The 57,671-nt window shown below is 68.2% G+C and carries 51 protein-coding genes and 1 riboswitch (2 of these 52 running past the window's edge); of the genes, 20 read left to right on the top strand and 31 right to left on the bottom strand.

Annotated elements, in window-relative coordinates:
• Positions 1-176 carry the beginning of an Rv1476 family membrane protein gene (locus AC3B5T_RS18625; RefSeq protein ID WP_055474609.1) on the bottom strand. 436 nt of this gene lie to the left of the window's left edge, so the window shows 176 of its 612 coding nt (coding positions 1-176); it begins with the start codon at positions 174-176; the stop codon falls past the left edge of the window.
• Positions 177-549: 373 nt separating this feature from the next.
• On the opposite strand from AC3B5T_RS18625, the gene AC3B5T_RS18620 reads away from it, so the two are divergent.
• The 8 genes from AC3B5T_RS18620 to AC3B5T_RS18585 all read left to right on the top strand — a co-directional run bounded on the left by AC3B5T_RS18620 (position 550) and on the right by AC3B5T_RS18585 (position 11,976).
• A complete protein-coding gene (locus AC3B5T_RS18620; protein WP_148281189.1) occupies positions 550-3,372 on the top strand; it encodes an aconitate hydratase in 2,823 nt (940 codons plus the stop codon).
• Positions 3,373-3,387: 15 nt separating this feature from the next.
• On the top strand, positions 3,388-3,954 hold the full coding sequence (locus AC3B5T_RS18615) for a TetR/AcrR family transcriptional regulator (RefSeq protein ID WP_055474610.1): 567 nt from the start codon (positions 3,388-3,390) through the stop codon (positions 3,952-3,954).
• A 208-nt stretch (positions 3,955-4,162) separates the two neighbouring features.
• A complete protein-coding gene (locus tag AC3B5T_RS18610; protein WP_197282734.1) occupies positions 4,163-5,728 on the top strand; it encodes a GMC oxidoreductase in 1,566 nt (521 codons plus the stop codon).
• Between the two features lie 112 nt (positions 5,729-5,840).
• On the top strand, positions 5,841-7,394 hold the full coding sequence (locus tag AC3B5T_RS18605) for an acyl-CoA synthetase (RefSeq protein WP_055474612.1): 1,554 nt from the start codon (positions 5,841-5,843) through the stop codon (positions 7,392-7,394).
• A 175-nt stretch (positions 7,395-7,569) separates the two neighbouring features.
• Positions 7,570-9,234 (top strand): thiamine pyrophosphate-binding protein, encoded by a 1,665-nt coding sequence (locus AC3B5T_RS18600; RefSeq protein WP_055474613.1) that lies wholly within the window; start codon positions 7,570-7,572, stop codon positions 9,232-9,234.
• Positions 9,231-9,896 (top strand): hypothetical protein, encoded by a 666-nt coding sequence (locus AC3B5T_RS18595; RefSeq protein WP_014926687.1) that lies wholly within the window; start codon positions 9,231-9,233, stop codon positions 9,894-9,896. The genes AC3B5T_RS18600 and AC3B5T_RS18595 overlap by 4 nt, the downstream gene beginning before the upstream one ends.
• Positions 9,893-10,921 (top strand): 3-oxoacyl-ACP synthase III family protein, encoded by a 1,029-nt coding sequence (locus AC3B5T_RS18590; protein ID WP_055474712.1) that lies wholly within the window; start codon positions 9,893-9,895, stop codon positions 10,919-10,921. Before AC3B5T_RS18595 ends, AC3B5T_RS18590 begins: the two co-directional genes overlap by 4 nt.
• Positions 10,918-11,976 (top strand): pyridoxal phosphate-dependent aminotransferase, encoded by a 1,059-nt coding sequence (locus tag AC3B5T_RS18585; RefSeq protein ID WP_055474713.1) that lies wholly within the window; start codon positions 10,918-10,920, stop codon positions 11,974-11,976. Before AC3B5T_RS18590 ends, AC3B5T_RS18585 begins: the two co-directional genes overlap by 4 nt.
• Here the strand turns inward: AC3B5T_RS18585 and AC3B5T_RS18580 are convergent.
• Positions 11,960-13,588 carry an ABC-F family ATP-binding cassette domain-containing protein gene (locus tag AC3B5T_RS18580; RefSeq protein WP_010841029.1) on the bottom strand — a complete coding sequence of 543 codons (1,629 nt, stop codon included), beginning with the start codon at positions 13,586-13,588 and terminating at the stop codon, positions 11,960-11,962. The genes AC3B5T_RS18585 and AC3B5T_RS18580 overlap by 17 nt on opposite strands.
• A 99-nt stretch (positions 13,589-13,687) precedes the next feature.
• On the opposite strand from AC3B5T_RS18580, the gene AC3B5T_RS18575 reads away from it, so the two are divergent.
• Both AC3B5T_RS18575 and AC3B5T_RS18570 read left to right on the top strand, forming a co-directional pair.
• Positions 13,688-14,497 (top strand): SDR family oxidoreductase, encoded by an 810-nt coding sequence (locus AC3B5T_RS18575; RefSeq protein WP_010841028.1) that lies wholly within the window; start codon positions 13,688-13,690, stop codon positions 14,495-14,497.
• Positions 14,498-14,555: 58 nt separating this feature from the next.
• Positions 14,556-15,683, top strand: a complete 1,128-nt coding sequence (locus AC3B5T_RS18570) for a lycopene cyclase family protein (protein WP_055474714.1) — start codon at positions 14,556-14,558, stop codon at positions 15,681-15,683.
• A gap of 15 nt (positions 15,684-15,698) precedes the next feature.
• On the opposite strand, the gene AC3B5T_RS18565 is transcribed toward AC3B5T_RS18570, so the two are convergent.
• From AC3B5T_RS18565 to AC3B5T_RS18520, 10 genes are all read right to left on the bottom strand, one after another.
• Positions 15,699-16,688: an SGNH hydrolase domain-containing protein gene (locus AC3B5T_RS18565; protein WP_055474614.1), complete on the bottom strand. Its 990-nt coding sequence runs from the start codon at positions 16,686-16,688 to the stop codon at positions 15,699-15,701.
• 23 nt (positions 16,689-16,711) lie between these two features.
• Entirely contained in the window at positions 16,712-17,950 is a 1,239-nt protein-coding gene (locus tag AC3B5T_RS18560; RefSeq protein ID WP_055474615.1) for an acyltransferase family protein, read from the bottom strand.
• Between the two features lie 105 nt (positions 17,951-18,055).
• Complete coding sequence (locus AC3B5T_RS18555) at positions 18,056-18,448, bottom strand: DnaJ family domain-containing protein (RefSeq protein WP_055474616.1); 393 nt, start codon at positions 18,446-18,448, stop codon at positions 18,056-18,058.
• 103 nt (positions 18,449-18,551) lie between these two features.
• Positions 18,552-18,977: a metal-sulfur cluster assembly factor gene (locus tag AC3B5T_RS18550; protein ID WP_055474617.1), complete on the bottom strand. Its 426-nt coding sequence runs from the start codon at positions 18,975-18,977 to the stop codon at positions 18,552-18,554.
• On the bottom strand, positions 18,974-19,441 hold the full coding sequence (gene sufU / locus AC3B5T_RS18545) for a Fe-S cluster assembly sulfur transfer protein SufU (RefSeq protein ID WP_055474618.1): 468 nt from the start codon (positions 19,439-19,441) through the stop codon (positions 18,974-18,976). The genes AC3B5T_RS18550 and sufU overlap by 4 nt, the downstream gene beginning before the upstream one ends.
• A gap of 3 nt (positions 19,442-19,444) precedes the next feature.
• Entirely contained in the window at positions 19,445-20,734 is a 1,290-nt protein-coding gene (locus tag AC3B5T_RS18540; protein WP_055474715.1) for a cysteine desulfurase, read from the bottom strand.
• Positions 20,735-20,778: 44 nt separating this feature from the next.
• A complete protein-coding gene (gene sufC / locus AC3B5T_RS18535; protein WP_010841019.1) occupies positions 20,779-21,552 on the bottom strand; it encodes a Fe-S cluster assembly ATPase SufC in 774 nt (257 codons plus the stop codon).
• Positions 21,553-21,603: 51 nt separating this feature from the next.
• Complete coding sequence (gene sufD, locus AC3B5T_RS18530) at positions 21,604-22,791, bottom strand: Fe-S cluster assembly protein SufD (protein WP_010841018.1); 1,188 nt, start codon at positions 22,789-22,791, stop codon at positions 21,604-21,606.
• Positions 22,791-24,242, bottom strand: coding sequence for a Fe-S cluster assembly protein SufB (sufB, locus tag AC3B5T_RS18525; RefSeq protein WP_010841017.1), 1,452 nt, complete (start codon positions 24,240-24,242; stop codon positions 22,791-22,793). The genes sufD and sufB overlap by 1 nt, the downstream gene beginning before the upstream one ends.
• Positions 24,239-25,090, bottom strand: a complete 852-nt coding sequence (locus AC3B5T_RS18520; RefSeq protein WP_014926676.1) for a helix-turn-helix transcriptional regulator — start codon at positions 25,088-25,090, stop codon at positions 24,239-24,241. The genes sufB and AC3B5T_RS18520 overlap by 4 nt, the downstream gene beginning before the upstream one ends.
• 133 nt (positions 25,091-25,223) lie before the next feature.
• Here AC3B5T_RS18520 and mptB point away from each other — a divergent pair, with 133 nt between their 5' ends.
• The 4 genes from mptB (at position 25,224) to AC3B5T_RS18500 (ending at position 30,015) form a co-directional block, all read left to right on the top strand.
• Complete coding sequence (gene mptB / locus AC3B5T_RS18515; protein WP_010841015.1) at positions 25,224-27,053, top strand: polyprenol phosphomannose-dependent alpha 1,6 mannosyltransferase MptB; 1,830 nt, start codon at positions 25,224-25,226, stop codon at positions 27,051-27,053.
• Positions 27,054-27,119: 66 nt separating this feature from the next.
• Positions 27,120-28,151, top strand: coding sequence for an ABC transporter ATP-binding protein (locus tag AC3B5T_RS18510; RefSeq protein ID WP_055474619.1), 1,032 nt, complete (start codon positions 27,120-27,122; stop codon positions 28,149-28,151).
• Positions 28,148-28,963, top strand: a complete 816-nt coding sequence (locus AC3B5T_RS18505; protein WP_010841013.1) for an ABC transporter permease — start codon at positions 28,148-28,150, stop codon at positions 28,961-28,963. Before AC3B5T_RS18510 ends, AC3B5T_RS18505 begins: the two co-directional genes overlap by 4 nt.
• Positions 28,960-30,015: a COX15/CtaA family protein gene (locus AC3B5T_RS18500; RefSeq protein ID WP_010841012.1), complete on the top strand. Its 1,056-nt coding sequence runs from the start codon at positions 28,960-28,962 to the stop codon at positions 30,013-30,015. The genes AC3B5T_RS18505 and AC3B5T_RS18500 overlap by 4 nt, the downstream gene beginning before the upstream one ends.
• 13 nt (positions 30,016-30,028) lie before the next feature.
• Here AC3B5T_RS18500 and AC3B5T_RS18495 read toward each other — a convergent pair whose 3' ends face one another.
• Positions 30,029-30,415 carry a hypothetical protein gene (locus AC3B5T_RS18495; protein WP_488357810.1) on the bottom strand — a complete coding sequence of 129 codons (387 nt, stop codon included), beginning with the start codon at positions 30,413-30,415 and terminating at the stop codon, positions 30,029-30,031.
• A gap of 32 nt (positions 30,416-30,447) precedes the next feature.
• Here AC3B5T_RS18495 and AC3B5T_RS18490 point away from each other — a divergent pair, with 32 nt between their 5' ends.
• Positions 30,448-31,422, top strand: a complete 975-nt coding sequence (locus AC3B5T_RS18490; RefSeq protein ID WP_014926670.1) for a quinone oxidoreductase family protein — start codon at positions 30,448-30,450, stop codon at positions 31,420-31,422.
• A 7-nt stretch (positions 31,423-31,429) separates the two neighbouring features.
• Here AC3B5T_RS18490 and AC3B5T_RS18485 read toward each other — a convergent pair whose 3' ends face one another.
• Positions 31,430-32,425: a heme o synthase gene (locus tag AC3B5T_RS18485; RefSeq protein ID WP_010841009.1), complete on the bottom strand. Its 996-nt coding sequence runs from the start codon at positions 32,423-32,425 to the stop codon at positions 31,430-31,432.
• Between the two features lie 310 nt (positions 32,426-32,735).
• Here AC3B5T_RS18485 and tkt point away from each other — a divergent pair, with 310 nt between their 5' ends.
• From tkt to pgl, 5 genes are read left to right on the top strand one after another with little or no spacing between them, the layout of a single operon-like run.
• On the top strand, positions 32,736-34,814 hold the full coding sequence (gene tkt / locus AC3B5T_RS18480) for a transketolase (protein WP_010841008.1): 2,079 nt from the start codon (positions 32,736-32,738) through the stop codon (positions 34,812-34,814).
• Between the two features lie 51 nt (positions 34,815-34,865).
• The gene (tal, locus tag AC3B5T_RS18475) at positions 34,866-35,987 is read left to right on the top strand and encodes a transaldolase (RefSeq protein ID WP_010841007.1); all 1,122 of its coding nucleotides are present in this window, start codon (positions 34,866-34,868) and stop codon (positions 35,985-35,987) included.
• Between the two features lie 6 nt (positions 35,988-35,993).
• Positions 35,994-37,547 carry a glucose-6-phosphate dehydrogenase gene (zwf, locus tag AC3B5T_RS18470; RefSeq protein ID WP_488357809.1) on the top strand — a complete coding sequence of 518 codons (1,554 nt, stop codon included), beginning with the start codon at positions 35,994-35,996 and terminating at the stop codon, positions 37,545-37,547.
• Positions 37,548-37,596: 49 nt separating this feature from the next.
• A complete protein-coding gene (locus AC3B5T_RS18465) occupies positions 37,597-38,529 on the top strand; it encodes a glucose-6-phosphate dehydrogenase assembly protein OpcA (RefSeq protein ID WP_205333434.1) in 933 nt (310 codons plus the stop codon).
• Positions 38,526-39,263, top strand: a complete 738-nt coding sequence (pgl, locus tag AC3B5T_RS18460) for a 6-phosphogluconolactonase (RefSeq protein ID WP_205333433.1) — start codon at positions 38,526-38,528, stop codon at positions 39,261-39,263. Before AC3B5T_RS18465 ends, pgl begins: the two co-directional genes overlap by 4 nt.
• A 7-nt stretch (positions 39,264-39,270) precedes the next feature.
• Here the strand turns inward: pgl and ppc are convergent, their stop codons facing one another.
• The 17 genes from ppc to AC3B5T_RS18375 form a co-directional block, all read right to left on the bottom strand.
• Entirely contained in the window at positions 39,271-42,102 is a 2,832-nt protein-coding gene (gene ppc, locus AC3B5T_RS18455; RefSeq protein WP_165630118.1) for a phosphoenolpyruvate carboxylase, read from the bottom strand.
• 55 nt (positions 42,103-42,157) lie between these two features.
• Positions 42,158-42,394, bottom strand: a complete 237-nt coding sequence (gene secG / locus AC3B5T_RS18450; RefSeq protein WP_010841002.1) for a preprotein translocase subunit SecG — start codon at positions 42,392-42,394, stop codon at positions 42,158-42,160.
• Positions 42,395-42,500: 106 nt separating this feature from the next.
• Entirely contained in the window at positions 42,501-43,289 is a 789-nt protein-coding gene (gene tpiA / locus AC3B5T_RS18445) for a triose-phosphate isomerase (protein ID WP_205333431.1), read from the bottom strand.
• A gap of 3 nt (positions 43,290-43,292) precedes the next feature.
• Positions 43,293-44,504, bottom strand: coding sequence for a phosphoglycerate kinase (locus AC3B5T_RS18440; RefSeq protein WP_165630119.1), 1,212 nt, complete (start codon positions 44,502-44,504; stop codon positions 43,293-43,295).
• Between the two features lie 33 nt (positions 44,505-44,537).
• Positions 44,538-45,557: a type I glyceraldehyde-3-phosphate dehydrogenase gene (gap, locus tag AC3B5T_RS18435; RefSeq protein ID WP_058250365.1), complete on the bottom strand. Its 1,020-nt coding sequence runs from the start codon at positions 45,555-45,557 to the stop codon at positions 44,538-44,540.
• 191 nt (positions 45,558-45,748) lie between these two features.
• Positions 45,749-46,726 carry a DNA-binding protein WhiA gene (whiA, locus tag AC3B5T_RS18430; RefSeq protein WP_174316851.1) on the bottom strand — a complete coding sequence of 326 codons (978 nt, stop codon included), beginning with the start codon at positions 46,724-46,726 and terminating at the stop codon, positions 45,749-45,751.
• A 70-nt stretch (positions 46,727-46,796) separates the two neighbouring features.
• Entirely contained in the window at positions 46,797-47,822 is a 1,026-nt protein-coding gene (locus tag AC3B5T_RS18425) for a gluconeogenesis factor YvcK family protein (protein ID WP_055474623.1), read from the bottom strand.
• The gene (gene rapZ, locus AC3B5T_RS18420) at positions 47,819-48,751 is read right to left on the bottom strand and encodes an RNase adapter RapZ (protein WP_055474717.1); all 933 of its coding nucleotides are present in this window, start codon (positions 48,749-48,751) and stop codon (positions 47,819-47,821) included. The genes AC3B5T_RS18425 and rapZ overlap by 4 nt, the downstream gene beginning before the upstream one ends.
• Positions 48,744-50,795, bottom strand: a complete 2,052-nt coding sequence (gene uvrC / locus AC3B5T_RS18415) for an excinuclease ABC subunit UvrC (RefSeq protein WP_055474624.1) — start codon at positions 50,793-50,795, stop codon at positions 48,744-48,746. Before uvrC ends, rapZ begins: the two co-directional genes overlap by 8 nt.
• 10 nt (positions 50,796-50,805) lie before the next feature.
• Positions 50,806-51,300: a PH domain-containing protein gene (locus AC3B5T_RS18410; protein ID WP_010840995.1), complete on the bottom strand. Its 495-nt coding sequence runs from the start codon at positions 51,298-51,300 to the stop codon at positions 50,806-50,808.
• Positions 51,297-51,809: a 6,7-dimethyl-8-ribityllumazine synthase gene (gene ribH, locus AC3B5T_RS18405; protein ID WP_010840994.1), complete on the bottom strand. Its 513-nt coding sequence runs from the start codon at positions 51,807-51,809 to the stop codon at positions 51,297-51,299. Before ribH ends, AC3B5T_RS18410 begins: the two co-directional genes overlap by 4 nt.
• Complete coding sequence (locus AC3B5T_RS18400) at positions 51,806-53,128, bottom strand: bifunctional 3,4-dihydroxy-2-butanone-4-phosphate synthase/GTP cyclohydrolase II (protein ID WP_010840993.1); 1,323 nt, start codon at positions 53,126-53,128, stop codon at positions 51,806-51,808. Before AC3B5T_RS18400 ends, ribH begins: the two co-directional genes overlap by 4 nt.
• Before the next feature lie 20 nt (positions 53,129-53,148).
• Positions 53,149-53,787, bottom strand: coding sequence for a riboflavin synthase (locus AC3B5T_RS18395; protein WP_010840992.1), 639 nt, complete (start codon positions 53,785-53,787; stop codon positions 53,149-53,151).
• A 44-nt stretch (positions 53,788-53,831) separates the two neighbouring features.
• Positions 53,832-53,988: riboswitch (FMN riboswitch) on the bottom strand.
• Between the two features lie 82 nt (positions 53,989-54,070).
• On the bottom strand, positions 54,071-55,096 hold the full coding sequence (ribD, locus tag AC3B5T_RS18390) for a bifunctional diaminohydroxyphosphoribosylaminopyrimidine deaminase/5-amino-6-(5-phosphoribosylamino)uracil reductase RibD (RefSeq protein WP_055474625.1): 1,026 nt from the start codon (positions 55,094-55,096) through the stop codon (positions 54,071-54,073).
• 4 nt (positions 55,097-55,100) lie between these two features.
• Positions 55,101-55,805, bottom strand: a complete 705-nt coding sequence (rpe, locus tag AC3B5T_RS18385; RefSeq protein WP_055474626.1) for a ribulose-phosphate 3-epimerase — start codon at positions 55,803-55,805, stop codon at positions 55,101-55,103.
• Positions 55,806-55,858: 53 nt separating this feature from the next.
• Positions 55,859-56,665, bottom strand: coding sequence for a hypothetical protein (locus AC3B5T_RS18380; protein WP_055474627.1), 807 nt, complete (start codon positions 56,663-56,665; stop codon positions 55,859-55,861).
• On the bottom strand, positions 56,649-57,671 hold the final stretch of the coding sequence (locus AC3B5T_RS18375) for a TPR repeat domain-containing protein (protein ID WP_055474628.1). The gene runs 1,482 nt beyond the window's last position; only the last 1,023 of its 2,505 coding nucleotides appear in the window; the start codon falls outside the window, past its right edge; it ends in the stop codon at positions 56,649-56,651. Before AC3B5T_RS18375 ends, AC3B5T_RS18380 begins: the two co-directional genes overlap by 17 nt.

Genomic DNA, 57,671 nt, shown 5'->3' with positions numbered 1-57,671 from the left:
GACCCGGCGTACTCGACGACCTCGAGCATCCGGGGCAGTTGCTCGGGGGTCGCGCCGGCGACACCGTCGTCGGCGATGTCCCGGGACAGTTCGCCCATGTCGACTCCGACGAGTCCGGTGAGTTCGTTGTTCTCCGTGGGAGCTGCCAGCACCAGCGTCGTCGCCTGCGGACCCATCCGCCACCCCTGCCTCTCGAGATCACCGGGGTTGCGCGGACGTTGACAGCCGGTTTCGCGTCGGCGTCGAGTGCCCACTCGCCGAACCCCGCCCTGCACCGTACGACACAATGGAGTCGTCTGGGTATTCCGGTGTCGGCACGTCCGCCCGGCGCGTCCCGGGCCCGAGCTTGGTAACAGTACGCTCGTACTGTTAGACTGGACGATGTTGTCGCGGGTGGCCCTCGCGGACATCCGATGGCGCCGGTGCAGCCCGCCGGTGCGGAACGTCAGACCGCGCGGACACCGACGGAACGGGAGCGACGCCCGCCCGGCCGGAACCGCCCGACCGCAAGTGGATCATCGAGTAATCGCCGGCGCAGCCCGTCGGCACATGAGGAGAGTGGATTTAGACGTGAGTATCAATTCCTTCGGCGCCCGCGGCACGCTGGACGTCGGTGACAACAGCTACGAGATCTACCGTCTGAACGCCGTCGAGGGCACCGGCAAGCTCCCCTACGCGCTCAAGGTCCTGGCCGAGAACCTGCTCCGCACCGAGGACGGTGCCAACATCACCAAGGAGCACATCGAGGCCATCGCGAACTGGGATCCGAACGCCGAGCCGAGCATCGAGATCCAGTTCACCCCGGCCCGCGTGATCATGCAGGACTTCACCGGTGTGCCCTGCATCGTCGACCTCACGACGATGCGCGATGCGGTGAAGGAACTCGGCGGCGATCCCGACAAGGTCAATCCCCTCGCACCCGCCGAGATGGTCATCGACCACTCCGTCATCATCGAGGCCTTCGGCAACGCCCAGGCGTTCGAGCGCAACGTCGAGATCGAGTACCAGCGCAACGAGGAGCGCTACAAGTTCCTCCGCTGGGGCCAGGGCGCCTTCGACGACTTCCGCGTCGTGCCGCCGGGCACCGGCATCGTCCACCAGGTCAACATCGAGCACCTCGCCCGCTCGGTCATGGTCCGTGACGGCGTCGCCTACCCGGACACCTGCATCGGCACCGACTCGCACACCACGATGGAAAACGGCCTCGGCGTCCTGGGCTGGGGCGTCGGCGGCATCGAGGCCGAGGCCGCGATGCTCGGCCAGCCGGTCTCGATGCTCATCCCGCGCGTCGTCGGCTTCAAGCTCACCGGCTCGGCGAAGCCCGGCGTGACCGCCACCGACGTGGTCCTCACGATCACCGAGATGCTGCGCAAGCACGGTGTGGTCGGCAAGTTCGTCGAGTTCTACGGAAACGGCGTCGGCGAGGTCCCGCTCGCCAACCGCGCCACCATCGGCAACATGAGCCCCGAGTTCGGTTCCACCTGTGCGATGTTCCCCATCGACGAGGAGACCGTGAAGTACCTGCGGCTCACCGGTCGCAGCGAGGAGACGCTCGCGCTCGTCGAGGCCTACGCCAAGGAACAGGGCATGTGGCTGGAGAAGGACGCCGAAGAAGCGGTCTACTCCGAGTACCTCGAACTCGACCTCGCCGACGTCGTGCCCTCGATCGCCGGGCCGAAGCGCCCGCAGGACCGCATCGAGCTGTGGGACGCCAAGAACGCATTCCGCAAGGACATCCACAACTACGTGGAGAACGGCAACTCGGCCCCGCAGACCAAGCTCGACGAGGCCGTCGAAGAGACCTTCCCGGCTTCGGATCCCGCGACGCTGTCCTTCGCCGACGACGGCGCCGAGCCGCTGCATTCGGCGGCGAACAACGCCGAGGGCCGCCCGACCAAGCCGGTCCGGGTCGATTCCGAGGAACGCGGCTCGATGATCCTCGACCACGGGATCGTGACCATCGCGTCGATCACCAGCTGCACCAACACGTCCAACCCGTCGGTCATGCTCGGCGCGGCACTGCTCGCCAAGAAGGCCGTCGAGAAGGGCCTGACCTCCAAGCCGTGGGTCAAGACGTCGATGGCCCCCGGTTCGCAGGTCGTCACGGGTTACTACGACAAGTCCGGCCTGTGGCCGTACCTGGAGAAGCTCGGTTTCTACCTCGTCGGTTACGGCTGCACCACCTGCATCGGCAACTCGGGTCCGCTGCCGGAGGAGATCTCCAAGGCCATCAACGAGCACGATCTGACGGCCACCGCCGTTTTGTCGGGCAACCGGAACTTCGAGGGTCGCATCAACCCCGACGTGAAGATGAACTACCTCGCGTCGCCGCCGCTGGTCATCGCCTACGCGCTGGCCGGCACGATGGACTTCGACTTCGAGTCCGACGCCCTGGGTCAGGACAACGACGGCAACGACGTCTTCCTCAAGGACATCTGGCCCACGAACGAGGAGATCGAGGCGACCATCGCGTCGTCGATCTCGCCGGAGCAGTACGCCTCGGACTACGCCGACGTCTTCAAGGGTGACGAGCGCTGGCAGAACCTGCCGACGCCGTCGGGCAAGACCTTCGAGTGGGATGAGAAGTCCACCTACGTCCGCAAGCCTCCGTACTTCGAGGGCATGCAGCGTGAGCCGGCACCGGTCACCGACATCAAGGGCGCTCGCGTCCTGGCCAAGCTGGGCGACTCGGTGACAACCGACCACATCTCCCCCGCCTCGACGATCAAGCCCGGCACCCCCGCCGCGCAGTACCTCGACGCCAACGGTGTGGCCCGCAAGGACTACAACTCGCTCGGTGCCCGCCGTGGCAACCACGAGGTGATGATCCGCTCGACCTTCGGCAACATCCGCCTGCAGAACCAGCTGCTCGACGGTGTGACCGGCGGTTACACCCGCGACTTCACCCAGGAGGGTGCACCGCAGTCGTTCATCTACGACGCCGCGCAGAACTACGCCGAGCAGAACATCCCGCTCGTCGTGCTGGGCGGCAAGGAGTACGGCACCGGGTCGTCGCGCGACTGGGCCGCCAAGGGCACCAGCCTGCTCGGCGTCAAGGCCGTCATCACCGAGAGCTTCGAGCGCATCCACCGCTCGAACCTCATCGGCATGGGCGTGATCCCGCTGCAGTTCCCGGAGGGCGAGTCGCACAAGTCGCTGGGCCTCGACGGCACCGAGACCTTCGACATCGCCGGCATCGAGGAGCTGAACAACGGCACCACGCCGTCGACCGTGCACGTCACCGCCACCAAGGAGGACGGCTCGACGGTGGAGTTCGATGCGAAGGTGCGCATCGACACCCCCGGTGAAGCCGACTACTACCGCAACGGAGGCATCCTGCAGTACGTGCTGCGCAACATGATCAAGAGCTGACAGGAGGCACGCGACGTGCCCAAGGTCAGCGATGACCGGCTTGCCGCGCGTCGTCGGGAGATTCTCGACGGCGCGCGGCATTGCTTCGCGGAGTACGGATACGACGGCGCGACCGTCAAACGGATCGAAGAGTCCACCGGCTTGTCCCGGGGTGCGATCTTCCATCACTACCGGGACAAGGAAGCGCTGTTCCTCGCTCTCGCGCGTGAGGACGCCGAACGGATGGCCGATGTGGCGGCCGAGCAGGGTCTGGTGCAGGTCATGCGCGACATGCTCACCCGGCCGCAGGATTTCGACTGGCTCGGGACGCGCTTGGAGATCGCACGAAAACTGCGGACGGACAACAGCTTCCGGGCGGAGTGGGTATCCTATTCGGCCGAGGTCGAGCAGGCGACACTCAACCGGCTGGAACGCGGCCGCCAGGCGGGGCGCCTGCGCGACGACGTGCCGACCGACGTCCTGTTGAACTATCTCGACCTGGTGCTCGACGGCCTGATCACCCGGCTGGCGACCGGACAGCCCACCGACGACCTACACGCCGTGCTCGACCTCGTCGAAGAGTCCGTGCGCGCGTCCGACTGAGCGCCTCATCCCGCCGTTCCGAGCCGAAGGTCATGGTCATCGTGCCGGCGGGTGTGTATCCCGCCCCGGTGACCGGGGACGAGCCGAGTGGTGATCCATCCCACAGTAAGCGCAAAGGGTTAAGGAGTTCCTAACCTTACTTAGCTCACGCTAAGGTTCCGTGGTGAACTACGACAATTCCGGTCCGGCAGTCTCTCGCCGGACCCTCATGCGCTCCGCGGCCGGCGTCGGGGCCCTCGCCGCGTTCGGCGCGACCGCGACTCCGGCGCAGGCGGCGCCGGGGCAGACCGCGATCGTCATCGGCACCGGCTTCGGCGGCGCGGTGGCGGCCCGACGCCTCGGCGAGGCCGGATACAAGACAACGGTTTTCGAGCGCGGTCGCCGCTGGCCGATCCGCCCGGACGGCAACACCTTCGCCACGACGACCAATCCGGACAAACGCGCGGCGTGGTTCGGCAGCCCGGCCGGCGCAAGTGCGGCGAGCGGCATCCCGGTCGAACCGTGCCCCGGCGTTCTCGACCACGTGATGGGCAACGGCGTCGAGGCCGTGTACGGCGCGGGCGTGGGCGGCGGGTCACTCGTCTTCGGCTCGTTCACGCCCGTCCCCCGCCGCCAGGACTTCGACCACATCTTCCCGGCGGCCGCGGACTACGCGCAGCTCTCCCAGACCTACTTCCCGCGCGCCAAGGCGGGGCTCGGCGTCTCGCCGCTGCCCGCGGACATCCTCGCCCATCCCAAGTACGTCGGCGCCCGCTCGTGGCTCAAGGTCATCGAGCGTTACGGCGCGTCACCGCACTTCTTCGACTTCGCCATCGACTGGGACATCGTCCGCGACGAACTCGCCGGCCGGGCCACCCCGTCGGTCTCCGCCGGCGAACTCAGCTACGGAGTCAACAGCGGCGCCAAGAAGTCACTCGACCGCAGCTACCTCCTCGCCGCCGAACGGACCGGCAACGTCTCCGTCAAGCCGATGCACGAGGTCTTCGACATCCGGCCCCGGTCGCGGCGCGCCGGATTCGTCGTCACCGCAAGGGTTCTCGACGAACAGGGGCGCACGGTACGCACCGTGACCAGCGAGGCCGATCATCTCTTCATGGCCGCGGGCTCCTTCCACACCACCCGGCTGCTGGTCGAGGCCCGCGCCCAGGGGCGCCTGCCACGGCTGTCGTCGCGCATCGGTGACGGCTTCGGCGTGAACGGCGACTTCCTCACCATCCGGGCGAACCCGCGCGAGGACTTCGGTGCCGTCCAGGGCGGACCGGGCTACGCCCGGATCTACGAGGACGATCTGCCCGGCGGGCCGGTCTCGATGGTCTATCAGGCCACCCCGCTGCCCGCCCCGCTCGGCAAGGCCGCGACCACCCACCTGGTGCAGGCGCACACCGACGAGCGCGGCACCATCGACTACGACCACCGCACGCGGCGCGCACAGCTGAACTACCCCCACCCGGCCGACCGCAATGACCTCGACCGCCGCAGCAATGCATTCATCGCACGGTTCCACGAACGCACCGAGGGCCGCTTCGGCTTCCGCGCGAACGGCACTCACATATCATCGCGAGCGCTCGGATTCGGTTCCGCGAGCACGTATCACGGACTCGGCGGCGTGGTGATGGGCGCGGCGGCCGACATGGACGGCGGCGTACGCGGGTACGACAACCTGTGGGTCGTCGACGGCTCGTTCGTCCCGGGCGCCGTGGGTCTGGTGAATCCCGCGCTGACGATCACCGCCCTCGCGGAACGCACCATGGACAGGTTTCTCGCGACGCACTGAGGATCTGCGAAATCGGACACGGCGCTAGGGTAATGTGACTCGCACCACCCCGAACGATCGTTAGATACGGTCGTTCGGGGTGACCATCCCTTCGTCACGAGGAGCGCCACCCTTGTTCCCTGGAGTCTTCGCGAAATCCACTCCCGACAAGCCGGCCGTCATCCGTGCCGCGACCGGTGAGGAACTGACCTACCGCCAGCTGGACGAGAACTCGACCCGGCTCGCCAACTACCTCGAGTCACTGGGCCTCCGGCGCGGTGACAACATCGCCGTGGTCTCGGCCAACGACTTCCACGTCTTCGAGGTGTACTGGGCGGCACTGCGCAGCGGCCTGTACGTGACCGCCGTCAATCACCATCTCACCGCAGCCGAGACCAACTACATCCTCTCCGACTGCAACGCGCAGGTCCTGTTCGCCGGCGCATCCGTCGTCGACGCCGTGGCGACGTCCGGGGAGATCGAGGCACTGGCGGGTCCGGGGCGACGCGTCGTCTGGGGTGGGGATCTCGACGGCTTCGAGAGTTACGACAAGGTCCTGGCGAATGCGTCGGCCGAGCCGCGCACCGACCAGCCGCGCGGTACCGACATGCTCTACTCCTCCGGGACCACCGGACGCCCCAAGGGCATCAAGACACCGATGCCGGAGGGACAGGTCGACGAGGTACCCGACGCCTACACCGCGATCTTCGCGCCGATGTACGGCTACGACGACACCGCCGTCTACCTCTCCCCCGCGCCGCTGTATCACGCTGCGCCACTGCGCTATTGCGGGATGACGAACTCGGTGGGCGGCACCGTCGTCATGATGGACCGGTTCGATCCCGAGGCGGCCCTCGCCGCCATCGAGAAGTACCGCGTGACCCACAGCCAGTGGGTTCCCACCATGTTCATCCGGATGCTCAAGCTCCCCGCCGACGTCCGCACGAAGTACGACGTCAGCAGCCTCAAGGTGGCCGTGCACGCCGCCGCACCGTGCCCCGTCGAGGTCAAGCGCGCGATGATCGAGTGGTGGGGACCGGTCATCCACGAGTACTACGCGTCGACCGAGGCCGCCGGTGCGACCTTCATCGGTCCGCAGGAGGCGCTGGATCATCCGGGTTCGGTGGGCAAACCGCTCCTCGGCGTGGTCCACATCTGCGACGAGGACGGCAGGGAACTGCCGACCGGTGAGGTCGGCCAGGTGTACTTCGAACGCGAGGAGGTGGCCTTCCAGTACCACAACGACCCGGACAAGACCCGCAAGGCCCAGCACCCCGAGCACGAGAACTGGTCCACCACGGGCGATGTCGGGTATGTCGACGACGAAGGCTATCTGTACCTGACCGACCGCAAGGCGTTCATGATCATCTCCGGCGGCGTCAACATCTATCCGCAGGAGGCCGAGAACGTCCTCATCAACCACCCCGCGGTGTTCGACGTCGCGGTGATCGGCGTTCCCGACGCCGACCTCGGCGAGGTCGCGAAGGCGTGCGTCCAGCTCGCCGACGGCATCGAGCCCACCGATCCTCTCGCCGAGGAACTGATCGCGTTCACCAGCGACAACATCGCGGCGTACAAGGCGCCTCGATCGGTCGACTTCGTCGACGACCTACCTCGTACGCCCACCGGAAAGCTCGTGAAAGGCGATCTGCGCAAGCGGTATTGGCCGGAGACGCCGGTCGGCTGAGGCGCCGGGCACTCGCCGAGTCACTCCCCCTGCCGCCGGACATTAGCTTACGCTAAGCTAATTAGCACTGAGTGTGTCCGATGTTCGGACACCGACGAATCGACCGGTGCCGCACCACGGTTCGGGGCTGGGAGTACAGGGTTTGAACGCGCGAGACGGGCACACGGCTCCTACGGTGGCCGACCGGGTCGTCGCACGACTGGTCGACGCCGGTGTGCGTACCGCCTTCGGCGTCCACGGCGCCAACATCGAAGACGTCTTCGACGCGGCCGTGCGGCACCCGCGACTCGCCCCGGTCGTCGCCAAGCACGAGTTCGGCGCCGGCGCGATGGCCGACGGGCACACCCGGCTCACCGGTGAGCCGACCGCGGTCCTGACGACGTCGGGCGGCGGGGCACTCAATGTCGTACCGGCACTGGGCGAGGCCTACGACAGCCGCGTTCCGGTGATCGCCCTGATCGGTTCGGCACCGACACCCGCGGTGGGACGCGGCGGGTTCCAGGACATGCTCGACCCGCCCGACACCGTCGACCTGCGTGCCGTGTTGTCCGGCGTGGTCGGCTTCTGCGGGCTGGTCGACGAGCCCTCCCGTCTCGACGGGGTTCTCGACGAGGCATTCGCCACCACGGCGCGGGGGCTACCGGCCGCGGTGATCCTGCCGAAAGACGTCCAGACGTCGCCCTGGACCGAAGCACATTCGCCACCGGCGAGGCCGGCAGACCTCGCATCGATGCCGGCCGCAACGGTCGACGATCTCGCCGACCGCCTCGCGGAGGTGGCGCGAGCCGGCGGGACCGTGTGCATCTGGGCCGGCGAGGAAGCATCCCGGCTCGGGCTGGCGGATGCCGTCGACAATCTCGCGGGCCTCCTCGGCGCCGCTGTCGTGGTCTCCCCGGGCGGCCGCGACATCGGCCGTACGTCGTGTTCCGGGGTCACCGGCGTGATGGGACATCCGTCGGCACACCGGGCCGTGCGCGATGCGCAGTTGATCCTGGCGATCGGCTGCCGAATGTCGATGACGGACCGCGCGGGCCTCGACGACGCCTTGGCGACGATCCCGGTCGTCCATCTCGGCGGCGCGCCGCCGCGCACCGCGGCCGCCGTCGAGCACATCGCCACGCAACGTCTCACCGACACCGTCGGCGCGATCCACCGGTCGCTCGCCGACCGGGTTCCCGGACCTCGCCCACCCCGGGTCCATCCGATCGAGCATCTGGAGGTCGTCCCGTCGGCGACGGCTGTCGGTATGCGCGACGCGCTCGTCACCATCGGCGACGCCCTCCCCACGGGCTGCGCGGTGTTCGCCGACGCCGGGAACACCGGTGCCGCGGCGATCCACCACCTCCCGTTCGGCGACGGTCGGTTCCGCGTCGGCCGGTTCGTCGTCGCATTGGGCATGGGCGGGATGGGGTGGGCGATCGCCGCGGGAATCGGGTCCGCGATCGCCGCGCGTCATCCGATCCCGGGCGGCCGGATCGTCGTCATCGCCGGTGACGGCTCGTTTCTCATGCACGGCATGGAGATCCACACCGCGATCGAACACGACGCGCCGATCACCCTGATCGTCCTCAACAACGACGCGCACGGCATGTGCGTCACCCGCGAGGCCCGCTTCTTCCCCGGCGCGCCGAGCGTCAACAGGTTCCGTCACACCGACGTCGCGGGCGGGCTCGACGCGATGTTCGCCGGCCTGGCGGTCCGCTCCGCCCCGGACCTGGAGACCCTGCATGCGGCGTGCGACGAGATGCTGTCGCGTCCCGGACCGAATTGCATCGTCGTGGATGTCGATCCCGACGAAGCACCCCCGTTCGCCCCACTGATCGCGAGAGGCACTCCATGACCACGCACTCCTCGGCCCTGTCCGACCTCGGGGACACCGCGGCCACGCTCGACGGCGTGGTCCGGGTGGAGACCCACCCCCGCTCCGCCAACACCGCACTCGTCGTCGACAAGGTCCGCTCGGTGTATCCCCATCACCAGGTGTTCGGCGACTACTGCCCTGTCCAGGGATACGTCGACGCACCTCCCCGCGAACTGTTCGAGTGGCTCGCCGACACGCGTTCACTCGAAGAATGGACCTACAGCACACGGGATTTCACGGAAACCGAGGAACCGGGCCTGTGGGTCGGACACGATCGCCTGAACGAGGACACGAAGATCTACGTCCGCACGGTGGCCAACGCCGACGCCATGACCGTCGACTATCACTGCGCGTGGGATCAGGGAAAGCATCTCTGGATGATCTACCTGATGCGCGTGGTCGACGCACAGCTCGTTCTCGACCGCCCCGGTTCGGTGGTCCTGTGGAACAACTGCCACCACCCGTTCTACGACGAGAACCCGTACCCCGACACCGCGCCGGCCGGTCGTGAGGAGTGGGTCGGTGACCTGTGGGACATGTTCGGCGCCGGACACCAGATCGAACTCGACAATCTCACGGCCATCGCCGAACACCGCCACCGCAACGGACTTCCGCTGACCCCCGAATGGATGCGCTCATGACCGCGATCGCCCCGGCCGTCTCCCTCGCCGATCTCGCCACCTACCGGCCCGCCGCACGGGTGCCCGCGGAGTTCTTCGCGCAGTTCGCCGAGGACGACGAACTCGCCGACAACGTCATGTTCCGGGCACCGGCCTTCCGCCACCATGCGGCCGACGGCGAGACCTCCGCGGACATGATCGTCGCGGCTGCGCGCCGGCTCCAGGACCGGCACGGCGACGGTTACCTCGATGACGTGGACGTCGTGCTCACCCACAGTCAGCTTCCGGAGGTCCCGGTCCGCGGGTGCGTGGGCGAGGTCGCCCACCGCCTCGGACTCGCTCCGCGGACCGTGCTCGATGTGCACAACGGCGGCTGTGCCGCGTTCGTCCATCTGATCGAGATCGCCGGCGCGCTCCTCCGCGCCGGCGGCGGTCGCAAAGCCCTGATCGGGTTGGCGCAGAACAGCGCCGGTCAGATCTTCACCCAGGATCAGGTCCGCGTGAAGGCGCAGGCCGCGATTCCCGGAGACGGGGCGGCGGTCGCGACCCTGACGCTCGGGGATGCGGGGAACCCGGTGCTGGGCACCGAATCCCGGTCCTTCGGCCAGTTCTCGGCGGACATGACCGCCGTCGCCCAGCCGGAGCGCAAGTACTGGGAGGCGGGTCCGGGCCAGATCCACGTGGGCTTCACCGAGGCGAAGATCGCGAAGGTCCTGGCCCGCGGAAACCGGATGGTTCCGGAAGTGGCTGTCGCGCTGGCCGATCGGATCGGCATTCGACCCGCCGACCTGGACGTCCTCGTCACCAATCAGCCGAACCGGATCTTCCTGCGCAACTGGCGCGAGGCCCTCGAGTTGCCCGAGTCGCGACATCCGGACACCTTCGACGAGTGCGGCAACCTGTTCGCGGTCGGGATACCGATGACACTCGACGCGGCGATCGACGACGGTCGCGTCCGCCCCGGAGACGTCGTGATGATGTCGGCGTTCGCCCATGCGGGCGACTTCGCCGCCGCCGGCGCGATCCGGTGGAGCGGGCGTTCGTGACCGTCGTCCTCCCCGATCCGTCGGGTGCACGGCTCGAACAGGCGCCCACGCGGTCGACGGACATCGTGCGATGCGACCGGAACGAGTCCGCGTACCCACCTCTTCCCGCCGTCGTCTCCGCGCTGCGTCGCCACTCGGCCGACGCGCACCACTATCCGTCCTTCCGTCCCGAGCACCTGCGGACGACGATCGCCGAGCACACCGGATCGGAGGCCGACAACATCACCATCGGCGCGGGTGCGACCGCGGTTCTGTCGGCGATGTTGCAGGACTCAGCGGCGCGGTCCCGGACCGCGGGCTGTCGGACACCTCGAATCGCCACCCCGGCACCGACATTCGAGGGCTTCGCACTGCTCGCCGACATGATCGGGATGATGCTCGACACGACCCCGCTGCTCGACGACGGGCGCCCCGACATGACCGCGCTCGCCGCGGCGGCCGGTCCCGACACCGCGGCCGTCATCGTCTGCAGTCCCCACAACCCGACCGGATCGGTGGTCACCGACGACGAGATCCGGGGATTGCTGGCGACCGTCGACGCGTCCACTCCGGTGATCCTCGATCAGGCCTACATCGAGTACAGCTCGACTGCGCCCGACATCGGGACGCTGCTGGCCGAGCATCCCAATCTGATCGTGGTGCGGACCTTCTCCAAGGCCCACGGCCTCGCGGGCCTGCGTGTCGGATACGCGATCGGATCGGCGACTTCGATCCGCGGCGCGCGGCGCCACGAAGTCCCCTTCTCGATCACCGCGGCCGCCGAACAGGCGGCGTCGCTCGCGCTCGCGGCCTCCGACGAACTGGCCGGCCGGGTGACTGCGATGCGCCGCGAACGCGACCGTCTCGCCGCCGCCCTGGACGACGCGGGCCATCCGGCGCTGCCGAGCGAGGCCAACTTCCTCTACGTGCCGGGTGCCGACGGCCTCGAGTTCGGTCGACGGTTGCGGTCCGCCGGAGTCGTCGGCCGGGAGTTCGACGGTCACGGTCACCGGCTGACGGTGCCTGACCGGGCCGGTACCGACCTGGTCATCGCCGCGATCAGGCGAGCTCGATGAGCTCCTGGTACTCGTCGCTCCAGTGGTCCTCGGTGCCATCCGGCAACAGGATGACGCGCTGCGGGTCGAGAGCGGCAGCTGCCCCGGGGTCGTGCGTGACGAGTACGACAGCGCCGGTGTAGCTCCGGAGGGCGTCGAGGACCTGTTCGCGCGAGATCGGGTCGAGGTTGTTCGTCGGCTCGTCGAGGAGCAGCACGTTCGCCGCCGACGACACGAGACCGGCCAGCGTGAGACGGGTCTTCTCGCCGCCCGACAGGGTGCCGGCCGGCTGGTCGAGCTGCGGACCGGTGAACATGAACGCGCCCAACAGGCTTCGGAGATCCTGCTCGCCCGCGTCGGGTGCGGCGTGCCGGATGTTCTCCCAGACGGTCGCCTGGTCGTCGAGGGTGTCGTGTTCCTGGGCGAAGTAGCCGATCTTCAGCCCGTAACCGGGCTCGAGGCGACCGGTGTCCGGCTTCTCCACCCCGGCAAGCATTTTCAGGAGCGTCGTCTTGCCCGCGCCGTTGAGACCCAGGACGACGACTCGACTGCCTTTGTCGATCGCCAGATCGACGCCGGTGAAGATCTCCAGCGAGCCATAGCTTTTCGAGAGACCAGACGTCATCAGCGGGGTCTTGCCGCAGGCGGCGGGTTCGGGGAAGCGGATCCGCGCCGTACGGTCGGCCACCCGCTCGTCGTCGAGCGCGTCGATCATCCGCTCGGCCCGCTTCAGCATGTTCTGGGCGGCCGTGGCCTTGGTCGCCTTGGCACCCAGCTTCGCGGCCTGCGTGCGCAGTGCGGACGCCTTCTTCTCCGCGTTGGCCCGTTCGCGACGACGACGCTGCTCGTCGGTTGCACGCGCGTCCAGGTACCGCTTCCAGGTCATGTTGTAGATGTCGGCCTCACCGCGCACCGCGTCGAGGAACCAGACCCGGTTCACCACATCGGCGAGCAGGTCGACATCGTGACTGATCACGACGAGCCCGCCCTCATGGTTCTGCAAGAAGCCGCGCAGCCAGGCGATGGAGTCGGCGTCGAGGTGGTTGGTCGGCTCGTCGAGCAGCAGGGTGGTGTCGGATTTACCGGAGCCGTCGGACGCCGCGAACAGGATGCGGGCCAGTTCGATGCGTCGACGCTGACCACCGGAGAGCGTGCGCAGCGGCTGGTTGAGGACGCGGTCCGGCAGACCCAGGCTGTTGCAGATGCGGGCGGCCTCGGACTCGGCGACGTACCCGCCGAGGGACGAGAAGCGCTCTTCGAGGCGCCCGTAGCGGGCGACCGCCTTGTCGCGGAGTTTGTCGTCGGCGGCCTCGGCCATCGCCGCCTGCTGCTTCTCCATGTCGCGCAGGATCTCGTCGAGCCCACGCGCGGAGAGCACCCGATCCTTGGCGAGGACGTCCAGATCACCCTCTTTGGGATCCTGCGGGAGGTAGCCGAGTTCACCGGAGCGGCGGATCGAACCCGCGTAGGGTTCGGTCTCCCCCGCAAGGATGCGCAATGTGGTGGTCTTCCCCGCACCGTTGCGGCCCACGAGGCCGATGCGGTCGCCGGGCTGGATGCGCAGCGCATCGCCGGGCGCCGACAGCAGGGTCCGAGCGCCCGCTCGTACCTCAAGGTCGGTCGCGGTGATCACGACGTTCCATTCTACCGGTGCCGCGCCACCGGTTTGACCACGCGCTCATCGCCGGCGACGCCACCGACTCCGCCCGCGGCGACACGGTGGACCGATACGGTGTGGAGCGTGACGCACTCCACACCGATTCCGCAGAACTTTCCCCAGTCCTCCGACCTCACGGGCCGCTCGGCACTGGTCACCGGCGCCAGTCGCGGCATCGGAGAGGCGATCGCGACCGAACTCGCCCGGCGCGGCGCCTCGGTCGTCATCACCAGCCGCAAGGCCGAGCCCCTCGAGGAGGCGGCCGGCCGGATTCGTGAGTCGGTGCCCGGCGCGACCGTCTCGGTGTGCGCGGCCAACACCGGTGACGCCGACGACCGGTCGGCTGCGGTGGCCGCGGCCGTCGCCCAGGGCGGTATCCACATCCTCGTCAACAACACCGGCATCGCGCCGCTGGCCGGCCCGCTGATGGGCGCCGATCTCTCCGCGTACCGCAAGACCTTCGACACCAACGTGGTCGCCGCGCTGGGGTTCGTCCAGGAGGCCTACCGGGCGGGGATGAAGGAGACCGGCGGTTCGATCGTCAACATCGCGTCCGTGGCGGGCCTGCGGTCGACCGGGGTGATCGCGGCCTACGGCACGTCGAAGGCGGCGCTGATCCGCCTCACCGCCGAACTCGCCTGGGAACTGGGGCCGAACATCCGGGTCAATGCGATCGCCCCGTCGGTCGTGCGGACGAAGTTCGCCTCGGTGTTCACCGAGGGCGACAACGAGGCACGCGTCGCGAGTTCGTATCCGCTGAAGCGCATCGGCGAGCCGGAGGACGTCGCCCGCGCCGTCGCGTTCCTCGCGAGCGACGAGTCGGCGTGGATCACCGGCGAAACCCTCACCGTCGACGGTGGCATGCTGGCCACCGGCGGTTCGTGAGCCTCCTGCCCGACGGCGCGTGCCCGTCCGGATCGCCGCCCGCGACGAAGGACGGGATGTGAGTTCTGGAGTCATCGTCGCGGGGGCCGGGCCGGCCGGGCGGGCCCTCGTGCACCGACTGGCACGCGCGGGTGTGTCCGTGACCCTCGTCGACCCGTCTCCCGAGCGGATCTGGCGGTCCACGTTCGCCTGCTGGTCCGACGAGCTGCCTGACTGGATCGATCCGGCCGCGATCGCCGCCGGCACCGCGCGCATCGGCGTCGCGGGTCGCGACCTCGAGGAGATCGCCCGCGGCTACACCGTCTTCGACACCCCCGGGCTGCAACGGTCGCTGACCCTCGACGGGGTTCCGGCCGTGGCCGCACGCGTGGTCGAGATCGACGGTGCGCGTGTGCATCTCGACGACGGAAAGGTCCTGACCGGCGAGGCGGTGGTCGACTGTCGTGGTGCGCTCCCCCACGACGCACCCCGGCAGACCGCGTACGGGATCGTCGTCGGCGCCCGGACCGCCGAGCCGATCCTGGCCGGACACGAAGCGCTGCTGATGGATTGGCGGGGCGGCGCGAAGCATCGTCGGGCGCTGCCGTCGTTCCTGTATGTCGTACCCCTCGGCGGGGGCGAGTATCTCCTCGAAGAGACCTGCCTCGCCGGATACCCCGCGCTGGGCCTCGACGAACTCCAGCGGCGGCTCGCCGACCGCCTGGGCGGTATGCCGTCGGAGATCCTGCGGGTCGAGCACGTCGACTTCCCGCTGACCGGCTCGTCGCCACAACCGTGGCGCGATCCCACTTTCCGGTTCGGCGCCGCGGGTGGTTTCAAGAACCCGACGACCGGCTACAGCGTCGCGACATCCCTGATGTGCACGGACGCAGTGGTCACCGCTCTTGCCTCGGGTCGCGACCCCGCCACCGAGCTGTGGCCGTCGTCCGCCCGCGCGGTACACAACCTCCGTCTGCGCGGGCTCAGCGCGCTACTGCGGCTGAGTCCTTCGCAGACCATCGCCTTCTTCGAGGCGTTCTTCGCCATGCCCATCGCCGCCCAGCGCAGCTATCTCAGCGGACGCGACGATCTCACCGGCACGATGGGCGCGATGACGCGTGTCATCAAGGCCGTCGACATGCGCACCCGCGCCGTGGTGGCGCGGGGTGCGATGTCGACGCCGGCGTGGGCCGGCGACACCGACTGACCGCTCGCGCAGGTGTCAGGGTTGCGCGCGCAGCGCGGGCGCCATGATCTCCTCGAGCGGACCCGACAGGTGGCGGGCGTACTGCCCCGTCACGTGGAACTTGCCGGAGTACACCAGCCGGTCGGCGATCACCGCGGGGCACGTCTGAGCGCAGAACCAGGGGTCGACGTCGATGAAAGTCTGTCCGGTGAGCTCCGCGGCAGCCGACCACCCCGCCTGGACCGGGAGGGCGTCGCTGGCCGGTTCGGCGCACCGGATGAGGTCGGCGGGGTTGGCCGCCACGCACTCCGACGGACTCTGTGACGGACGCGGGACACCGCCGAGCAGAAATGCCCTCGCGCCCGCCGGCAGGTCGTTGATCGTGGAGACCAGGCCGTCGCGCCACACCTCCGGCGTCGTGTCCCGTCCTGGTCCCTGGTTGCCGCCGTCGTGCCAGCCGGCCATCACGACGATCTCGGCGTTCTCGCGGGCGATGGTCTCCATCCGCCAGTCCTGCCAGTCGTCACATTCGGTGTAGGCCCGCTTGAGCTGCCACTGGTAGTACGTCAGCGCGGCCGGTCCGCAGTTGCTCTTGGTCAGCGCGAGTACTCGCCAGCCGTGGCGTTTGCCGACGAGATCGAGCGCCGAATGCCACATCGATGCCGCCGAGTCGCCGATCAGCGCCACGGTCCGGTCGCTGGTCGTGTCACCGAGGATGCACGGTCCGATGTCGTCGAGACGGCTGACCTCCAGGGGTGGTTCGCACCCCTCGATCGACCATTGATCGGAGTAGTCACCGCTGGCGGCGAGCAACTCGTCGGTGGTGATCGTCGGCGGGAGGTCTCGCACCGCGGTCGCGGCCCGGACCGCTGCGAGAACATCGGCGGTGGACACCGCCGCCGGGACCGCCTCGGACTCCGACGTAGCGGCGGCGGGCCGTTCGGGCACCGCCTGGCAACCGGCCACCATCACGGCCACACACAACGACACGACCGCCACGACCGTGGCGGTGACTCTCCTGGTCATCCGCTGACCCTTTCGTGAAACTCTCAGAACAGTTGTTGGACAAGGGGAACGGGGAGCGCCCATCGATAGCGCTCGAATGCTGCGACCGCGAACACGACCGCGATGCTCACCGGGATGACGGCCAGGCTCCACCACGGCCGGCCGGCGAGTCCGCGCGACCGGCGGATCGGGTTCTCGAACGCGTGGTAGATGACCGCCGCGCACACGACGGTCACACCGACGAGAAGCAGCTGCATCGGCAGCGTGAAGTCGGCGCCGATGCGGGCGGCGGTGAGGGTGAACAGCGGCCAGTGCACGAGGTAGAGCGAGTACGAGATGTTCCCGAGGTAGACCAGCACGCGGGTGCCCAGCACCGACACGGGAACCGTGCCGCGACTGCGCATTCCGGCGATCAGCACCGCGGCGGTGCCGAACACCGGGACGACGGCGACCCACCCCGGGAAACCGTCTGTGCCGTCCAGGGCCCCGACCGACCACGCGATGGCCGCGAACCCGGCCCAGCCTAGCGCGGAGGCCACGACCGGCCGATCCGCGACAGCGTTCATCAACCACGGGCCCGCGACGGCGAGCAGACAACCGACTGCGAGCTCCCAGGCGCGGGTGAACGGCGAGAAGAAGGCCTCGGTCCCGTTGACCGGCGTCAGCACGATCGAGTAGAGGTAGGCGGCCACCGCAAGCACGATCAGAAGAGCGAACAGCAACTGTCGCAACGTCACCCGGCTCGTCCGGGCGGCGACGCCGATCGCCACGATCATCAGCGCCGGCCAGACCAGATAGAACTGCTCTTCGACGGCCAGCGACCAATAGTGCTGCAGCGGTGACGGATCGGCGCCGAGCCGGGCATAGTCGGACCCGGTCTCGATGAAGTGGACGTTCGCGAGGAACAGCGACGCGGCCGTCGCGTCCGGCAACACCCGGGCGCCCCGGACGAAGTTCGTGAACTCGAATGTCGCGATGACGGTGAGAACGATGACCAGGGTCGCCGCGGGCACGATACGTCGCGCACGTGCGGCGTAGAAACCGAGGAACCAGGCGCCGCGCGATTCGGTGGACCGCCGCAGGAGCATCTGGGTGATGACATACCCGGAGATCACGAAGAAGACGTCGACGCCGATGAAACCACCTGGGAAACCGGGCATTCCGACATGGTCGAGGATCACCACCAGAACCGCGACCGCGCGCAGGCCCTGCACGACGGGACTGCGAAGGTGTCCGGAAACGGCGGGCTGATCATCGCGCGCGGCACCGACTGCGACTGCCACCGGCCCCTGCCTTCGCTCCCCTGTGAGCTACCCGCGCAGCTCCTGAGGCGAAGCTAGCATGCAGGTTAGGCTAACCTCAAATCCTGGCATCCCGGGCACTACCGATCAGCGCGGCAGTGCCCGCCAGCGCCTGATCATGTCGTCGACGTCAACGGTGTGCGCGACGACACTGTGCGGCAGCGCGATCTGGCGCGACGCGAGATGTGCTTCGCGCACACGGCGATTGAAGTCGACGAGGATGTCACGGACCGCCGCCTCGTCGGCGATGTCGCGCAACGACTCCGGGAAGTCCTGCGCCTCCCGGCGCAATTGCAGCGGCGCGGGAAGCAGCGCCGACGAGTCCAGGTTCTCGTCGCGGATCTTGCGTTTGACCCACCAGTCGGGGTCGTCGCTGTCGGTGAGATCGAGCGGCTTGCCCGCGCCCGGCAGATTGTCGAACTCGCCGCGTTCGGTTGCCTCGCGGATCATCCGCTCGACTCGCGACTCGAAACGTCTCATGCGATCAACTCCTCGCACGTCCAGCACCATGATCAAAAAAACGCCGGCACCCGGTCACCGATGGTGACCCGAGTGCCGGCGCGTGGGAGTTCCCGACCGTCGGCTAGACGGTGAAGCCCAGGGCGCGCAGTTGCTCGCGACCGTCGTCGGTGATCTTGTCGGGGCCCCACGGCGGCAGCCAGACCCAGTTGATCTCCAACTCGGTGCACAGACCACTGCTGACCAGTGCCCCGCGGGACTGGTCCTCGATCACGTCGGTCAGCGGGCAGGCCGCCGAGGTGAGGGTCATGTCGATCTTCGCGACCGCGTCGTCGGTCACCTCGATCCCGTAGACCAGCCCGAGGTCGACGACGTTGATGCCCAGCTCTGGATCCACCACGTCGCGCATGGCCTCCTCGACGTCCTCGATGGCCGGCAGCGAGGTCGCCGGTGCCGGGGGTGTGCCCGTCACGCCGGTGTCGGTGGTCGCTGTCTCGGTGGTCGCTGTATCGGTGGTCGCTGTATCGGTGGTCACTGTGTCGTCAGTCATGCTGTCTCCGCTCGTGTCTCGTGGCTTTCCATCGTCTGCGCGAGTGCGTCCTTGAAGGCCATCCAGCCCAGGAGTGCGCACTTGACGCGCGCCGGGTACTTGCTCACTCCGGCGAAGGCGATCCCGTCGCCGATGACGTCCTCGTCCCCGGCGTCCTTACCGCGTGAGGTCATCATCGAGCTGAACGACTCGACGGTGGCCAGGGCTTCCCCGACCGGGCGGCCGACGATCAGATCGTGCAGCACCGACGTCGACGCCTGCGAGATCGAACACCCCTGTCCGTCATAGGACACGTCGTCGATCCGGGAGCCGTCGTCGGACACCGCGACGCGTAGGGTCACCTCGTCACCGCAGGTCGGGTTGACGTGATGGACCTCGGTGCCGAACGGCTCACGGAGTCCGCGGCCGTGCGGATGTTTGTAGTGATCGAGGATCACTTCCTGGTACATCTGTTCCATCCGCATGGCTCAGACCGTCCCGAAGAACTTCTGCGCCTTCACGATCGCGGCGGCGAGTGCATCGACCTCGTCGAACGTGTTGTAGGCGGCGAACGATGCGCGTGCGGTCGCTGCGACACCGAAGCGACGATGCAGCGGCCACGTGCAGTGGTGACCGACCCGGATGGCCACGCCCTCGTCGTCGAGGATCTGACCGAGGTCGTGGGCGTGGATGCCGTCGACCAGGAAGGCCACGGCCCCGCCGCGATTCTCCGCGGTCTGCGGTCCGATGATCCGTACGCCGTCGATGCCGGCGAGCTGCTCGAGCGCCCGCGCCGTCAGCGCGTGCTCGTGCGCGGCAACGGTTTCCATGCCGAGATCGGTGAGGTACCGCACCGCAGCACCGAGTCCGACGACCTGCGAGGTCATCGGCACGCCGGCCTCGAACCGCTGGGGCGGCGGAGCGTAGGTCGACGCCTCCATCGTCACGGTCTCGATCATCGACCCGCCGGTGATGAACGGCGGCAACGCGTTCAACAGGTCCGACCTGCCGTACAGCGCGCCGACGCCACTGGGACCGAACATCTTGTGGCCCGAGAAGGCAGCGAAATCGACGCCGAGGGCGCGGAAGTCGACCGCCATGTGCGGCACCGACTGGCACGCGTCGAGCACGACGAGCGCGCCCACCGCGCGAGCGCGTGAGACGAGCTCGGCCACATCGGCGACCGCGCCGGTCACATTGGACTGGTGTGTGAAGGCGACGACCTTCACCGACTCGTCGAGGGTCAGCGAATCCAGGTCGATGCGGCCGTCATCGGTCACCCCGAACCACCGCAGGGTCGCACCCGTGCGTCGGCACAGCTCCTGCCAGGGAACGAGGTTCGCGTGGTGTTCGAGCTCGGTGATGACGACGGTGTCGCCGGGTCCGAGTGCTGAACCGCCGAGAACATCGGCGGCCCGCGGGTCGCCGAGGGTGTAGGTCACGAGGTTGAGCGCCTCGGTCGCATTCTTGGTGAACACGAGTTCGTCGGCGGATGCCCCGACGAAACCCGCGATGACCTCGCGGGCGTCCTCGTAGGCGTCGGTCGCCTCCTCGGCGAGCTGGTGCGCACCGCGATGCACCGCGGCGTTGTGATGCGTGAGGAAGAACCGCTCGGCATCCAGCACCTGGACCGGACGCTGCGAGGTCGCGCCGGAATCCAGATACACCAACGGCTTCCCGTCGCGCACCGTGCGGGACAGGATCGGGAAATCAGCCCGCAACGCGTCGACGTCCAGTGCCGCGGGAGCCTGTGTCGTTGCCTCTGTCGAGAGTGTCACCTGGTACACCTCCTGTACTGAGGGACTCGGACCGGTCGGGTGACTCAGACGGCCTTGGCCGCCGAGGTGAACCGCTCGTACCCGTTCTCCTCGAGCACGTCGGCGAGCTCGGATCCACCCGACTCGACGACGCGCCCGTTGACGAACACGTGCACGAAGTCCGGCTTGATGTATCGCAGGATGCGCGTGTAGTGGGTGATCAGCAGCACGCCGCCGTTGTCGCGCTCCTTGTAGCGGTTCACGCCCTCGCTGACGACGCGCAGGGCATCCACATCCAGGCCCGAGTCGGTCTCGTCGAGGATGGCGATCTTCGGCTTCAGCAGATCCAGCTGCAGGATCTCATGGCGCTTCTTCTCGCCACCGGAGAAGCCCTCGTTGACGCTGCGCTCGGAGAACGACGGATCGATCTCCAGGGCGGTCATCGCCTCCTTGGTCTCCTTGACCCAGTGACGGAGCTTGGGCGCCTCACCGCGGACGGCAGTGGCGGCGGTGCGCAGGAAGTTCGACATCGAGACACCGGGCACCTCGACCGGGTACTGCATGGCGAGGAACAGGCCGGCGCGTGCGCGCTCGTCGACGCTCATCTCGAGGACGTCTTCGCCGTCGAGCGTGATCGACCCGGAGGTCACCTGGTACTTGGGGTGTCCGGCGATGGCATAGGACAGCGTGGACTTGCCCGAGCCGTTCGGGCCCATGATCGCGTGCGTCTCACCGGACTTCACGGTGAGGTCGACACCCTTGAGGATGTGGATGGGCTCGGCGTCGGTGTCGGTCTGGACGACGTCGACGTGCAGGTCACGGATTTCGAGTGTGGTCATGTGTGTTCTTTCTCAGGCTGTGGAATGTTAGTGGTCCGGCGCGCAATGCGGTCAGGCGTCGGCGAGCTCGAGCTCTCGCTCGACAGCTGCGGACAGGCGTTCGCGGAGCTCCGGCACGCCGATCTTGGCAATCACCTCGCCGAAGAAGCCGCGGATCACCAGTCGACGCGCCTGATCCTCGGGGATGCCGCGCGCCTGCAGGTAGAACAGCTGCTCGTCGTCGAATCGTCCGGTGGCACTCGCGTGTCCGGCGCCGACGATCTCGCCGGTCTCGATCTCGAGGTTGGGCACCGAGTCGGCGCGCGCATTGTCGGTGAGCACCAGGTTGCGATTGAGTTCGAAGGTGTCGGTGCCCTCGGCCTCCGCGCGGATCAGCACATCGCCCACCCAGACGGTGTGGGCCTCGCGGGTCCGATCACCGGAGGTGTCGCCCTGCAGCGCACCCTTGTAGACCACGTTCGAGCGGCAGTGCGGCTGACTGTGGTCGACGAGGAGACGCTGCTCGAGGTGCTGGCCGGCGTCGGCGAAGTACAGACCCCACAACTCGACGTCACCACCCGGTGCGTCGTAGTGGACGATCGGCGACAGGCGAACCAGGTTGCCACCGAAGCTGATCGCGAAGTGCCGCACCACGGAATCGCGACCCGCGCGCACGTGGTGTGTCGCGACATGAACGGCGTCGTCTGCCCAGTCGTGGATGTTCACGACGGTCAGGGCCGCGCTGTCGCCGACGACGAACTCGACGTTCTCCGCGTACGTTCCGCTGCCCCTCTGGTCGAGGACGACGACTGCGCGGGCGAACGCCTCCAGACGGACCTGGGTGTGGCCGAAGCCGGTTTCGCCCTCACCGGGGCCGGTGACCGTGACAGTGACCGGCTCGGCGAGTTCGACCTCGCGGCCGACGGTCACCACGGTCGCCTGCGTGAACGACGAATAAGCCTGCGCGGCAACACGATCGAACGGCACACCGCCATCGCCGAGTCGCTTGTCGTCGCGACCGACGGTCTCGACGGTCACACCGTCGGCAAGCCCGGTCACCTCCACGTTCGCCTCCGCGGTGCGTACCGCGGAACCGTCGTGCAGACCACGGAGACGACGGAACGGGGTGAACCGCCAGGCCTCCTCCCGGGGACTCGGCACCTCGAAGGCGTTCACGTCGAACGAGGTGAACAGCTCACCCTTGTTGACGACGGGCGCCTGGGAGCCGGGGGTGGACACGGGGAGTGTGGGATCGGCCATCAGCCGACAGCTCCTTCCATCTGGAGCTCGATCAGGCGGTTGAGCTCGAGCGCGTATTCCATCGGGAGTTCCTTGGCGATCGGCTCGACGAAGCCGCGAACGACCATGGCCATCGCCTCGTCCTCGGTCAGGCCACGACTCATCAGATAGAAGAGCTGGTCGTCGCTGACCTTCGAGACGGTCGCCTCGTGGCCCATCGTCACGTCGTCCTCGCGGATGTCGACGTAGGGGTAGGTGTCACTGCGGGAGATCGTGTCCACCAGCAGCGCATCACATTTCACCGTCGACCGGCTGCCGTGAGCACCGTTGTTGATCTTGATCAGGCCGCGGTAGGACGCGCGGCCACCGCCCCGCGCCACCGACTTGGAGACGATGTTGCTCGAGGTGTTCGGCGCCAGGTGGACCATCTTCGATCCGGTGTCCTGGTGCTGGCCGGGACCTGCGAACGCGACCGAGAGGACCTCGCCCTTGGCGTGCTCACCGGTCAGCCAGACCGCCGGGTACTTCATGGTGACCTTGGAGCCGATGTTGCCGTCGACCCACTCCATCGTGGCGCCGGCCTCGGCCTTGGCGCGCTTGGTCACCAGGTTGTAGACGTTGTTCGACCAGTTCTGGATGGTCGTGTACCGGCAGCGGCCGCCCTTCTTCACGATGATCTCGACGACCGCCGAGTGCAGCGAGTCGGTCTTGTAGATCGGCGCGGTACAACCCTCGACGTAGTGCACATAGGCACCCTCGTCGACGATGATCAGCGTGCGCTCGAACTGGCCCATGTTCTCGGTGTTGATCCGGAAGTAGGCCTGCAGCGGGATGTCGACGTGGACACCCGGCGGCACGTAGATGAACGAGCCGCCCGACCACACCGCGGTGTTGAGTGCGGAGAACTTGTTGTCACCGGCCGGGATGACGGTTCCGAAGTACTGCTGGAAGATCTCCGGGTGCTCCTTGAGCGCGGTGTCGGTGTCGAGGAAGATGACACCCTGCTTCTCGAGGTCCTCGCGGATCGAGTGGTACACGACCTCGGACTCGTACTGCGCCGCGACGCCGGAGACCAGACGCTGCTTCTCCGCCTCGGGGATGCCGAGCTTGTCGTAGGTGTTCTTGATGTCCTCGGGCAGGTCGTCCCACGTGGCGGCCTGCTTCTCGCTGGACCGCACGAAGTACTTGATGTTGTCGAAGTCGATGCCCTCGAGCCCCGCGCCCCAGCCCGGCATCGGCTTCTTGTCGAAGATCTTGAGTGCCTTGAGGCGCTGCTCGAGCATCCACTCGGGCTCGCTCTTCTTCGCCGAGATGTCGGCGACGACCGCCGGGGACAGCCCGCGCTTGGCGCTCGCGCCCGCGACGTCGGAGTCGGCCCAGCCGTAGCCGTACTTGCCGAGGGCGGCGATCGTCTCCTCTTGCGTGAGGGGCGCCGCTGGGGTCGGGGTGGCGGCCGGATCGGTGACAGTCATCGCGTGGCCTTTCGGGTTGTCGTGGCGGTCGGGGTGGGAATCGGGGTGGCGCGGCGCGATACGGGCTGCGTATCGGACACCGCGACGGCCCCGGATCGATCGGGTCTCTCGTCGGTGGTCCCGCCCGGCGGCGGGTGGATCGGCACGTGGGTCGTGCAGGCGCAGTCACCGTTGGCGATGGTCGCCAGGCGCTGCACATGCGTGCCGAGGAGTTCGGTGAAGACCGCGGTCTCCGCCTCACACAGCTCCGGGAACTCGGTGGCGACGTGCGCCACCGGGCAGTGGTGCTGACAGATCTGCAGGCCGGTGCCCACCTGCCGGGTGTTGGTGGAGTATCCGGCGCTGGTGAGCGCGTCGGCGATCTCCTCGACCGTGTCGGCCACCGTCACCGGGTCGGTGTTGGGACGGACGCCGGCCACGATGCGTTCGACTCGCTCGCGGGCGAACTCGGTGACCGCGTCGGATCCGCCGAGGTCGCGGAGCTTGCGCATCGCCGCGCCGGCCAGATCGTCGTAGGCGTGGCGCATCTTGCCGCGTCCGGAAGCGGTGAGCTGAAAGTATTTCGCCGGCCGGCCGCGACCGCGCTGGCCGAATCCCGGAGAGGCGACCTCGATGTCCCCCGCGCCTTCGAGGGCGTCGAGGTGACGTCGGACACCCGCCGCGGAGATCCCGAGGCGCTCGCCGATCTCGCCCGCGGTGAGGGGGCCGTCCTCGACGAGCAAGGTGACCACGGCCTCACGGGTCTGACCGTCGTGGTGCGGGTCGGCACCACCGGTCGTCGTGGCACCGGTACCAGCGGATGGCACGGCGCCGGAGCTGTCTGAAGACAGCACAACATCGTTCCGCATGGTTTTCACAACACGAGTGTGACGTAATTGCTTCCCAGCTGCCAGCAAGGGTGCCCTAATCGCAGGGGGTCGTGAGGCCCCCACGTCCGCCGATTACAGTCGTCGTGTGCCCGAAACCACAGCTCCGCGCCGCGTGCCGGACTACTTCGGACTCGTGTGGACGCGATTGCTGGCGGTGCTGAACTATCTCGGACTGCGCAAACAGCGCCCTGCCGACGCCGCGTCCGCCGACACCGCCCGCGGCGACTACGGCAAGACCGTCGCCCGCCTGCACGACGACGAGCGCGAGGTCGGGCCGCTCAACGCCGAGGAGAACCGCAGGCTCCGCCGCATCAAGCTGTTCGGTGCCACCGGGTCGGTCCTCATCCTCATCGGCGCCCTCGGGACCGGCGCAGTACCCGTGCTGCAGAATCCGGTGGCCGGGATGCGGGTCCTGTCGTTGCCGTCACGGATGTTCGGCACCGCGCTCGCCCTGTCCATCGGCGGCGCGATCACCCTGGTCGTCGCATGGCTGTTGCTAGGGCGGTTCGCGGTCGGCCGGTTCAGCGTCGAGGTGCGCCACGGGCGGAGCCCCGAGCGCCGTATGAGCCGCCGCCAGGCCGACCGGACCCTGATGCTCTGGATCGCCCCGATCATCGTCGCGCCCCCGCTGCTCAGCAAGGACATCTACTCCTATCTCGCCCAGAGCGCGATCGCGTTCCGCGGCATGGATCCGTACTCGGTCAGCCCGGTCCGGGGACTCGGGGTCGACCACATCCTGACCCGGTCGGTGCCCAACCTGTGGCGTGACACCCCGGCGCCCTACGGTCCCTTCTTCCTGTGGATCGGCGAGGGCATCACCAAGGTCACCGGCGACAACATCACCGCCGCGATCTTCCTGCACCGCATCGTCGCGCTGATCGGAGTGGCACTCATCGTGTGGGCACTCCCCCGGCTCGCCCGGCGATGCGGGGTGTCGTCGGTGGCCGCACTGTGGCTCGGCGCGATGAACCCGCTGGTCATCCTGCATCTCGTCGGCGGCATCCACAACGAGGCCCTGATGCTCGGGCTGATGCTCGTCGGTCTCGAGTTGAGCTTTCGCGCGATCTACGGCGCCGAACGCCTCCGCAGACCCGGCACCCTCGTCCCCACCCGCGCGGGCTGGTTGCTCATCGCCGGGGGCGCGGTCCTCGCGGCGTCGGCGATGATCAAGGTCACGTCGATGCTCGCGCTGGGCTTCGTCGGCATCGCCCTCGCCATGCGGTGGGGCGCGACCCTGCCCGCGCTCCGGCACGCGCCGGTCCGCGAATGGTGGGGCCGGTCGCGGTGGTCGGTGTTCATGCTGAGTGCGTCCGCGGCCTTCTACGTGGTGGTCCTCGGCGTCGTGATGATGGCCATCTCCCTCGGCACCGGGCTCGGCTTCGGCTGGACCGGCACGCTGTCGACGGGTGAGATCGTCCGCTCCTGGATGTCGATGCCGACGCTGCTGTCGGTGACCACCGGGCGGATCGGGGTGACCCTGGGCCTCGGTGAGCACACGCAGGCGATCCTCGAGGTCGCCCGGCCGATCGCGCAACTCGTCGCCGCGCTCTTCATCGTCCGGTGGATGCTCGCCACGCTCGGCGGCCGCCTCCATCCGCTCGGCGCGCTCGGTGTGTCGATGGCCACAGTGGTGTTGTTCTTCCCGTTCGTCCAGGCCTGGTACCTCCTGTGGGCCGTGATCCCGCTGGCCGCGTGGGCGACCGGCGCCTGGTTCCGGATCTCGACGATCGCCGCGTCGGCGATCATCGCCATCGTGGTGATGCCCACGAGTTCGAACACCAGCGGAGTGGTGCTGGCACAAGGACTTCTGGCCGGCGTGATCATGGTCGCGGTCCTCACCGCGCTGTTCTTCGAGGACCGCGCGCCGCGACGCCGACGTCGGCGTGCATCCGCTCCGGATGACGACGAGACCCCGGCCGCGTCGGCCTCGACGCGCCGATGACGACGTGCGTGGTGGGCCGGGTCACCGTTTTTCGTCCCTGGGCTCCGAGCGCCTAGTCTGACCTGTGTGCGAAGCACGACCTCTCGGCAGATCAACGACGACGATCGGGTGAACGATCGTCGGCTCCGCGATCCCGGGTCCACTTCCGGAGAAGTGACCGCGGACCGGTCGGACTCCGCCGGTCCCGCGGTCGAGATCAGCGGCCTGGTCAAACGTTTCGGCGACCGTGCGGCCGTCGACCGGCTCGACCTCACGCTCCGACGCGGCGAGATCCTGGCTCTCCTGGGGCCCAACGGGGCGGGCAAGACGACCACCGTCGAGATCTGCGAGGGATTCACCGAGCCCGACGCCGGTACCGTCCGCGTCCTGGGACTCGACCCCATCGCCGACAACGATGCACTCCGGCGCCGCATCGGCGTCATGCTCCAGGGCGGCGGCGCCTATCCGGGAGCGCGTGCCGAGGAGATGTTGCGCCTCGTCGCGGCGTACGCGGCAGATCCCATCGACCCCGAGTTCCTTCTGGACGCACTCGGCCTGACCGAGGTGCGGCGTACGTCCTACCGGCGACTGTCCGGCGGGCAGCAACAGCGCCTGGCGCTGGCGTGCGCCGTCGTCAACCGGCCAGAGCTGGTCTTCCTCGACGAGCCGACCGCCGGGCTCGACGCCCACGCCCGGCTCGTCGTGTGGGAACTCATCGACCGGCTGCGGGCCGACGGCGTATCGGTGCTCCTGACCACGCATCTGATGGACGAGGCCGAGGAACTCGCCGACCACGTGACGATCATCGATCACGGCCGGGTCGTCGCCGACGGGACACCCGCCGACCTCACCAGCACCGGCGCGGAGAACGAACTGCGTTTCACCGCTCCCCGCGGACTGGATCTGTCGATGCTGGTGCTGGCCCTGCCGGAGGGGTATCACTGCACCGAGGCCACCCCCGGTTCGTACCTCGTGATCGGTCCGATGACGCCGCAGGTGCTGGCGACCGTGACGGCGTGGTGCGCGAAGATCAACGTCCTGGCCACCGACCTCCGGGTCGAGACCCGCAGCCTCGAAGACGTCTTCCTCGACCTGACCGGACGGGCCCTACGACCGTGACCTCACCTGTTCCCACCGACGCGCAGCGGTCCGGCACGTTCCCCGACGGCCTGTTCCGTCCGGCTCCTCGTCCGGCGTCGCTGCCGGCCATGATCGCCGCGCAGTCCGGACTCGAACTCAAGCTCCTGCTCCGCAACGGCGAGCAGCTACTGCTCACCATGTTCATCCCCATCACGCTGCTCGTCGGCCTGTGCCTGCTGCCGATCGACACCGGTTTCGGCGCGGGCCCGGCGGAGCGCGCGGCTCTGTTCGTCCCGGCGATCCTGACCGTGGCGGTGATGTCGACGGCGTTCACCGGGCAGGCGATCGCGGTGGGCTTCGACCGCCGCTACGGAGCCCTCAAACGGCTCGGCGCCACCCCGATCCCGCGTTGGGGGATCATCGTCGGCAAATCGATCGCGGTGCTCGTGGTGGTCGCGTCGCAGTCGGTGATCCTGGGTGCAATCGGTGCGACCTTCGGCTGGCGGCCGAGTCCCGTCGGCCTGCTCATCGGCGCGGTGGTCCTGGTGGTCGGCACCGCGTGTTTCGCGGCTCTCGGTCTGCTCCTGGGCGGCACGCTCAAGGCGGAGGTCGTCCTGGCCCTGGCGAATCTGCTGTGGTTCGCGTTGATCGGCCTCGGCAGTCTCGTCGTCGTCGATTCCAATGTCCCCGACGCCGTGTACTGGATCGCGCGGTGCCTCCCGTCGGGGGCCCTGAGTGAGGCGCTCGAGATGGCTTCGGAAGGTTCGTTCGACGCCTTCGGGGTGGGTGTCTTGCTGGTGTGGGCCGCGGTGGCCGGCACCTTGGCGGTGAGGTGGTTCCGATTCCGATGACATCCGATACTTCGAACGCGCCGGCGGCATCCCGGTCCGGCGAGCGACCGGCGCCGACCGACGAACCGCGTCCGCTGACCGGTCCGTGGCGGTTCATCCCCGGCTTCGGCCGGCCGACCGCCCGATTCGTGCACCGCTGGGCGATCGCCCTGCTCATCTCGAACGTGGGCATCGTCGCCACCGGCGGCGCCGTCCGCGTCACCGGCTCGGGACTCGGTTGCCCGACCTGGCCGCGATGCACCGACGAGTCCTTCGTGCCGCACGGCGAGCTGGGCGTGCACGGCGCGATCGAGTTCGGCAACCGCATGCTCACCTGGGTGCTGATCGTCATCGCCATCGCGACCTGGGTGGCCGTTCTCCGGTTCGCCGGGTCGGCGCGACGGGACAAGTGGCTGGTCACCCTCATCGCCCTGGGCATCCCTTTCCAAGGGGTCATCGGCGGCATCACGGTGCTGACGCAGCTCAACCCGTGGGTCGTCGCACTGCACTTCCTTCTCTCCATGGCCTTGGTGTCCGCGGCCACGGTGCTGGTCTACCGGATGCGGCCGTATCCGACGCCCGTCGCGCCCGAGTCGTCCGACTCCGACGCTCCGCCCACCGCAACCCGCCGACTCGGTATCTACCTCGCCTGGCTCGTCTACCTCGTCACCTGGGGAACGATCTACCTCGGCACGGTGGTGACCGGCTCCGGGCCGCATGCCGGCGACGCGGACGCGCCACGCAACGGCCTCGACCCCGACAACGCGACCCAGCTGCACGCCGACGCCGTCTTCGCCCTCGTCGGACTCGCGATCGCAGCTCTCGTCTACGCCCGCGTCTTCGCTCGCCCGCAGCAGCGATCGGCAGTGGTGTTCATGCTGCTCCTGCTGCTCCAGGGCCTGATCGGGTTCGTCCAGTTCGCCACCGATCTGCCCGTCGCTCTCGTCATCGCGCACATGTTCGGCAGCGCTCTGCTGCTCATCGGCGCCACCTGGCAGCTCGTGGTCGCGAAGAACACAGACGTGAGTAACTCAGGCACGAAAAAGGCAGACCCGCTGCGCGAGTCTGCCTGATCGACGCCCGGCCTCAGAGGATGGCGCGGTTACGCGCTCGGGGGAAGCGCTTCTGCCGAGCGACCCAGCCCGCCATCTTGCGGTAGTGAGAGGTCGACACCGTCGTCTCCGAGGTGAGGTCGCGGTCCCACTCGGCGATCTCGAGACCGTCGACCGCATCGACCACGGCCTGTGCGGTCGCCAGGTCCGGCACCACCCGGTCACCGAGGATGCCGTTCGCGTCGCCCACCATGGTGATCCGTACCCCGGCGTCCCCGATCGCCTGGAGAACCACCTTCGCGCTGCCACCTTCGCGCTCGACGAACTTGCGTGCCGAGGCGACGACCTCGGTGGGTGCCTCGACCTTCTTCTGCTGGCTCGAGTTCTCGTCGGCGGCGGTGTTCGTCATGGGGGTCAGCATACCGGGGCGGTTTCGGCGTGTAGAACGGTGTCGTGCGAGCGATTCAGGTGACCCGCCACGGCGGACCCGACGTCCTGACCTTCGGCAGCGTCGACGACCCCATACCCGCGCCCGACGAGGTGATCGTCCGGACATCTGCGGTGGGCGTCAACTTCATCGACACCTATCTGCGACGCGGCCTCTATCCCTCGACCCCGCCCTACATCCCCGGCAGCGAGGGCGCCGGCGTCGTCGTCGCGACCGGCTCGGACGTGACGTCGCTGCGGGAGGGTCAGCGTGTGGCGTGGTGTGCGGCGCCCGGTTCCTACGCCGAGCTCGTCGCGGTCCCGGCGTCGAAAGCCGTTCCGGTGCCCGACGCGGTCGACGATGCGGTCGCCGGTTCGTCGCTGCTCCGCGGCCTGACCGCGCACTACCTCCTCGACGGAAGCGCTCATCCCCGGTCCGGCGAATCGATCCTCGTGCACGCCGGTGGCGGCGGTGTCGGGCTGATCCTGACCCAGCTGGCCAAACGCCGCGGACTGAGGGTCATCACGACGGTGTCGTCCGACGAGAAGGAAGAACTCTCCCGGGCGGCTGGCGCCGACCACGTACTCCGCTACGGCGAGGACCTGAGCTCGCGGGTCCGTGAACTCACGGACGGGCGCGGCGTGCCCGTGGTGTACGACGGCGTCGGCGCCGACACCTTCGAGCAGTCACTGGCGTCGACCGCGATACGTGGGATCGTCGTGCTCTTCGGAGCGGCGAGCGGACCGGTTCCGCCGTTCGATCTGCAGCGTCTCAACCCGGCGGGATCGCTGTCGGTGACCCGCCCGACACTGGGCCATTTCACCGACACGGCCGAGGAACTCCACTGGCGAGCGGGCGAGTACTTCGAGGCGATCGTCGACGGCAGCGTCGAGGTGCGCGTCGGGCAGCGGTACCGACTCGCCGACGCGGCGGCGGCGCACACCGATCTGGAGGCACGCGTCACGACGGGCACCACGGTGCTGTTGCCCGCCGGGATCTGAGCGGGGCTCAGAAGTAGGACGAGATGGTCTGCAGTCCGACGACCGCGTCGATCGCGAGTCCGCAGAACACGATGGCGAGATACTCGTTGGACTGCAGGAAGACCTTCAGCGGAGCGACTTCGGCGCCACGCTTGGTATCGCGGTACAACTTGTGCACGCGCTCGAGGAACCAGCCGCCGGCTGCCAGCGCGATCACGGTGTAGATCCAGCTCGTCGCCGGGATGAGCAGGAGCGAACTCACCACGGTGAGCCACGTGTAGATGAGCATCTGCCGGGTGACGCGTTCCTCGGTCGCGATGACCGGGAGCATCGGCACGCCTGCCGCCTTGTAATCCTCCTTGTAGCGCATCGCGAGCGCCCAGGTGTGCGGCGGCGTCCAGAAGAAGATGACGGCGAAGAGAACGATCGGCTGCCAACTCAGCGAGCCGGTGACCGCAGCCCACCCCACCAGGGTCGGCATGCAGCCCGCAGCACCACCCCAGACCACGTTCTGCCAGGTCCGACGCTTGAGGATGAGCGTGTAGACACCGACGTAGAAGAGGATGGTCGCCGAGACGAGCAGGGCGGACAGCAGATTGGCGGCGAAGTAGAGAACCGCGAAGGACGCCGCCCAGAGGACGAGACCGAAGATGAGGGCACTGCGGGTCGCGACGGCACGGCGGGCCAGCGGACGCCGGGCGGTGCGCTTCATCTTCTTGTCGATGTCGGCGTCGGCCACCATGTTGAGAGTGTTCGCACTCCCGGCTCCGAGCCAGCCGCCGATCAGGGTGAAGGCGATGACCGCGATGTCGACGTGGCCGCGGTCGGCTTGCAGCATGACCGGGATCGTCGCGACGAGAAGCAGCTCGATGACGCGCGGTTTGGTCAACGCGATGTAGGCGAGCACCGTCGCACGCACGCGCCCGGCCCACGACTGATCGGCCGGTGCGACCGGATCGGTCGATACCTGCGGATTCGATGCGGTGTCGGTCGAGTGAGATGCGGCGGAACTGTCCCCGCTCACACGCTCCCCTATCCTCACGAACACTCCTCGTCCGCCCGCACAGACGCCCGCGGGCTACTACACAGCATGGTAGACGTTTGCCTTTGCGAACCGTGAATCGAGGCACGGCGACGACGCGGGCGGGCCCACGACCGGCGCGGACGCATGAACTCGCCGGTAACCATCGGTCGGCGCGCAGTGCGAGCCCGGCGCCGATTACTCTGGACCCGTACGCGCCGACGGGCGTCGGTCGCCCGAGCGCCGACAGCCCCCAGTACCGATCGCCACTTGTACGAATCGCACCGAGCAGGCACAGGAGACAATCAGCATCGTGGCCGACACAGACGAGATCCGCGCATTGACCACCCCCCGTCACCCGGACGACTGGACCGACCTCGACACCCGCGCCGTCGACACGGCCCGGCTCCTGGCGGCCGACGCAGTGCAGAAATGCGGAAGCGGACACCCCGGCACCGCGATGAGCCTCGCGCCGCTCGCCTACACCTTGTTCCAGCGGGTGATGCGCCACGACCCGACCGACACCGACTGGGCCGGCCGCGACCGTTTCGTCCTCTCGTGCGGGCATTCGAGCCTGACGCTCTACATCCAGCTCTACCTCGGCGGATTCGGCCTCGAGCTCTCCGACATCGAGGCGCTGCGGACCTGGGACTCCCTCACCCCGGGCCACCCCGAGTTCCGTCACACGCGCGGCGTGGAGATCACCACCGGCCCGCTCGGTCAGGGTCTGGCGTCGTCGGTGGGCATGGCGATGGCCGCCCGTCGCGAACGCGGCCTGTTCGACCCGGATGCGGCCCCCGGGCAGAGCCCGTTCGACCACTACATCTATGTCGTCGCCTCCGACGGCGACATCGAAGAGGGCGTGACCTCGGAGGCCAGCTCGCTGGCCGGTACCCAGCAGCTCGGCAACCTGATCGTGTTCTACGACCAGAATCAGATCTCGATCGAGGACGACACCGACATCGCGCTGTCGGAGAACGTCGCCAAGCGGTACGAGGCCTATGGCTGGCACGTCCAGACGGTCGAGGGCGGCGAGGACATCGTCGCCATCGAGGCCGCGGTCGAGGCCGCCCGCCAGGTCATCGACAAGCCGTCGATCATCTGCCTGCGGACGATCATCGGCTACCCGGCACCCAACATGATGAACACCGGCATGGCCCACGGTGCGGCGCTCGGCGAAGACGAGGTCGCGGCGACGAAGAAGGTCCTCGGCTTCGACCCCGCCAAGAACTTCGAGGTGAGCGACGAGGTCATCGGGCACACCCGCAAGCTCATCGACCGCGGCGCCGAGCAGCGCAAGGCGTGGACGTCGTCGTTCGACGCCTGGGCGGAGAAGAACCCCGACGCCAAGAAGCTGTTCGACCGGCTGACCGCCCAGGAGCTCCCGGAGGGCTGGACCGACGCCCTCCCGAGCTGGAACGTGGGCGACAAGGACGTCGCGACCCGAAGCGCGTCGGGCAAGGTGCTCGGCGCCCTCGCGCCCGTGCTGCCCGAGCTGTGGGGCGGTTCGGCCGACCTCGCCGGCTCCAACAACACGACGATGGACGGCGAACCGTCGTTCGGACCGACCTCGATCAGCACCAAGAAGTGGTCGGCGAACCCGTACGGCCGCACCCTGCACTTCGGTGTGCGCGAGCACGCGATGGGCTCGATCCTGTCGGGCATCGTCCTGCACGGTCCCACCCGCGCCTACGGCGGCACGTTCCTGCAGTTCGCCGATTACATGCGTCCCGCGGTCCGGCTCGCCGCCCTGATGGAGATCGACCCGATCTATGTCTGGACCCACGACTCGATCGGTCTCGGCGAGGACGGCCCGACCCACCAGCCGATCGAACACCTCGCCGCGCTGCGTGCGATCCCGAATCTCGATGTGGTGCGTCCCGGCGACGCCAACGAGACGGCGTTCGCATGGCAGCACCTGCTGACGCGACGCAACCATCCGGTCGGCCTGGCACTCACCCGGCAGAACATCCCGATCCTCGAGGGCACCTCGGCGCAGGGCGTCGCCAACGGCGGGTATGTCCTGAGCGACTCCGAGGGTGACCCGCAGGTCGTGCTCATCGGCACCGGTTCCGAGGTCCACCTGGCCGTCGACGCGCAGAAGGCGTTGGCGGAGAAGGGAATCAAGGCGCGTGTCGTCTCGATGCCCTGCGTCGAGTGGTTCGACGAACAGCCGCAGGGCTACCGGGACGACGTGCTGCCGCCGTCGGTCCCGCGCGTCGCCGTCGAAGCCGGTATCGCGATGCCGTGGTACCGCATCGTCGGCGCCGGTGGCGAGATCGTCTCGATCGAGCACTTCGGTGCCTCCGCCGACTACAAGGTGCTGTTCACCAAGTTCGGTATCACCGCCGAGGCCGTGACCGCGGCCGCCGAGCGCGTCGTCGCCGGCTGACAAAGCCGTAGACAACACCGGCTGACAAGCCAACCCCATGAGGAGAGAATCGTGACCCAGAACGAGAAGCTCGCCGAACTGTCCGCCGCCGGAGTCTCGGTGTGGCTGGACGACCTGTCCCGGGACCTGATCAGCTCCGGCGACCTCGCAGACCTGATCGCGACCAAGTCGGTCGTCGGGGTGACCACCAACCCGTCGATCTTCCAGGCCGCGCTGTCCAAGGGCAACGCCTACGACGATCAGGTCAACGAGCTGGCCGCACGGGGCGCCGATGTCGACGCCACCATCCGGACGGTCACCACCGACGACGTCCGCAACGCCTGTGACGTCCTCGCCCCGACCTTCGAGGCGACCGACGGCGTCGACGGCCGGGTCTCGATCGAGGTCGACCCGCGCCTGGCCCACGACACCGACGCCACGGTGGCCCAGGCCGTCGAGCTGTGGAAGATCGTCGACCGGCCGAACCTGCTCATCAAGATCCCGGCCACCGAGGCGGGCCTGCCGGCCATCGCCAAGGTGATCGCCGAGGGCATCAGCGTGAACGTCACGCTGATCTTCTCGGTCGAGCGCTACGAGAAGGTCATCGACGCCTACCTCGACGGCCTCGACGCCGCCGCCCAGGCAGGCCATGACCTGTCGCGCATCCACTCCGTCGCGTCGTTCTTCGTGTCGCGCGTGGACACCGAGATCGACAAGCGGCTCGACGCCATCGGAACCCCGGAGGCCGTGGAACTGAAGGGCAAGGCCGCACTGGCCAACGCCCGCCTCGCCTACTCGGCCTACCAGCAGGTCTTCGAGGTCGAGTCCCGCTTCCCCGACCTGCTCGCCAAGGGCGCGCGGCCGCAGCGCGCACTGTGGGCGTCGACGGGTGTGAAGAACCCGGACTACCCGGACACGCTGTATGTGAGCGAGCTCGTCGCGCCGAACACGGTCAACACGATGCCCGGCAAGACGATGGACGCCTTCGCCGACCACGGCTGGGTCAACACCGGGTCCATCATCGGTCTCGCCGCCGAGTCGCAGGAGATCTTCGACAAGATCTCGGCGGTGGGCGTCGACGTCGCCGACGTCTTCAAAGTTCTCGAGGACGAGGGCGTCAGCAAGTTCGAGGACGCGTGGAACGATCTGCTCAGCGCGACCGCCGAGCAACTGTCCGCAGCGAACGAGGGCTGAGCGCAGGTGGCCGGAGGCGAGCAGTCGGTCGGGTCCGGTTCGTGGACCAATCCGCTCCGTGACCCACAGGACAAACGGCTGCCACGCATCGCGGGACCATGCAGCCTTGTCATCTTCGGGGTCACCGGTGACCTGGCACGCAAGAAATTGATGCCGGCGGTCTACGACCTGGCCAACCGCGGCCTCCTGCCACCCTCGTTCGCTCTCGTCGGGTTCGCCCGTCGCGACTGGACCGACGAGGACTTCGGCGCCATCGTCCACGACGCCGTCCGCGAGCACGCACGGACCGGATTCCGCGAAGAGGTGTGGGAACGCCTCGCCGAGGGATTCCGCTTCGTGCAGGGCGCCTTCGACGACGACGCCGCCTTCGACCGGCTGCGCGACACCCTCAAGTCGCTCGACGTCGAACGCGGGACCGACGGCAATCACGCCTTCTACCTGTCGATCCCACCGAAGGCGTTCCCCACGGTCTGCGAGCAGCTCGAACGCAGCGGACTCGCCGCCCCGACGGGCGACAGCTGGCGCCGGGTGGTGATCGAGAAGCCGTTCGGTCACGACCTCGAGTCCGCCCGCGAGCTGAACGCGATCGTCAACAACGTCTTCCCGGAGTCGTCGGTGTTCCGCATCGACCACTACCTCGGCAAGGAAACCGTTCAGAACATCCTGGCCCTGCGGTTCGCCAATCAGCTCTTCGACCCGCTCTGGAGTTCGCATTACGTCGACCACGTCCAGATCACCATGGCCGAGGACATCGGTCTCGGCGGTCGGGCGGGTTACTACGACGGCATCGGCGCGGCGCGCGACGTCATCCAGAACCACCTCATGCAGCTCATGGCCCTGGTCGCGATGGAGGAGCCGATCTCCTTCGAGCCCAAGCAATTACAGGCCGAGAAGATCAAGGTCCTCGCCGCGACCCGCAACGTCCTGCCGATCGACGACAACACCGCCCGCGGTCAGTACGGACCCGGTTGGCAGGGCAGCGAGAAGGTCCCGGGCCTCAAAGACGAAGACGGCTTCGCGAAGGACTCGACGACCGAGACCTTCGCCGCCATCGCACTCGAGGTCGACTCCCGGCGCTGGGCCGGTGTGCCGTTCTACCTCCGTACCGGTAAGCGTCTGGGCCGGCGGGTCACCGAGATCGCGCTCGTGTTCAAACGCGCACCACACCTGCCCTTCGATCAGACGATGACCGAGGAGCTCAGCCAGAACGCGCTCGTCATCCGGGTCCAGCCGGACGAGGGCATCACCCTGCGCTTCGGCTCGAAGGTCCCCGGGTCGAGCATGGAGGTCCGGGACGTCAACATGGACTTCAGCTACGGCACCGCCTTCACCGAGGCCTCGCCGGAGGCGTACGAGCGTCTCATCCTCGACGTCCTGCTGGGTGAACCCTCGCTGTTCCCCGTCAACGAGGAAGTCGAATTGTCGTGGCGCATCCTCGATCCGGTGCTCGACCATTGGGCCGAGTCGGGGTCGCCCGACACCTACGAGTCCGGGACGTGGGGGCCGCGTTCGGCCGAGGAGATGATGGCCCGCACCGGTCGCGCGTGGCGCCGGCCGTGACGAGACGTCCGTACGCCCGCACCGTCCGATCCGTTCAGGAGGCCTCCCGATGATCGTCGAACTGCCCGACACGTCGACCGGAAAGGTCGCCAAGAAGATCATCGAGGTGCGCGCCGCAGGCGGCGCGCTGAGTCTGGGTCGCGTGCTCACCCTGGTCGTGTGCGTCGAACTCGGTGAGCCGATGGAAGGGGCCATCGAGGCGGCGGTCGGCGCGAGCCGCGAGCACCCCAGCCGCGTCATCGTCGTGTATCGCGGTGTGCGTGAAGGCGACTCACGGCTCGATGCGCAGATCCGCGTGGGCGGCGATGCCGGCGCCTCCGAGGTGGTCGTGCTGTCGCTGCAGGGCGAACTCGCCGACCATCCGGACAGCGTGGTGACCCCCTTCCTCCTCCCCGACACCCCGGTCGTCACCTGGTGGCCGGGCAAGGGACCACGACGCCCCGCCGACGATCCGCTCGGCAAACTCGGGCACCGGCGCATCGTCGACGCGAGCAAGGCGGGCGACTCGCTCGCGGTGCTGGCGCAGCGCCTCGAGACCTACTCCCCCGGCGACACCGACCTCGCCTGGACCCACATCACCCACTGGCGCGCGATCCTCGCGTCCGCGGTCGACCGACCGCCGCACACCCCGATCACCGAGGTCGTGGTCACCGGGTCGCAGAACTCGCCCTCGGTGGACCTGATCGCCGGTTGGCTGCGGTCCACCCTGAACGTCCCGACGCGACGCCGCCGCGGCAGTTTCGAGATCCGACTCCACCGCGACGACGGTCCGACCATCCTCGCCGTCGACGAGGAGAACAACGCCGTGCTGACGATGCCCGGCAAACCCGATGGACGCGTCGCCATGGGCCGACGTGAACTTCCCGCGTGTATCGCGGAGGAGCTACGACGACTCGACACCGACGAGGTGTACATCGAAGCACTCAAGGGTGTGCCCGAGGTCGAGTTCACAGATGACACCGAAGGAGTTGCCGCCCGATGACCACCGAGACCCTCGTCTTCGGCTCCAAGCAGGAACTCGTCGAGACCGCCGCGAGCCGGTTCGTGGATCTCGTGACCCGAGCCCAGGCCGAACGCGGCGTCGCGAGTGTGGTGCTGACCGGCGGCAGCAACGGGATCGGCCTCCTGTCCGCGCTCGCCGCCGACAGCGGCACCATCGACTGGTCCAAAATCGACATCTACTGGGGCGACGACCGTTTCGTCCCCGCCGACGATCCGGAACGCAATTCGGGTCAGGCGCGCGAGGCGCTGCTCGACAAGGTGCCCGTCGACCCGTCGCGGGTGTTCCCGATGGCGCCGTCGGACGGACCGCTCGGCGACGACATCGAGGCCGCCGCCGCGGATTACGCCGCGATTCTCGCCGGCCGGTCGAGCGACGGCGTGGCGCCGGAGTTCGATCTCCATCTGCTCGGCATGGGCGGTGAGGGACACATCAACTCGTTGTTCCCGCACACTGCGGCCACCGCGGAGACCACGAAGTCGGTGGTCGCCGTCGAGGATTCGCCGAAGCCGCCGCCGCGCCGGATCACCCTGACCCTGCCCGTCGTCAACCGTTCCCGGCAGGTGTGGTTCCTGGTCGCCGGCGCCGACAAGGCCGAGGCGGTCGGTGCCGCACACGGTGGCGCGGACCCGGCCGACTGGCCCGCCGCCGGGGCGCGCGGCACCGAGGAGACCATCTGGTTCCTCGACGACGCGGCCGCCGCCGACATCCGGTGACCGTCCGCTAGCCCGAGTTCCGCAGCGCGGTGGCGAGGCCGTTCATCGTGAGCTGGATCCCGCGCCGCACGATCGGGGTGTCCTCCCCCGCACGGAAGCGCCGCAGCAACTCGACCTGCAGCAGGTTGAGCGGCTCGAGATACGGGAAGCGGTTGTAGACCGACCGCTTCAGCGCGGCGTTGTCGTGGAGCAGGTCGTCGGTGCCGGTGATCTTCGCGCACATCGCGATCGTCCGCTCGTGTTCGTCGACGATCATGCCGAACACCCGCTCGCGCAGCTCCTCGTCGGGCACCAGCTGTGCGTACCGGTGGGCCAGGCCCATGTCCGACTTCGCCAGTACCTGAGCCATGTTCGACATCACGGTGCGGAAGAACGGCCACTTGGCGTAGTACCGCCGCAACGTCTCCAACCGCTCCGGATCGTCCCCGACCCATTCCTCGAACGCCGAGCCCGTGCCGTACCAGCCGGGCAGCATCACGCGCGACTGCGTCCACGAGAGCACCCACGGGATCGCCCGCAGATCGGAGATCTTCTCGGTCTGCTTGCGCGACGCCGGCCGGCTGCCGATGTTGAGGGCACCGATCTCCGACAGGGGCGTCGAGGTGGTGAAGTACTCGACGAATCCCGGGGTCTCGTGGACCAGCCGGCTGTACGCGGCTCGCGCCTTCGCCGCGATGTCGTCCATGATCTCGTAGGCCGAGTCGGATTCGTCGCCGAGGCCTTCGGTGTCCAGGAGCGAGGACTCGATGGTCGCGGCGAGCAGCGTCTCCAGGTTGCGCCGCGCCGTGACCGGTTCGGCGTACTTCGCGGCGATGATCTCGCCCTGCTCGGTGATGCGCAGCGAGCCCTGGACCGCACCGGGCGGCTGGGCCAGGATGGCGTCGTAACTGGGACCGCCGCCGCGCCCGACGGTCCCGCCGCGCCCATGGAACAGACGCAACCTGATGCCCGACCGCGACGCCACGTCGACCAGATCGAGCTCGGCGCGGTAGAGCGCCCAGTTCGCGGCCATGTAGCCGCCGTCCTTGTTCGAGTCCGAGTAGCCGAGCATGATCTCCTGAATCCCGTTCTGGGACTCGACCATCGCCCGATAGAACGGGACGTCGAGAACGGCGAGGAGGGTCGCTGCGCCCTGCTGGAGATCCTCGATCGTCTCGAACAGCGGAACCACGCGGACGCTACACCGCGGAGAACCGTCATTCGCGTCGTATAGGCCTGCCTCCTTGAGCAGGATCAGCGCCTCGAGCATGTCACTGACCGACGTGCACATGCTGATCACATAGTTGGGCACGGCCGCGGGACCGAAGGTCGCGACCGCCCTGGCGGCGGCCCGGACGATCCCGAGTTCCTTGGTGGCCAGCTCGCTCAGCTCGGCGTCGGGACTGGTCAACGGTCGACGCGCACGCAGTTCCGCGGAGAGGATCTCGACGCGCGCGGACTCGTCGAGCGACGCATAGTCCGGATGCACACCCGCCCACGCGAGCAGCTCGGCGACCACTTCCTCGTGCATGTCGGAGTTCTGCCGCATGTCCAGCCCGGACAGGTGGAACCCGAAGGTGCGCACGGCTTCTCGCAGGGCGAGCAACCGGTCGTCGGCGATCGTGTCGTCGTTGTTCGCGCGCAGCGCGCCGTCGATCACATCGAGGTCGGCGAGGAGTTCGGCGGCGTCGCCGTACGGCTGTTTCCCGTCGATGAGGAAGAGGTCGCTCGAGGTGAGGAAGTCGTCGTCGAACATCTCCCGGGCGGTCGCCACAAGGCGGGACCGGATGGAGCGCAGGGCGAGCCGGAAGGGTTCGTCGGCCCCCGGGTCGTCGGCGTCGGCCCCGGCGAGGTCGAACAGGGTGTCGCTGGCGTCGATGAGCCGGGCCGACATGCTGAGTTCCTGTGCGAGACTCTCGAGTTCGGCCAGGTGATGTCCGACTGCGGTCTGCGCGGCGAGCGTGGTGGCCAGGGTCACCACCTCGGAGTTCACGAACGGATTGCCGTCGCGGTCGCCGCCGATCCAGGACCCCATCCGGATCATCGGTTCGTCGGCGAGTCCGGCGTCGGGGTACGTCGAGCGCAGCGCGGTGCGTACCGCGGTGTTGATGGCGGGCACGACCTCGAAGAACGAGGCGTCGTAATAGCGGAGCCCGGAACGGATCTCGTCCTGGATGGTGAGACGTTCGAGCCGGATGAGGGCGGTCTGCCAGAGCGTCAGGATCTGCCGCCGGATCGACTCGGTGACCGCCGCGTCCTCGTCCGGCATCAGCTCGGTCCGGCCGCGGAACCGCATCAGCTCGGTGATGCGGTTCTGGGCCTCGAAGACGGTGCGGCGGCGGGTCTCGGTGGGGTGAGCGGTGATGACCGGCACGACGGCGGCATCGGCCAGCGCCCGGCCGACCTCGTCGTCGCCGAGTCCCGCCTCCGCGAGCTTGCGGTAGGTGGCGGCGAGGCTGCTGTCCTGGGGCGGGTCTCCGGCCCGGACGTGGATGGCGCGGCGCCGCTCACGGTGGATGTCCTCGGCCAGATTCGCCAGCAGCGCGAAGTGGCTGAACGCGCGGATGACCGGGACCGCGGTGGAGATGTCCAGATCGACGAACATGTCGGCGAGTTCGGTGCGGTCGATCTCGTTGCGGCGCACCCGGAATGCGGCGACGCGGGCGGCTTCGACGAGGTCGAAGACGTCGCTGCCGGAGTGTTCGCGGACGACGTCACCCAGGATCCCGCCGAGAAGGCGGATGTCCTCCCGTAGGGGTTCGGTGAGTGCTCGGCCCTCGTCGTCGACGACGATGTGGTCGACGATGGAGATCGATGGGCGCCAGTCCGGGACTCCCCGCGCGGGAACGGTTTCACTCATGCCGTCAAGTATCCCGGCAACCTACGGGCGCGGCATCCCGAGGCGCGAACGGTGACTAGCCGGACAGTTTGATGTCGACGCCCACGCCGACGATGAAGATCACCCAGATGAGCCCGACGAAGATCGTCAACCGGTCCAGGTTGCGTTCGACGACGCTCGAGCCCGAGAGGCTGGACTGGACACCGCCGCCGAACAGCGACGACAGACCGCCACCCTTGCCGCGGTGCAGCAGGATGAGCACGATCAGCAACACGCTGGTCACGATCAATCCGATGTCGAGTGCACCTTGCACAGTCACGAGTCGCAACGCCCTTCCGTAAAGCCCCTACATACAGCTGTGGCAGGTCAACCCCCGAAAAGAGGCCAACCTGCCACAGTGTACGCGTGGGTGCGACCCGTCAGGGCAAGGGGCCACCCGCGGCGATCGCCGACAGCGTCGCGAACTCGTCGGACTTCAGCGATGCGCCGCCGACCAGGGCGCCGTCGACGTCGGGACGTCCGACGATGTCGCCGACGTTCTTGGCGTTGACCGATCCGCCGTAGAGGATCCGCACCGATGCCGCGGTCTCGGCGTCGGCGATCTCGACCAGCGCCTCACGGATCGCCTTGCACACCTCCTGGGCGTCGTCCGCACTCGCCACCCGGCCGGTGCCGATCGCCCAGACCGGCTCGTACGCGATGACGGTCTGAGCGATCTCGGCCGCGGACAGACCGGCGAGCGATGCCTTGAGCTGCGCCACGTTGTAGGTCACGTGGTCGCCGGCCTCGCGGACGTCGAGCCCCTCACCGATGCACACGATCGGGGTGAGTTCGTGCTTGAGCGCCGCCTTCGTCTTGGCCAGCACGACCTCATCGGTCTCGTTGTGCAGGGTGCGACGCTCGGAGTGCCCGACCACCACGAAGGTGCAGCCGAGCTTCGCGAGGAACGCACCGCTGATCTCGCCGGTGTAGGCGCCTGAGTCGTGCGCCGACAGGTCTTGCGCACCGTAGGTGAGCAGGAGCTTGTCGCCGTCGACGACCGTCTGCACGCTGCGGATGTCGGTGAACGGCGGGATGACCGTCACGTCGACCTTGTCGAAGTACTTCGCCGGGAGGGCGAAGGCGATCTTCTGAACCAGCGCGATGGCCTCGAGGTGGTTCAGATTCATCTTCCAGTTGCCCGCAATGAGCGGTTTACGAGTTGCCATGGATCAGCTCTCCAGAACCTTCAGTCCGGGGAGTTCCTTGCCCTCGAGGTACTCCAGCGATGCGCCACCTCCGGTGGAGATGTGCGAGAAATCGGAGTCGGGCAGACCCAGAGTGCGGACCGCGGCCGCCGAGTCGCCGCCGCCGACCACGGTGAACGCGCCGTTGCCCGTCGCACCGGCGATGGCCTCGGCGACACCGCGGGTGCCCGCCGAGAACTTCTCGAACTCGAACACGCCCGACGGACCGTTCCAGAAGATGGTCTTGGCACCCGAGAGGACCGCGGCGAATCGCTTCACCGACTCCGGTCCGATGTCGAGCCCCATCCAGCCGTCGGGAATGGCGTCGGACGCCACCGTGTCCGACTCGGCGTCCGCGGCGAACTTGTCGGCCACCACGACGTCGACGGGCAGGTGGATCACGTCGCCGAACCGCTCGAGCAGGCTCTTGCAGACGTCGATCTGATCTTCCTGCAGCAGCGAGGAGCCCACCGAATGCCCTTGTGCGGCAAGGAAGGTGAACGCCATACCGCCGCCGATGACCAGCGTGTCGACCTTGGGTGCCAACGCCTCGATGACGCCGAGCTTGTCCGAGACCTTCGACCCGCCGAGGACGACCGCGTAGGGACGCGTCACCTCTTCGGTGAGCTTGGACAGCACGTCGACCTCGGCCGCCACCAGCTCGCCCGCGTAGTGCGGGAGCAGCTTGGCGACGTCGTAGACCGAGGCCTGCTTGCGGTGCACCACTCCGAAGCCGTCGGAGACGAACGCGCCGTCGTCCCCGACGAGCTCGACCAGCGCCTTGGCGAGCGCCTCGCGCTCGGCGTCGTCCTTGGCGGTCTCCCGCGGATCGAAGCGGATGTTCTCCAGCAGCAGGACGTCGCCGTCGGTGAGTCCTTCCGCGCGGGCCAGCGCGTCGGTGCCGACGACGTCCCCGGCGAGCTGCACGTTGCGGCCGAGTTCCTCACCGAGGCGGGCGGCCACCGGCGCAAGCGAGAACTTCGGATCCGGCTCGCCCTTCGGACGACCCAGGTGCGCGGTGATGATCACCTTGGCACCGGCGTCGATGAGCGCGTTGAGCGTCGGCAGGGACGCGAGGATGCGACCCGGATCGGTGATCGTCGACCCGTCGAGCGGGACGTTGAAATCCGACCGGACCAGCACACCCCTGCCCGAAACACCTTCGTCCAGAAGGTCTTTCAGAGTGGAAACACCCATGAGGCGTTGACTCCTAAGGTCGTTGGGGGTGGGTCAGAGCGACTTGCCGACGAGACCGATGAGGTCGACGAGGCGGTTGGAGTAGCCCCACTCGTTGTCGTACCAGGACACGACCTTGGCCTGGTCGTCGATCACCTTGGTCAGGCCGGCGTCGAACAGCGAGCTGTGCGGGTCGGTGACGATGTCGGACGAGACGATCGGTGCGTCGTAGTACTTCAGGATGCCCTTGAGCGGACCGTCGGCAGCGGCCTTGAGCGCGGCGTTGATCTGCTCGGCGGTGGCGGTCTTCGACAGCTGGGCGGTGAGGTCGGTGACCGAACCGGTGGGGATCGGGACACGCAGCGCGTAGCCGTCGAGCTTGCCCTTCAGCTCCGGGAGCACCAGGCCGATGGCCTTGGCGGCACCGGTCGAGGTCGGCACGATGTTGATGGCGGCGGCGCGGGCGCGACGCAGGTCCTTGTGCGGGCCGTCCTGCAGGTTCTGGTCCTGGGTGTAGGCGTGGATCGTGGTCATGAGGCCCTTGACGATGCCGAACTCGTCGTTGAGGACCTTGGCCAGCGGGCCGAGGCAGTTGGTGGTGCACGAGGCGTTCGAGATGATGTTCTGGCTGCCGTCGTACTTGTCGTCGTTGACGCCCATCACGATGGTGATGTCCTCGTCCGAGGCGGGGGCGGAGATGATGACCTTCTTGGCGCCGGCATCGAGGTGTCCCTGAGCCTTGGCGCGAGCGGTGAAGATGCCGGTCGACTCGACGACCACGTCGACGCCCAGGTCGCCCCACGGGATGGCGGCCGGACCTTCCTTGACCTCGAGGGCCTTGATCTTCTGCTCACCGACGACGATGGTGTCGTCGCCCTCGAGGGTGACGTCGTCGGACAGGCGACCGAGGATGGAGTCGAACTTCAGCAGGTGCGCGAGGGTCGCGTTGTCGGTCAGGTCGTTGACCGCGACGATCTCGATGTCGGTGGTGCCCAAAGCTTTTTGCGCTTCGACGGCACGGAAGAAGTTGCGGCCGATCCGGCCGAATCCGTTGACGCCTACCCGAACAGTCACAGTTGTGCTCCTTAGCGGTATTCATGGTCGGGCCTGGTGGTCAAGCCCGGTCTGGCCGCGCGTGAGCGGTCAGCGAAGCACACCTGAGTGGTCACGCCTCCGCCCACGTCGCCACCAGCCTAGTAGGCGACCCTGCGCTCGGCACACCGCAGGTCCGGGTCACGCACGCCGGTGGTGCTCCGGTGCGGGTCTCAGGCCTCGTCGAGCAGCTCGGAGGTGACCGCGGACTCGGTGTCGGGGATCCCGTCCTGGCGGGCCTTCTTGTCGGCCATCGACAGCAGCCGGCGGATCCGTCCGGCGACGGCGTCCTTGGTCATCGGCGGGTCGGCGAGCTGACCGAGCTCCTCGAGAGACGCCTGCCGGTGCGTGATGCGAAGCTGCCCAGCCGCGATGAGATGGTCGGGCACCTCGTCGCCGAGGATGTCCAGCGCGCGTTCCACCCGGGCTGCGGCCGCGACGGCCGCGCGCGCCGATCGACGCAGGTTCGCGTCGTCGAAGTTGGCGAGGCGGTTGGCGGTGGCGCGGACCTCCCGCCGCATGCGGCGTTCTTCCCAGACGAGCCTCGTGTCGTGGGCACCCATGCGGGTCAGCAACGCGCCGATGGCCTCGCCGTCGCGGATGACGACCCGGTCGGCGCCGCGGACCTCGCGCGCCTTGGCCGTGACACCGAGCCTCCGGGCCGCGCCGACCAGGGCGAGTGCCGCCTCCGGTCCGGGACAGCTGACCTCCAGAGCCGACGACCGACCGGGTTCGGTGAGCGAGCCGTGCGCGAGAAACGCTCCGCGCCAGGCGGCCTCGGCGTCGGCGACGCTGCCGCCGACGACCTGTGCGGGCAGTCCGCGCACCGGCCGGCCGCGCAGGTCGAGCAATCCGGTCTGCCGTGCCAGGCCTTCGCCGTCCTTGGTGATCCGCACGATGTAGCGCGCCGATTTCCGGAGTCCACCGCCGCGCAGGACGTGGACATCCGAGGCATAGCCGTAGAGGTCGTGGATCTCGCGGCGCAAGCGACGCGCCACGTTGCCCATGTCCACCTCGGCCTCGACCACCACGCGACCCGCGACGATGTGCAGGCCGCCGGCGAAACGCAGCAATGCCGACACCTCGGCTCTCCGACAACTCACCTGAGTCACCGACAGGCGACTGAGTTCGTCCTTCACCGCCGCCGTCATCGCCACCGGTACCTGTCCTCCTGTCAACAGACCACACGTCCCTCGAGAAAGTCGCGGAACATCGCCCGGGTCAGGCGTCCGCTCGGCCAGAGTAACGGGTCAATTCACCTTCGCACAGTTCGTTCACCACGGCGGCGACTTTCGCCGGGTCATGGACCTGACGGCCGGGCACCGCGACGTCCCCGACATTCAGCTCCGCGCCGAACAATCCGGCCGCACGCTCGAGGTGATCACGTTCACGCCCGGCCGGGACCGACGACGCGTCCACGAGGACATGGTCGACGCGGAACGTGTTCGCGTGGGCGTGCAGCACGTGGAGGTGTCGCTCGACCGAGAACCCGGGGGTCTCCCCCGGCTCGGGAGCCAGGTTGACCACGAGCACCTTGCGAGCACGGCTGCGCTGCAAGGCCTTCAACTGCTCGGGCACCAGGACGTGCGGGATCACGCTCGAGAACCACGAGCCCGGGCCCAACATCACCAGATCGGCCGATTCGATTGCCGCGAGGGCCGATTCGCAGGCCGGCGGATCGTCCGGCAGCAGCCGAACACGACGCACCTTGCCGGGGGTGGTGGCGACCGCGACCTGCCCACGGATCTCACGGCTGATGCGCGGATCGGCCTCGAGTCCCGAGACGTCGGCCTCGATGTCGAGCGGCACGGTCGACATGGGCAGCACGTGCCCCGTGATGCCGAAGATCGCCCGCAACTCCGCGAGCGCACCGACCGTGTCGCCGAGCACCTCGGTGAGTCCGGCGAGGAGCAGGTTGCCGATGGGATGTCCGGCCAGGGCCCCGCGGCCGCCGAATCGGTGCTGGAGGACCTCGGCCCACAGTTCGTGGCGGCGGCGGACGACCGGATCGGCGGGCTGTGCATCCTCGAGCCCCTCGGGGGTACTCATCAACGCGGCGAGCGCCATTCGCAGGTCACCGGGTGGGATGAGTCCGAGTTCGGCACGCAGTCGCCCCGACGATCCCCCGTCGTCGGCGACGGTGACCACCGCGGTGATGTCGGCACTGAGGTAGCGCATCGCGGTCAGCGTCGCGTAGAGGCCGTGTCCGCCGCCGAGGGCGACGATCCGCGGCTCGGCGGAACTCATTCGCGCCCCAGGTCGCGGTGCATGACCCGTACGTCGTAGGACGCGAGCCCGGCGTCGTCGACGGCGCGGCGCAGACGAGCCGACAACTCCTCGGCGATGGCCACACTGCGGTGCTTGCCACCGGTGCATCCGACGCTGATCGTCATGTAGCGCTTGCCTTCTCGCAGATACCCGCGACCGACGATCGAGACCAGTCCGGTGTAGAGGTCGAGGAACCCGTCGGCGTCCGGCTGACCGAGCACGTAGTCGCGGACCGGCGCCTCCCGGCCGTTGTGGTCGCGCAGCTCGTCGATCCAGTGCGGGTTGGGCAGGAACCGGACATCGGCGACGAGATCGGAGTCGATGGGCAGCCCGTATTTGAAGCCGAACGACTGCACCACGATCGACAGGCGGGGTTCGGTGTCGCCGGGCGCGACGCCCTCGACGATCGCGCGCAGCTTCGCCGCGGTCAGCGCCGAGGTCTCCACCACCAGGTCGGCGACGTTCTTGATCGGGGCCAGGATCGCGCGCTCGCGGGCGATCCCCTCGACGAGGGTCTCCTTGCCCTGCAACGGGTGACGGCGGCGAACCTGTTCGAACCGGCGCACCAGCACCTGATCGCTGGCGTCGAGATACAGCAGTCGGGTGCGGATCCCGGACTGTTCGAGACGGTCCCGCAGTTGCTCGAGTTGGTGGGCGAGGTTGTCGTCGGAGGCGCGCAGCACCATGGCGAGCCGCGTGATCGAGGGATCGTCCTCCCGCACCATCCCGACCATCGTCGAGATCAGTGAGGGCGGCACGTTGTCGGCGACGTACCAGCCGTCGTCCTCGAGCACGTTCGCCGCGGTGGATCGTCCCGCGCCGGACATCCCCGTCACGAACAGCACGGTGAAGTCGGTCCCGGTCTGCTCCGCGGTCACCGTGCCCTCCACTTCGGTGTGGTCACTCATCGACACCTCGTCCCGCGTCACCGGTTGCCACCGTCATCTCCTTCTCGGCCTCCGCCGGGGCCGGGGTCGGGGCCTGCTCCGGCACCGGCGCCTCGTCGGAGAGCGCGGACTTGACCGCGCGCGCCGTGGTGAGGCCGATTCCGTGTACCTGGGATATCTCGTCCAAGGATGCCTCACGCAGGCGTGCGACCGAGCCGAAGTGGGTCACCAGCGCGGTGCGGCGGGTTCGGCCCAGACCGGGAACGCCGTCGAGCACCGACTCGGTCATGCGCTTGCTGCGCTTGCTGCGGTGGAACGTGATGGCGAAGCGATGGGCTTCATCACGCACTCGCTGCAGCAGGAACAGGGCCTGGCTGTTGCGCGGCAGGATCATCGGGTCGTCGTCGCCGGGGACCCACACCTCCTCGAGGCGTTTGGCCAGCCCGATCACCGAGACGTCGGTGATGCCGAGCTCGTCGAGTACCGCGGCCGCGGCGTGGACCTGCGGCGCACCACCGTCGACGACGAACAGGTTCGGCGGGTAGGCGAACTTCCGCGGCTGTGCCGGCGTGTCGGCGGCGGCGCTGATCTCCCCGGACACCGGTGGCGGTGCGTCACGGTCGGTACGGTGCCGCAGGAACCGCCGTCGCGTGACCTCGGCGATGGACGCGACGTCATCGGAGTGACCCTCGCCGGCGGCATGGCGGATCGAGTAGTGCCGGTAGTCGGACTTGCGCGGCAGGCCGTCTTCGAAGACGACGAGCGAGGCGACCACGTCGGTGCCCTGGACATGCGAGATGTCCACGCATTCGATGCGCAGCGGTGCCTGATCGAGCAGCAGCGACTCCTGCAGCTCGGTGAGGGCCGCCGAACGGGTCGTGAGGTCGCCGGCGCGCCGGAGCTTGTGCTGCGCAAGGGCTTCGGACGCGTTACGGGCGACGGTCTCGAACAACGCCTTCTTGTCGCCGCGCTGGGGAACCCGCAGCCGCACGCGGCTTCCCCGGAGACCGGACAGCCACTCCTCGAGTTCCTCGGCGTCGGAGGGCAACTCCGGGACCAGCACCTCGCGCGGTATGGACTCCCCGTGTGCCCGGTCGGTCCCGACGTCGACCGTGGCGTCGAAATCGACCTGGGCGCCGTAGAACTGGGTGACGAACTCCCCCACCACATCGCCGTCGGTTCCGTTGTCGCTGCGCTCGACAACCCATCCGCGCTGACCGCGTACCCGCCCGTCGCGGACGTGGAAGACCTGGACCGACACCTCGAGCTGGTCGCCGGCGAGGGCGATCACGTCGGCGGTGGTGCCGTCGCCGAGCACGACCGCCTGCTTCTCCATCGCGCGTCGCATCGCGCCGATGTCATCGCGCAGCCGTGCGGCGCGCTCGAAATCGAGTTCCTCGGCGGCGACGGTCATGTCCCGTTCCATCCTGCGGATCATCAGGTCGGTGCGGCCGGCGAGGAAGTCGCAGAAGTCCTCGACGATCTCCCGGTGCTCCTCGGCGTCCACCCGCCCCACACAGGGGGCCGAACACTTGTCGATGTAACCGAGCAGGCACGGCCGGTCGATCTGGCGATGCCGTTTGAACACACCGGCCGAGCAGGTCCGGGCCGGGAAGACCCGGGTGAGCAGGTCGACCGTCTCGCGGATCGCCCAGGCGTGCGCGTACGGGCCGAAGTAGCGCACGCCGCGCCGGCGCGGGCCCCGGTAGACGAACAGCCGGGGATACTCCTCGTTGAGCGTGACCGCGAGCATCGGGTAGCTCTTGTCGTCGCGATAGCGGACGTTGAAGCGCGGGTCGAACTCCTTGATCCAGTTGTATTCGAGCTGCAGCGCCTCCACCTCGGTGCCGACGACGGTCCATTCGACCGACGCGGCGGTGGTCACCATCTGGCGGGTGCGCGGATGCAGGGAGGTGATGTCGGCGAAGTACGACGTCAGCCTCGACCGGAGATTCTTGGCCTTGCCCACGTAGATGACGCGACGATGCTCGTCGCGGAATTTGTACACCCCGGGATCGGTCGGGATGGACCCCGGCGCGGGGCGGTAGGTAGTCGGGTCGGCCACGTGTTCCAGGCTAGTGGCCGGGCCGGACAGTCCCGCGGTAGCGCTCCTCCAGCTCGCGGAACCGGCCCATCGCGTCGATGGCGCGCTGGCCGTCGCCGGCCTGAACAGCCAGGACGGTGATGTGTTCGTCGGCCGGGAACAACAGCCACGCCCCGAAACCCTTCTCCGGGTAGGTGAGACCGAGAACACGGTCCCACTCGAAGAGTCGCACCGAGACCAGGTTGCGGACCTCGACCCCGGCGGCGCCGACACGCAGGCGCGGGCGGGTGAACAGCAGGATGGCCGCCGAGATCAGGACGCCGATGAGGATGATCGCGACCTGGTCGGAGCCGCCCAGATTGCGGACGCCGACGTCGTCGATGGTCAACAGCAGGCCGAACGTGATGTGGATCGCGAGCACCACCGCGGCTGTCACGATCGCCCATCGCGGCAGGTTGCGGGGCCGGTACACCAGGTCCCACCCGGCCGCGTCGGTGCCGGCCGGGTGGGAGTCCGCAGAACTCACGCCGACGCTCCTCCGACCGCCACCGGGAGGGTCTCGCCGCGCTGCAGCGCGCGCAGGGTCAGCGCCGACGCCAGCGCGGCGACGGTGGCCTGTGCGCCCTTGTCCTCCGTCGAACCCGGGAGCCCGGCACGGGCGATCGCCTGGTCCTCGGTGAGCACGGTGAGCACCCCGTTGCCGACCGGTGTCGACTCGTCGAGGGACACCCGTGTGAGACCGGCGGTCACCGCGTCGCACACGTACTCGAAATGCGGTGTCTCACCCTTGATCACGACGCCAAGCGCCACCACCGCGTCGTGGGTGCGGGCCAGCGCCTGCACGATGACGGGCAGCTCGATCGCGCCGGCGACCTGCACGATCGTCGGTTCGGTCACGCCGTTGTCGCGTGCGGCCCGGATGGCGCCGTCGAGGAGTGCACCGCAGACGGTCTCGTGCCATTGCGACGAGACGATGGCCAGACGCAGCGTGCCGGCATCGGCGAGTTCGAGGGTCGGCTCTCCGTGGCCGCTCATGCGGGTGCTCCTTCGGACGCGCCGTCGGTGGGCTGGGCGTGATCGTCGAGCCCGACGAGGTCGTGGCCCATCCGATCGCGCTTGGTACGCAGGTAGCGCAGGTTCTCGGCGTTGGCGCGCACCGGCATCGGGACCCGGTCGACGATGTGCAGACCGTACCCGTCGAGGCCGACGCGCTTCGCCGGATTGTTGGTCAGCAGGCGCATGGACCGCACCCCGAGGTCGACCAGGATCTGTGCGCCGAGTCCGTAGTCCCGCGAGTCGGCGGGCAGGCCGAGCTCGAGGTTGGCGTCGACGGTGTCGGACCCGGCATCCTGCAGCTGATAGGCCTGCAGCTTGTGCAACAACCCGATGCCACGGCCCTCGTGACCGCGCATGTACAGGATGATGCCCCGGCCCTCGTCGGCCACCATCTCCATCGCCGCGTCGAGCTGGGGCCCGCAATCGCAGCGGAGTGAACCGAACACGTCGCCCGTCAAGCACTCCGAATGCACGCGCACGAGAACATCGTGACCGTCGGCTTCGCCGGTGATGTCGCCCTTGACGAGCGCGACATGCTCGACGTCGTCGTAGACGCTGGAGTACCCGACAGCGCGGAAATCGCCGTGGCGGGTGGGGATCCGGGCGTCGGCGACGCGGACCACGTGCTTCTCGTGGCGGCGGCGCCAGGCGATCAGGTCGGCGATCGAGATCAGGGCGAGGTCGTGTTCGTCGGCGAACACCCGCAGCTCGTCGGTCTGCGCCATCGAGCCGACGTCCTTCTGGCTCACGATCTCGCAGATCACCCCGGCCGGCGAGAGGTCGGCCAGACGGGCGAGGTCGACCGCGGCTTCGGTGTGACCCGGGCGGCGAAGTACGCCGCCTTCCTTCGCACGCAGCGGAACCACGTGACCGGGTCGGGTGAAATCGGCCGCCGCAGCGTCGGGATCGGCCAGCAGGCGCATCGTCGTGGCACGGTCGGCGGCACTGATACCGGTGCCGATGCCTTCGCGGGCGTCGACGGTCACGGTGTAGGCCGTGCCGTGTTTGTCCTGGTTCATCGAGTACATCGGGGGCAGACCGAGCCGGTCGCACGCGTCGCCGTCGAGCGGGACGCACAGGTACCCGGAGGTGTAGCGCACCATGAACGCCACCAGTTCGGGGGTCGCCTTCTCCGCCGCGAAGATCAGGTCGCCCTCGTTCTCGCGGTCCTCGTCGTCGACCACGACGACGGCCTTGCCCGCCGCGATGTCGGCGATGGCGCGTTCGATCGTGTCGAACGCGACTCCGGTGCCCTCAGCTGCGGTCACGTCTTCACCGTCTCGCGACGACTCGCTCATCAGAACCTCACTCGTTGTGCTCATTTCGCCCCCGCAACATCAGGAGTACCAGTCGTGTCCGAACCCAGGTGGAGGCGCTCGACGTACTTGGCGATGACGTCGACCTCGAGGTTGACCACGGTGCCGGGTCGGGCGGCGCCGAGGTTGGTCTCGTTGAGTGTCGTCGGGATCAGGGAGATCTCGAACCAGGAGTCGTCGCCGGCCCCGCCGACGGCCGACACGGTGAGCGACACCCCGTCGACGGTGATCGATCCCTTCTCGACGAGGTAGCGCGTGAGCTTCGCGGGAACCGCGATCCGTACGACCGTCCAATTCTCCGACGGGTTGACCGCGGCGATCGTCCCGGTGCCGTCGACGTGTCCCTGCACGATGTGGCCGCCGAAACGACCGTTGGCGGGCATGGCGCGCTCGAGATTGACGGTGCTGCCGGCACCCAGGTCGGACAGCGAACTCCGGCGCAGCGTCTCGCCCATCACATCGACGGTGAACTCACCTGGGCGGAGGTCGACGACGGTCAGACACACGCCGTTGACGGCGATCGAGTCGCCGTGACCGGCATCGGCGGTGACCACGGGCCCGCGGACGGTGAATCGGGCGGCGTCGGAGAGATCCTCGCGGTCGGCGATGACGCCGAGTTCTTCCACGATTCCGGTGAACACGCACTCCTCCTGCTCGCTCGGAGCAGACAGGGCGGCCTCGTGTCGCCTGTTCTCTCGCATCCGGACTGTGACCGTCGGCTTCGGATTCGCACCGAATCTGCTGTCCCTACCTGGTGGCAGGCGCTCGCGGGCTGGACGATGCGGATCCACCGCACCCTCATCACCGCCGGTGGGGAGTTTCACCCCGCCCCGAGAACTGGTGACATCGACGCTAGCACGGTCCGAGATGTCAGTCGCATTGCGATTCCGGTGAGCGAAAGGCGCCGCGGGCATGTCGTGCCGCTCACCGTTCACGCGAGGCGGTCGAGGGTCGCGACAGTGTCAGGAGGACGTCGTCCCCGAGCCGCGTCACCGACGTCGTGCGGAACCGCAGGCCGTCGGTGAGGGTGGTCACGCCCGGGATCTCCACCGAGCCGCGTCCGGCGCCCAGCACCAGCGGGGCGACGTAGGCGTGCACCTCGTCGACGAGTCCGGCCGCGAAGAAGGCCCCCAGGATGTGCGGTCCGCCCTCGACCAGCACCCACAATGCGTCCGGCAGTGCGGCGAGCACGTCGGCCGGGTCGTGGGATTCGACCCGGATCAGCGGGCCGCCCGCCGGGTCTCGGAGACGGGCGTCGGCCGGGAGGTCGCGGTGACCGAGGACGACGCGGGCGGGCTGGTGCGTGTGCAACGTGTCGTCGGCTGTGCGCGCGGTGAGAGTGGGATTGTCGGCCAGCGCGGTACCGGTGCCGATGACGATGGCGTCGATGCGAGCGCGCTGCGAGTGCGCGTGGTCGCGGGCCTGCGGGCCGGTGATCCACTGGCTGGTGCCGTCGGGGGCGGCGATCCGGCCGTCGACTCCGGCGGCGATCTTCGCGGTGACGTGCGGCCGCCCGAGACGCTGCCGGGTGAGCCACGGGCGGAGCGGGCCGTTCTCGACGTCGTCGGCCGCGACTCCCCCGGTGACGCGCACCCCGGCGGCCCGCAGCGTGTCGGCGCCGCCGGCGGCGACCGGGTTCGGGTCACTCACCGCGTAGTGGACTTCGGCGACACCCGCCTCGACGAGTGCCTGCGCGCACGGGCCGGTCCTGCCGGTGTGGTTGCACGGTTCGAGGGTGACGATCGCGGTGCCGCCGCGCGCGGCGTCGCCCGCGGCTCGCAGGGCCATGATCTCCGCGTGCGGTCCGCCGGGCGGTTGGGTCGCGCCGATGCCGGCTAGGGTGCCGTCGGCGGCGAGGATGACAGCGCCGACCGGCGGATTCGGTGAGCTGACCCCCATCGCCTCCCGGGACGCGCTGATCGCGCGCTCCATGGCACCGGCGATGTCCATCGGGTCAGGCCTGGCTCTGCGCCCGTGCGGTGGCGGCCGACTCACGGAGTGCGGCGACGGCCTGTCCGGGATCGTCGGCGCCGTAGACTGCCGATCCGGCGACGAAGCAGTCGATCCCGGCCTCCGCGGCCTCCTCGATCGTGTCGGCGTTGATGCCGCCGTCGATCTCGACGAGAAGCCTCAGATCCTCGGAATCGATGAACTTCCGGATGGCGCGGGCCTTTTCGAGAACCTCCGGGATGAACTTCTGACCTCCGAAGCCCGGCTCGACGCTCATGATCAGCAGGGTGTCGAAGTCCCGCAGGATCTCCAGATACGGCTCGAGCGCGGTACCCGGCTTGATCGACAGCCCAGCCTTGGCCCCGGCGGCGCGGATGTCACGGGCGACGCCGATCGGGTTCTCGGTGGCCTCGGCGTGGAACGTGACGTTGTGCGCCCCCGCCTCGGCGTACGGCGGCGCCCACCGCTCCGGGTTCTCGATCATCAGGTGGCAGTCGAGCGGGATGTCGGTTGCCTTCAGCAGGCTCTCGACGATCGGTAGTCCCAGGGTCAGGTTCGGCACGAAGTGTGCGTCCATGACGTCGACGTGCAACCAGTCGGCCCGGGTCTCGCCCGGCCGCGCCACGGCAGCGGCCTCGGCCGCGAGATTCGCGAAGTCCGCGGACAGGATGGACGGGGCGATCATGGGCGCGGAACCGGCGGTGCACATGGTCGACAAGTGTAGGACGCGGGTTCCGGTACGGACGAAAGAGCTCCGCAGTCTCAGAGGCCGTTGACCGGCCAGCCGGGAGTGGGTGGCAGTACCGGCCAAGGCTCGGGACCGGGCTCGACCCCGAGTCTCGGCAGGTCGGGATTCGGCGGCAAAGCGTTGCACGCGACGACGTCGGCGCGGTTCTCCGGCCCAACCCCCAAGCGGTCGAAGTACGACACCCTCCAACTGCCAAACATCGAAGTCGAAGGCGTGATCTGGGAGCCGTGCTGATCTGCAGGCGGCAACCTCTCGCCCGTGCGTACGAGCTCAATCGTGATCGGAAAAGCCCAGGGGTCACCAATGTTCCGCCACTCGACGCCAGCGTCCGATCGTTGCTCGATGGACAACAGCTCGCTGCGACATATCGTCAACCGACTGCGGTCATCGATATCTTCGCGACGCAGTGGCCGCAGGAAAAGTGTGTTTACCACTCTGCTTGTCTGGCTGTTGCTCGCTACCAAGCGGATCCGCTCGTCGGTGCCTGGCGGCGATGCCGCCGCGAAGCCGGGATATCCCCATTCCATCGACTGCCCCTCGAAGGCAAGCTCGAATGACTCCGTGTACGCGCGAACAAACGTACCCTCTGAACTCGCAAGGTCCAGCATGCTGGTGGGAATCCAGCGGAAAGACATATCCAGACCAGGCGGCAAGCGTTTTCCTGGAGGAGCGACGGCAGAACTGCTAGTTGGCTGCTCATTGTGCGACGGAGCCATTGAACAACCGACTACCGCAAGGACCACAAGAAGCACCGGCGTCAGACGCAGACGATAACTGTGCCTGGCAGAGCGACCTGCGATGCGCTTACCGTTTGTATACATCTTCCAGATTCTCGTTGTGTCGTAACGCGAAAGAGTTGATGTCGGACATGAGTTTCTGCTGAATGAACGTTGCGGCCTCGCTTTCTTGAGTGACGCTAGCCATGACACCAGTCCGCTTCATTTCGGCGAAATCGGCGTCGCTCGAGAACAGATTTCGAAACTCAGGGTGATCCGCGAGTTCTGGATGGGTCTCGAAGTATCCCGCAAGGATCTGCACGTACTTCGCGTTCGGATTGATCTCGTCTTCGAACAACTCGGTCCGAAGCCGTTGGAGTTCCGGGTCGGCCTTGACCGTATCCGGGTCGACCGGCAGGCCAGACAAGTCCAGCTTCGCCTGGGGCGCCACGCCGTCGATCAAGACCTTCACAGCCGGGTCCAGACCTGGAACTGCCGTCAGCAGCGCCTTCGCGCTGTCGAACATCGCGCCGACGACTGCGGCGTCGTAGGCAGCCAGGTGCCGGCCGTCGACCTTTGTTTCCTCGATGTGCGCGTCCAATCCGCCGATCATGGCTCCTTCGAGGCGTCCGGTGACTTCACCGAGCCCGTAGTCGTGCGGGTCTTTTCCGAACTCCTGTTGCATCACATCGATCTGCAAGGCGGTCAAAGAGTTGACGATTCTTCCTGCGGTCGCATCCGAATTCAATACTTCGAAGGTCGACTTCAAGTCGCTCGCGTCGACTTCCGACACACCATGCGTGTGAAAGAGCTGTGGATCGGCGCCTGCCATAACAGCAGTGTGCGAGCCGATCGCGGAGGCCAGCGTGCGGGTCAGCTCGGGGTTGAGTTCGCCCAGAGCCGGTTTCCGGTCTCCGATGTCAATCAGCGCGTCCTTGTTGTCGCCGAAGTACTGCGCAAGGGCGGTCGAAATGTTGCCGGCACGTTCGCTCTCGAGCACCGCTTCGGGAGAACTACCATCAGGCGCGTAGGCAGCACCGGGCATCCAGTTGAACAGCCTGTTGATTCCGTCCGAGTCCTTGCCCGCTTCATCAGTCCAGTCGAACGTCAA

The sequence above is a fragment of the Gordonia sp. G4 genome, assembly GCF_057770005.1.
Note: the sequence above shows the minus strand (reverse complement) of the source record. Positions and strands in the feature narration are given on the sequence as shown.

Bases quoted from the DNA above. Each gene is read 5' to 3' on its own strand.
- AC3B5T_RS18620 (WP_148281189.1), top strand. From the start codon at position 550: ATGAGGAGAGTGGATTTAGACGTGAGTATCAATTCCTTCGGCGCCCGC.
- AC3B5T_RS18610 (WP_197282734.1), top strand. From the start codon at position 4,163: ATGCGCTCCGCGGCCGGCGTCGGGGCCCTCGCCGCGTTCGGCGCGACC.
- AC3B5T_RS18595 (WP_014926687.1), top strand. From the start codon at position 9,231: ATGACCACGCACTCCTCGGCCCTGTCCGACCTCGGGGACACCGCGGCC.
- AC3B5T_RS18590 (WP_055474712.1), top strand. From the start codon at position 9,893: ATGACCGCGATCGCCCCGGCCGTCTCCCTCGCCGATCTCGCCACCTAC.
- AC3B5T_RS18565 (WP_055474614.1), bottom strand. From the start codon at position 16,688: ATGACCAGGAGAGTCACCGCCACGGTCGTGGCGGTCGTGTCGTTGTGT.
- AC3B5T_RS18555 (WP_055474616.1), bottom strand. From the start codon at position 18,448: ATGAGACGTTTCGAGTCGCGAGTCGAGCGGATGATCCGCGAGGCAACC.
- AC3B5T_RS18550 (WP_055474617.1), bottom strand. From the start codon at position 18,977: ATGACTGACGACACAGTGACCACCGATACAGCGACCACCGATACAGCG.
- sufU (WP_055474618.1), bottom strand. From the start codon at position 19,441: ATGCGGATGGAACAGATGTACCAGGAAGTGATCCTCGATCACTACAAA.
- sufC (WP_010841019.1), bottom strand. From the start codon at position 21,552: ATGACCACACTCGAAATCCGTGACCTGCACGTCGACGTCGTCCAGACC.
- sufD (WP_010841018.1), bottom strand. From the start codon at position 22,791: ATGGCCGATCCCACACTCCCCGTGTCCACCCCCGGCTCCCAGGCGCCC.
- sufB (WP_010841017.1), bottom strand. From the start codon at position 24,242: ATGACTGTCACCGATCCGGCCGCCACCCCGACCCCAGCGGCGCCCCTC.
- AC3B5T_RS18520 (WP_014926676.1), bottom strand. From the start codon at position 25,090: ATGCGGAACGATGTTGTGCTGTCTTCAGACAGCTCCGGCGCCGTGCCA.
- AC3B5T_RS18500 (WP_010841012.1), top strand. From the start codon at position 28,960: ATGACATCCGATACTTCGAACGCGCCGGCGGCATCCCGGTCCGGCGAG.
- AC3B5T_RS18495 (WP_488357810.1), bottom strand. From the start codon at position 30,415: ATGCTGACCCCCATGACGAACACCGCCGCCGACGAGAACTCGAGCCAG.
- AC3B5T_RS18465 (WP_205333434.1), top strand. From the start codon at position 37,597: ATGATCGTCGAACTGCCCGACACGTCGACCGGAAAGGTCGCCAAGAAG.
- pgl (WP_205333433.1), top strand. From the start codon at position 38,526: ATGACCACCGAGACCCTCGTCTTCGGCTCCAAGCAGGAACTCGTCGAG.
- ppc (WP_165630118.1), bottom strand. From the start codon at position 42,102: ATGAGTGAAACCGTTCCCGCGCGGGGAGTCCCGGACTGGCGCCCATCG.
- tpiA (WP_205333431.1), bottom strand. From the start codon at position 43,289: ATGGCAACTCGTAAACCGCTCATTGCGGGCAACTGGAAGATGAATCTG.
- AC3B5T_RS18440 (WP_165630119.1), bottom strand. From the start codon at position 44,504: ATGGGTGTTTCCACTCTGAAAGACCTTCTGGACGAAGGTGTTTCGGGC.
- whiA (WP_174316851.1), bottom strand. From the start codon at position 46,726: ATGACGGCGGCGGTGAAGGACGAACTCAGTCGCCTGTCGGTGACTCAG.
- AC3B5T_RS18425 (WP_055474623.1), bottom strand. From the start codon at position 47,822: ATGAGTTCCGCCGAGCCGCGGATCGTCGCCCTCGGCGGCGGACACGGC.
- rapZ (WP_055474717.1), bottom strand. From the start codon at position 48,751: ATGAGTGACCACACCGAAGTGGAGGGCACGGTGACCGCGGAGCAGACC.
- ribH (WP_010840994.1), bottom strand. From the start codon at position 51,809: ATGAGCGGCCACGGAGAGCCGACCCTCGAACTCGCCGATGCCGGCACG.
- AC3B5T_RS18400 (WP_010840993.1), bottom strand. From the start codon at position 53,128: ATGAGCGAGTCGTCGCGAGACGGTGAAGACGTGACCGCAGCTGAGGGC.
- ribD (WP_055474625.1), bottom strand. From the start codon at position 55,096: ATGGACATCGCCGGTGCCATGGAGCGCGCGATCAGCGCGTCCCGGGAG.
- rpe (WP_055474626.1), bottom strand. From the start codon at position 55,805: ATGTGCACCGCCGGTTCCGCGCCCATGATCGCCCCGTCCATCCTGTCC.
- AC3B5T_RS18380 (WP_055474627.1), bottom strand. From the start codon at position 56,665: ATGTATACAAACGGTAAGCGCATCGCAGGTCGCTCTGCCAGGCACAGT.